The organism is Heyndrickxia sporothermodurans (assembly GCF_003055045.1).
Classification (GTDB): Bacteria; Bacillota; Bacilli; order Bacillales; family Bacillaceae_C; genus Heyndrickxia; species Heyndrickxia sporothermodurans.
The window spans coordinates 1-57671 of the sequence record NZ_NAZB01000034.1 but is presented as its reverse complement, the minus strand read 5'-3'; the positions used below and the strand labels follow the sequence as shown (position 1 = coordinate 57671).

Below are 57671 nucleotides of genomic sequence, written 5' to 3'. Positions count from 1 at the left end.
TCAATTAGATCGAACAAATGTCAGCAGGTATTTAAATGAACTATATAAAGAAAAGAAGATTGAAAAAGGTAACGGAAAACCAATTAAGTATCGAATCCCTTCGATTCTTCACAACTATCCCTTTCGACGTTTAATTGGGGCGGATGGAAGTTTGAAAGTGGCATTTCAACAGGCACAGGCGGCTATCTTATACCCGCCTAGAGGATTGCATACACTCATTTTAGGGAAGACGGGAACAGGAAAATCACTATTCGCCGAGTGTATGTATGAATACGCAAAGGACTCAAAGGTTATCCGGGAAAATGCTCCGTTTATTACATTTAACTGTGCGGATTATTCGCAAAATCCGCAGCTTTTATATGGGCATATTTTTGGAATAAAAAAAGGTGCATTTACAGGAGCGGATATTGATCGTCCTGGATTGCTTGAAAAATGTGATCACGGAATTTTATTTCTGGACGAAATTCACCGTCTTCCACATGAAGGTCAAGAAATGCTGTTCACATTTATTGATAAAGGTGAGTTTCGCAGATTAGGGGAGACCGAATCGTTAAGAAAAGCTTCTGTTCAAATTATCGGTGCAACGACGGAGATTCCGGAGTCATTTTTACTTGAAACATTTACTAGAAGAATTCCGATGACAATTACTCTTCCTCCACTAAAGGATAGAAGGATGGAGGAAAGATACGAGCTAATCGAATATTTTCTTATACAAGAATCGAAACGACTGAATGAGACCGTGTATGTTGATCGAAGAGCACTTAGTGCATTATTGCTTTATCATACGAGTGCGAATATTGGTCAGCTTCAACGTGATTTGAAACTAGCATGTGCGAAAGCATTCCTTAACTATAAATCTCTTCAAATACAATACCTACATATTACACAAATGGATTTGCCAGTCCACGTTCAAAAAGGGCTGCTTGATACGAAAGAATTTCGGGAAAAAATGAACAAGCTAATTGGCAGTGATCAAGAGATATTCAAGTTTCATGAGCGGAAGAATATGGAGGAAACCGTAGAGAGAGAAGATAGTTTTAGTTTATATGATGTTATAGAACGTAAGCTTCACAATTTGCATCAAGATGGAAGAAGTGAAGCAGAAATACAAAAGGAAATTCTAGTAGATATTAATCAATATTTCAATCAATACTTAGACCAACTTCCCGTCAGTAATGTAAACGAAGTAGTAAATGAATATATTTGGGGAGTGACAGAAAGGATCTATCAATTTGCGGAACAAGAATTGAAACGAACATTTAGCAAAAAAATGAAATTTGCTTTTGCCCTTCATTTACAAGGGACGATTGACAGGATTCGGCAAAATTCAGCGATTTACCATCCGAATTTAAATGAAATCCGCAAAAAATATTCGATGGAATTTAAGATTTCGATTGAAATTGCGCAAATGATTGAACAAGAATTGAATGTAGAAATCCCACTTGATGAAATTGGCTATATTACGATGTTTTTGGCATCAGATGTTGAAGAAAATATGTACCATCAAGAGCAACTCGTAGGCATTATTGTAATGATGCATGGGAAGTCGACTGCTACAAGCATGCTGCAAACTGTTCAAGAACTACTAGGAGTGCAGCAAGGAAAGGCTCTTGATATGCCGTTATCAATGGAAGTCGGCGAAATGTATGAACGTGTTAAAAATGCCGTGAAAAATATGAACTATTCAAAAGGTATTCTGTTTCTTGTTGATATGGGGTCACTTTCTTCGTTTGGAAATTTAATTTTTGAAGAAACAGGTGTGAGAACGAGGACGATTTCAATGACGAGCACACCGGTCGTAATGGAGGCTGTTCGCAAAGCATCATTAGGGAGAAGTTTAGATGATATTTACCAAAGTTGTTTGCAGTTGTTCGACTATCAGTCTAGCACAATTAAATCCCGTGGAAAATCATTAAAGAAAGCGATTATTACAGCCTGCTTTACAGGGGAAGGGGTCGCCCTTAAATTAAAAGCGAAGCTAAAGAGCCTTATTGGAAATAGGGATATCGAGCTGTTGTCTTTACAATTTTTAAACCGTCAGGCATTTACGGAAAAAATCGCACAAATCACTGAACAATACGATATTTTAGCCATTGTTGGTACCGTTCACTTTCAATATGATGATATTCCATTTTATTCAGCGATTGATATTTTTCAAACAAACTCTTTTGTGGAGATTGAAGGGTTAATAAAGGATGATGAACCCTTTTTGAAAATGGCACAATCCCTTGAAGGACATATTAAAACGATTCCATCGATCAAGCAATTAATTCAAAGAATCCGACATCTTATGCATGAGATTGAACGAAAATTAAATGTTATTCTTGAAGATGGGGTAGATAAGGGAATTATTATCCATCTTATCTTTCTAATTGAAAATATGAAATTGAATCAGCCAGTACGAAAGTTTCACGAGTTTGAACAATTTCGAAAAAAGTATGCTCGTGAAATGAGTGTGATAAAGGAAACCATGGCTAGTCTTGAAAAGGAATATCATTTTATTTTATCTAAATCTGAAATCGCTTACTTGTGTCAAATGTTTATGGAGAATCGTAAATAATGAGTGTAATTAGAAAACGCAAGTGTGTAAATTGAATTACATACTTGTGTTTTTGTTTAGGGGAGGAATACGTGTCTAGCTCCAGCGCCTATCGACTAGAAAACTTCAGGACTTTTCCCTACGATAAGTCAACATCGATTCGCCTTTCAGGCTCATCGTGTTTCCTTTATCTCAGTCAAAGTCCCTCCAGTTTTTACGTCGATGAGCAAGGCGCTTTCGCTTTTCTATGTTGGCACGTTTCTTGCATATATAGATTATAGGAGGTGAAAGCGCTCTCTATAGTCTGAATAACAATTAATTGTAGTTGATAAGGGGAGAAAAGAAATGAAAAAAATTATGTTAGTTTGTTCAGCGGGAATGTCTACAAGTTTATTAGTAACAAAGATGGAAAAGGCGGCGGAACAAAGGGGAGAAGAAATTAAAATTTTTGCAGTAGCAGAAGCTGAGGCTCGAAACCATTTTGAAGAGATTGATATTTTACTATTAGGTCCACAAGTACGATTTTTAAAGGGGAAACTAGAGAAGCAGCTTGCTGGTAAAGGAATCCCGGTGCAAGTTATCGATAGTATGGATTATGGAACGATGAATGGGGAAGCCGTTTTAGGTAAAGCGTTGCAATCGCTTGACGGATAGGAAAAAAGGGGGAAATTATAATGAATAAAATAATAGGGGTATTAGAAAAAAATTTTGTTCCTTTTGCAGGTCGGATAGGAGCGCAAAGGCACTTAGTTGCGATTCGTGATGGCTTTGTGACGATTATGCCATTAATGATTCTTGGATCATTTGCAACATTGATTAACGCATTGCCAATAGATGCTTATCAAAGCTTTATGAAATCTGTTTTCGGTGAAAATTGGACGATGTTTGGCGGAGTATTATGGCAAGGAACATTTGCGATTGTATCACTGCTTGTTGCGTTTACGATTGCCTACAGCTTGGCAAAATCTTATGATAAAGATGGACTTTCATCAGGGGTTGTTTCGATTGCAGCATTGCTCTCAATCATGGCAACTACGAAAGATGGTGGATTTCCGCTTTCATGGGCAAGTGCTACAGGTCTTTTCGTTGCAATTTTTGTCGCGTTAGTGTCAACTGAAATATTTACTAGATTACTAGGAAATTCTAAATTGAATATTAAGATGCCTGATGGGGTGCCACCAGCTGTTTCAAAATCATTTGCTGCTCTTTTACCAGCAATGATTACGTTGACGATTTTCGGTCTTATTAAAGTTATTACAGTTAAATTAGGGATTCCTGACTTACATCAAGCATTATATGATTTATTACAAGCACCGATTGCAAAATTAGCCAATACATTATGGTCCGCCATTGTCATTGCGATTGTGAACCATTTCTTATGGTTCTTTGGTCTCCACGGCTCAAATATTTTAGAACCATTAATGCAAGCGGTTTATTTACCGGCTATTAATGAAAATATTGCTGCATTAAAAGCAGGTGCGGAAATACCGAACATTGTTACGAAATCATTTTTTGACGGGTTTGTTTATTTAGGAGGGTCGGGAGCAACGATTGGACTGTTAATTGCCATCTTAATTTCCGGACGTAAACATAAGCAATATAAAGATTTGTCGAAGTTATCCGTAGCTCCGGGATTATTCAATATTAATGAACCAGTTGTATTTGGATTGCCAATTGTATTAAATCCAATTTTGTTTATTCCATTTATTTTAACTCCATTAGTCTTAACCATTCTAAGTTATTTGGCGATTGCTACAGGCATTGTCCCTAAAACTGTTGTCTTGCTTCCATGGACGACACCGCCTATTATTGGTGGAGTAGTTGCGACAGCTTCATGGAAAGGCGGAGTTTTGGCAGCAATTAATTTGGTCATTTCAATCATTATTTACATTCCATTTATTAAAATGGCTGAGCGTGCATTTCTGAAAAAAGAAAACGAACAATTACATGCCGATCCGATTCAACGAGCGAAATAGTCAGCAAAGGAGAACATATAATGAACGTAGAAGAAATTGTCATGAAAATCATTACACATAGTGGAAATGCAAAAAGTGACGCAGTCGAAGCTATTCAAGCTGCAAAGGGAAAAGATATTGCAGCAGCAAATGAACTTATTGAGAAATCGGAAGCTGAATTATTACATGCCCATCACGTTCAAACATCATTAATCCAAAATGAAGCATGTGGAAATAAGGCCGAAGTCACCCTATTCCTTGTTCACGCACAAGACCACTTAATGAATGCGATTACATTTAAAGACCTTGCAAAAGAGTTTGTTGAGTTATACGAATCAATGAATAAATAATTTGATAGGTTGAGATGGACATATTGACCATCTCCCCCTATTTATTTTAAAAGGAGGGAAAAGTGTTGAGACAACTTGGTATATCTGTTTATCCGCAATATGGCACTGTAAAAGAACAAATCGATTATCTTGAAAAAGCAAGTTCTTATGGATTTACTCGAATGTTTACGTGTCTAATGTCTGCGAGTGAAGAAAAAGATTTACATACATTAAAGGTTTTATTAGCGAAGGCTAATGAATTAGGGTTTGAGATTATTGCCGATGTCAGTCCGAGTGTTTTTCAAGACCTTAACTTGTCATTTCGAGATTTAGGCTATTTTAAAGAGCTCGGTTTGTCCGGTTTACGACTCGACCTTGGATTTTCAGGTTTAGAGGAAAGCATCATGTCGTTAAATGAATATGGCTTGAAAATTGAGTTGAATATGAGCCAAGGTACAAACTACTTAGAGCAAATTTTATCGTATTCACCGAATAAGCATACTTTAATTGGCTGTCATAACTTTTATCCTCGCAAATATACAGGATTATCACGGGAACATTTTATCAAATGCTCAAAGCAGTATAAAGAACATGGGATTCGTACAGCTGCAATGATATCTTCAAGTCATGCAAAATATGGTCCTTGGCCAGTGCAAGAAGGACTTCCGACATTGGAGGAGCATCGCTATCTGCCAATTACCGTTCAAGCGAAAGATTTATATAATACAGGATTAATTGACGATTTAATTATTGGAAATTCCTTTGCTTCAGATGAAGAATTAAAACAACTATCCGAATTAAATCGCTATTTATTGGAGCTAAGTGTGGATTTTGTACCTAACGTTTCAGAACTAGAAAAGAAAATTGCCTTAGAAAAAATACATGTGAACCGCGGGGATGTTTCTGCCTATGTGATTCGCTCAACAGAAAGCCGCGTACAATATAAACAGGAATCTATCCCTGCTCACGATACACAATCAATTAAGCGTGGAAGTGTAACTATTGATAATGATCACTACGAGAGATATAAAGGTGAATTACATATCGCCTTACAAGAAATGGAGAATGAGGGAAAGACGAATACGATTGGATATATAGTTAAAGAAGAAACTTTCCTTTTAAATAAAATTAGACCGTGGCAGAAATTTAGGTTAGTTGAGAGAACGGAAAGATAGTTTTTGAACTCAATAGCATCCATTTTCCTTAAAGCGGTCCCATGGAATGAGAAAAGGATTTGTTAAGGTACCGGAAAAAAGAGAAGCGGTCCCATGGAATGAGGGAAAGATCTGTTAAAGTATCGGAAAGAATAGCGGCGGTCCCATGGAATGAGAGAAGGATATGTTAAGGTACCGGAAAGAGGAAAAGCGGTCTCATAAATTGAGGAAAAGCTCCGATAAGGGATCGGAATCACCAATTCAATCACATAGCGATTCAAAAGGGAACCACTGAAATTTTTGGTTTCCTTTTTCGCATGCTTTGTTATCAGAAAACAAAAGAAAATGTTTAGACAATTTAGAATTAACTATTGAATTAATGAAAACGCTATCATATAATGAAATTTGTAATATATGAAACTGTATTTCATATAATGAAATGCAGGGAATTGAATATGGAAAGAGGGGAATCGGATGTCTTCTTTAGTTTCCAAACGGGTTCAAGGTTTGCCGCCTTATTTATTTTCCGTCATTGACGAAAAAAAGAAACGGTTGCAAGAAAAAGGGGTAGACGTCATTGATTTAGGCATTGGCGCACCTGATTTACCGACACCGAATTTTATTGTTGAGCGGTTAATTAAGGAATTACAGGATACACAGAACTTTAAATACTCCGGTTATTCCGGAAGCCAAGAATTCCGAGAGGCAGTTGCTGCCTTTTATAAAAAACAATATGATGTGGAATTAGATCCTAATACCGAAGTTCTTACTTTAATCGGTTCGAAGGAAGGGATTGCCCATGTCATTCCAGCGATGATTGACAATGGAGATGCCGTTCTGATTCCAGATCCCGGTTATCCTGTTTATCGAACTGCTACGTACTTAGCAGGAGGAGAATGTATTGATTTGCCGCTTGATCCAAAGAATCAATATCGTCCGATTTTTTCTCAGCTTTCACAATCGATTTGTGAAAAAGCGAAGCTCATGTTCTTAAACTATCCAGGAAATCCTACAGCCGCAACTGTTGAATTAGATGTATTCGAAGAAGCAGTTGCCTTCGCAAAACAACACCAAATAGGTGTCATCCACGACTCTGCATACGGATTAGTTACGTTTGATTCATTTAAAGCCCCAAGTATTTTACAAATTGACGGTGCAAAAGATTTTGCCGTTGAATTCGGATCCCTATCAAAAAGCTTTAATATGACAGGCTGGAGAATTGGCTATGTCGTCGGGAATCGAGAAATTATTCGTGCCTTATCAAAGGTAAAAAGCAATTGTGACACAAGTCAATTTTTACCCATTCAAAAAGCAGCTGCAGAAGCGCTAAACAGTGATTACAAAACTGTTGAACAGAATAATGCTGTGTATAACGAACGCTTAGAAAAAATGTTGGATGCCTTAAAGGATATCGGTATTCATGTAGAAAAACCAAAAGGCTCGTTTTTCATTTGGGCACCTGTGCCAACTGGATTCACCTCGCAGCAATTTGCTGAAAAAGTGTTGGAAGAAGCGGGCGTCATCATTACACCGGGAAATGCCTTTGGCCCATCCGGTGAAGGATATTTTCGCATTTCTTTATCTGTCCCAACTGAACGATTAGATGAAGCGGTAAAAAGAATAAAATCTCTGAATCTAGAGGTGACAAAACATGTCCCAAATCATTGAAAAAGAACAGAAGAAACGAGTCATGACTGGGGCAAAGGCGATTATTGAGTGCATGAAAATTGAAGAGGTATCGAAGGTTTTTTGTGTACCTGGAGAGAGCTATTTACCGGTATTGGATGCAATTTATGATGAGCCGACGATCGATTTAATTTCTGCAAGACATGAAGGCGGTGCCTCCTTTATGGCGGAAGGGTATGCAAAAGCAACACGAAAACCAGGTGTTGTCATGGCTACTCGTGGTGTTGGCGGTGCAAATTTAGCAATCGGGGTCCATACTGCCTATCAAGATTCTACACCAATGGTCGTTTTTCTTGGTCAAGTTCATAGTAAATTTCGCGGTCGTGAAGGGTTTCAAGAAGTGGATTTAGACCAGTTTTTCGGCCATATAGCAAAATGGACGGTTGAGATTAAAGATGCCGAACGGGTGCCCGAACTTGTCCAGCGTGCTTTCCGCATCGCACAAACAGGTCGCCCCGGACCGGTGGTTATTTCATTGCCCGAAGATATGTTGAAAGTTGAAAGTGAAATGTCATTTGGTCCAAAAGTGAAAATTCCAAGGCCATCTCCGTCTGGAGAAGAGGTTAAGGAAGTTGAAGAAATTTTAGAAAGGGCTAAAAATCCACTTATTATTGCTGGTGGAGGGGTGATCCATTCAAATGGGGAACAGGCGCTGATCGATTTTGCTGAAAAATTCCATTTACCTGTTATAGCAGCATTTCGAAGACATGATGTGTTTCCAAATAAACATCCCTTATATGTCGGTCATCTAGGGTTAGGAACTGCAAAAGGAGTTCTCGAAACAACGAAGGAAGCCGACGTTATTATCGCGATAGGAACAAGACTTTCTGAAGTGACAACACAAGACTACACATTACTCTCCAAAGATCAAACATTAATTCATATTGATATTGATGCAGATATGCTAGGAAATGTTTATCCACCCGACATTGGGATTGTCGCAGATGCAAGAAAGACTTTACTTGCTTGCATGAATGTAACTGTCCAACCAAATTGGCAACAGTGGGTAAATAAACGTCGCCAAACTTATGAAAAGGCATCCAAGTTAACAATTAATCACCACAATGGGAAGCTAACGAATTTTGATGTGATAGCATTACTGCAAAAACATCTTCCGGATAACGCAATCATCACCAATGATGCAGGGAATTTTGCTGGCTGGCTCCATTCTTATTTTCAATTTCAGAAGGAAAAAACGTATGTTGGTCCAACATCAGGAGCGATGGGGTATGGACTGCCTGCTGCGATTGGTGTGAAATTGGCAAAACCCGATCGAACCGTTGTTTCTTTATCCGGTGATGGCGGAATGATGATGACCGTTCAAGAGTTGGAAACAGCGTCACGTTACCAAATTCCGGTCATTAGTCTCGTGTTTAACAATCAAATGTATGGAACGATTCGTATGCATCAAGAAATGCACTATCCAAATAAAATTAGTGGAACGGATTTAGGACAGATCGATTTTATTGGGCTTGCTCATTCCTTGAATGCAAATGGAGTAAAAGTGGATACAAGAAATGAGTTTGAACTGGCATTAAAAGAAGCGATGACGAGCAAAATCCCTACGGTCATTGAAATTGAAATGGATCGAGAACAAATTTCAACGTCTAAAACGATCGAGCAAATTCGAAACAACTCATAAAGGAGAGATTCTATAATGTCTAATGCAGTTATTAGTGGAGAAAAGGTAGTAAATTATATTAACGGTGAATGGACGGTTCCAGTAAAAGAAAAGTATGCGGCTATCATTAATCCGGCAACCGGTGAAGCAATCGGTGACATTCTTCTATCATCGAAAGAAGATGTAGATCGTGCAGTAGAAGCTGCGAAAAAGGCACAAAAGAAGTGGGCATTAGTTCCAGCACCGCAACGTGCAGAGCTTTTATATCGGGTAGGCTTGATTATGAAGGAAAGAAAAGAGGAGTTAGCCCGCATTTTAACCCAAGAAATGGGGAAAGTGATCGAAGAAGCACGCGGGGAAGTGCAAGAGGGAATTGACATGGCGTTTTATATGGCTGGTGAAGGAAGACGATTATTCGGAAATACGACACCTTCAGAATTAAAGGATAAATTCGCTATGAGTATTCGTGTACCGGTTGGTATCGTTGGAATTATTACTCCATGGAATTTCCCAATTGCGATTGCAACATGGAAGTCATTTCCCGCAATTGTTGGTGGAAATGCGGTGGTGTGGAAACCGGCAACGGAAACGCCATTAATGGCAAGAGAATTAGTCAAAATATTTGAAGAGGCGGGTCTGCCTAAAGGAGTGATTAATCTCGTTTGCGGTTCAGGATCCCAAGTAGGAAATGCAATCGTTGAGCATCCCGATATAGATGTCATTTCGTTTACAGGTTCGAATGAAGTCGGTCGCACAATTGCTGAAACATGTGGAAGACTTTTAAAGCGTGTATCACTTGAAATGGGCGGAAAAAATGCGGTCATCGTGATGGATGATGCGGACTTAACACTTGCTGTTGAAGGCATCTTGTGGAGTGCTTTCGGAACGAGCGGACAAAGATGTACAGCATGCAGCAGGGTCATCGTTCACGAAAGTGTGAAAGAGCAATTAGAAGAACGACTTTTAGTAGCAATGGAAAAACTAACTCTTGGTAATGGGTTAGATGAGAGTGTCAAAGTTGGCCCTGTTATTAATGGAAATGCACTGCAAAAAATTCATAAGTATGTAGGAATTGGTAAGGATGAAGGTGCGAAGTTATTAGCAGGCGGATCCATTGTTAAACATGAAGAGTACACAAACGGTTATTATTACGAGCCGACACTATTTACAGATGTCAAACCTGATATGAGAATTGCACAAGAGGAAATCTTCGGACCTGTCGTTTCGATTATTCCTGTAAAAAGCTTTGAGGAAGCAATCGAGGTTAATAATGGAGTTACATATGGATTATCCAGCTCCATTTTTACAAGAGATGTAAATCGCGTGTTCGCTGCACAGCGTGATCTGGATACAGGAATTGTCTATGTGAATGCGGGTACAACGGGTGCTGAAATACACTTGCCATTTGGTGGAACGAAAGGCACTGGAAATGGTCATCGAGATTCCGGCGTTCAAGCACTTGACGTATTTACAGAGTGGAAAAGTGTGTATGTGGATTATAGTGGAAAATTGCAACGTGCACAAATAGATGTGGAATAATTTTGTCTATTGATAATCGATACGAACATACTAGGGAGGAATGTATATGAAAATTGCGGTTCTTGGAGCAGGACTTATGGGGAAAGAAGCAACTAGAGATTTAGTGAATAGTGCAGGGGTTGAGAAAGTTACATTAGCAGATGTTGATGTAAACAGAGCGGAAGCCGTTTGTCAGCAACTGAACTCTACGAAACTATCAACAGCTTATTTAGATGCGACGAATCAAGATCAATTAACAAATTTTATTCGGGATTATGATGTTATAATTAATGCCCTTTTTTATACTTTTAACGAAAGGGTCGCAAGGGCTGCCATCGATGCAGGGGTTAACTGTGTCGATTTAGGCGGACATATTGGTCATGCAACAGATCATGTACTTGCCATGAATGAAGAGGCAAAAAATGCAGGCGTTACCTTAATACCGGATTTAGGGGTCGCACCAGGAATGATCAATATTCTTTCAGGTTACGGTGCCAGCCAGTTAGATGAGGTTAAATCAATTAAAATATATGTAGGTGGGATACCGGTTGTACCGGAGCCTCCATTAGAATATAACCATGTTTTTTCAATGGAAGGTGTATTTGACCATTATACCGATCCATCGTTAGTTATCAGAAACGGTATAAAGCAAGAGGTTCCATCTTTATCGGAAATTGAAACGATCCATTTCGAGAGATTTGGTCCGCTTGAAGCCTTTCATACTGCCGGAGGAACATCAACACTGTCATTATCTTACCCGGATGTAGAGACACTTGAATATAAGACAATTCGTTATCGTGGGCATGCCGAGAAATTTCAATTACTTGTTGACTTGAATTTAACAAGAAATGACTACGAAGTTGAAGTGAATGGACAGAAAATCAAACCCCGTGATGTTCTTTTAAAAGCATTAGATCCGATAGTTGAGCTAGGTGACAAAGATGATGCCGTCCTTCTCCGCGTCATTGTTGAGGGGATAAAAGCTGGGGAAAAGAAAAAATATGAATATGAACTAATTACCTATAAGGATCGTGAAAATCAAGTAACAGCAATGGCTCGGGCAACCGCTAATACGATTTCGGTTGTTGCACAAATGATTGGCAGTGGATTAATTACTGAAAAAGGTGTCTTTGCGCCTGAAAAAATCGTTCCTGGTAAGGAATATATAAAGGAAATGGCGAAACGTGATGTAAATATTATTGATAAAAATGAAGAATCACGCTCAAATGTAACGGTTTAAAACGAATAGAGAATTCTTTCTCCCTCTATGCCATAGGGGGAGTATTTTCATACCTTGAGGAGTCGGAGCAAAGTGAATCAAAGTGTTATTAAAGCGTTAGGATTGTTGGATTTATTTACTGAAGAAGAACCAGAACTTAGCTTAAAAGAAGTTACAGAGCGCGTGCAATTGCCAAAACCAACCGTTTACCGACTGCTAACATCATTAGAATATTGCGGTTTTTTGACTAAAACGATGGATTCGGAGTATGACAAGCGTTATAAACTTGGCCTAAAGTTGATGGAACTAGGTCAATTAGTGTCAGAGCAGTTAGAGCTTAGAAAAGTGGCGCTTCCCTATATGAAAAAACTAGCAAATGAAATTAATGAGGTCGTCCATCTCGTCATTGTCAATCATGATGAGGCTGTATACATTGAGAAAGTAGAGAGCACCCATGCGGTAAGACTATACACTAGGATAGGAAAAAGATCCCCACTCTACTTAGGGTCAGGACCAAAATTATTACTAGCCTTCTTGCCTGATAAAAAAAGAAAAGAAATATTAGATACAGCAACTATTCGTCCTTTATATAAAAACCAGATCATAAATGAAATAGAAGAGATTAAAAGAAATGAGTTCGCCATTAGTTATGGTGAGCAGGATGAAGGAACTACAGGAATCTCCTTTCCTATTTATGACTATCATCGAAAGGTAATTGCCGCATTAGCTGTAAGTGGACCATCCTATCGTTTTGAAGGTGCACATCTTGAAATGATTAAGGAAACTACAAAGAAAAGTGCTAAAGAAATTTCTTCTGAAATGGGATATCGGTAGTTGAAAAATCTTTTATTTTTTTATCAGAATTGCTATATTGGTTAATAGTGAAAATAGCGGAAGAAGGTTACCGTTTTTGATAAAAACAATGTTAGCCAATATGGCAATTATCTTATTTATGCATCTTTGTATCCAACATCTTTACTTTACTTATGGACAAAAGAAAAAAAGGACAGCGATATTACATGTTATCATTGTCTCACTAACCGTCATCACATTATTTTATTTCCCGATACTAATAGAGAATCGTTTTCGCTTTGATCTAAGAGCAATACCTATTTCCTTTATTGGGATTATTCAAGGGCCATTATATGTTATCCCAGTGGTCATTATTTCTGCGATTGGAAGATTATCTTTTTAATGAAGAGATTTTGAAAACTAAACAAACAGAAAATAACAAAGCTTTCATAGCGATGCTTGATATTGATCAATTTATATCTTCGCCTCTAACCGGTACCATAGCATAACATTCCCTCTAGCTAAGGGACCGCTTCGCCTCTAACCGGTACCATAGTATAACTTTCACTCTAACCATGGGACCGCTGTGTTCCACATAGCCCTTAAATTCTACTCGTATTATAAAAATAACGGATTCCCTGTCCACAAAGGTTTTTTAATCCGGAAAGAAGATACTTTTTACATACCCAACTAAGTATAGTGATCCGGTTACTAATATAAATGTATTCCCTTTTGTATTTTCATAAATAGATTTGATTGTGTCTTCTAGATTCAGATTATACATATAGTTGTTAGTTTCAAATGTCTGGAATGCTTCTTCTATTTCTCTTCGACTAATATTCCGCTCAAGAAATGGATGTGGTGTAACGATGTATGTTGCATTGGCAATTTCAATCGCTTGAAGCATTCTTGCTATATCTTTATTAGATGAAATCGATAAAATAACGGTTGAAATCGGTAAACCAAGTGAATCGATATTTTTCTTTAAAGTTTTCATTTCCAATATGTTATGGGCGCCATCGAATAGAAACTTCACACCGTTTTTTTCAAGAATCTCCATTCGACAAGGGATGTGAACAGATTTAAGTGCACTATGAATCATGTATTCGTTAAATTCATAGCCGAGCCGGATGAAGGCTTCAATTACGGCTAAAGCATTGCTCGCATTTTGTACTTGATGCGTTCCTATAAGTGATAAATCAATATTCTCTAATAAAAGATGTTCACTTTTGAAATGAAAGGTACTTCCTGTTTCATCCGCTTGTTTAATTAAATTTACGTAATCACGATTAAAAAAGAGGAATGCTGCCGGGTCATGTGCTTCAATTTTTAATAAGTAATTCCGTGCTTGTACATTATTCATGCCACAGATAACATATTTTGTAGAATCCTTAATAATACATGATTTATCAATAATAATTTCTTCAATCGTCGATCCGAGCAAATGGGAGTGGTCCAGTGTAATTTCGGTTAGTACCGCAATGATCGGGTCAAAAATATTAGACGGATCTGCTTTTCCACCGACACCATTTTCAAAGATAATTAGATCAATTCCTTTTCTTTGAAAAAATAGCAGAGCGATGACGATCATAACATGCATATGTCCAACTTCTTGCTCATAATGATAACCGCTTAGTTTCTTTTCTACTTCCAAAACAATTGCCGAAAATTCATCTTGTTCAATCATTTCACCATTGCACATAAATCGTTCTTCATACCGATTAAGATGTGGTCCCGTAAATAACCCATGGCGGTAGGAATGATAAGACAGGATGGAGGAAATAAAGTGAGCTGTACTTCCCTTACCGCAAGACCCAGTAATCTGAACAAGTTTGAAATCATGTGGACGAATTGAAAACAAATTCAGTAAATCCTGCATGATTTGATGGTGTAAGCCATTTGTTCGATTCATCGTACGAGTATTAAATTGTGAGAGATAGTTCAACGCGCGAAGGTAGTTTGTATTCCTCACTATGTAAAAACTCCTATATTTTAATAATAAAATTTTACCATAAGTCATGTGTTTCACAAGAATTGTTGATCAAAAAAAAAGACACCAACATCCTATTGGTGCCATTCCTCATTTTCTTTTGGTATGGGATCAATCCTGTACGCATCTTCCGGGTCTACTGCTAGTTTAAAAGAATAAATAAACAGCCAACACCCAAATCCTACAACTGTCACAAGAACACCAATCGTCGTTATCCATTCAAACATCATCTTCATCCCCTTTATTATAAAAGGTATGCGGACGCATGATTGAAATTTCATCTTTTTTCACTAATTATTCAAGTTTTTCTGTTCTACTTTCCCATTCTCTTTTTAATAGACCAAATAGGAGCATATCATGCCTTTTTCCATATCGGTGAATGAACTCACGATAACTTCCCTCTTGTTGGAAACCTAGCTTTTTATATAAGGAGATGGCTGATTGATTGTAATCAAAGACTGTTAGCTGAACACGGTTCAAATTTAGTTCGTAAAAGGCAAAGTCTAATGCAAGTTCCATGCTTTCATAGCCATATCCTTTTCCGCGATTGTTGTTATCTCCAATCGCGATGGAAATCCAACCAACCCCGTGATTCCATAAAATCCCGTCAATCTCAATATAACCTATGAAATTGTTCTTGTTCCGGGTTCGAATGGCAAACAGAAATTGTGTATTCGTATCCGTAAACTCCTCATACCAACTAGTTAGTTCTGACTTCGTTTTAGGTACAGCCGGCAATGCGTCGAAAAGTTGGGTAAAAGTTGTATTTTCAAACCAAGTAGTGATTGAAGTTAAATCGTCCTCAGTTAAAGCTGTTAATTTTATTGTTTCGCCAGTTAATAGGTTCATAGTTTTACCTCCGTTTGTATTCTTCTATGGGTATTCGATTGGAGGGGGAAGATTTCCTGCTTATTACCATAATGGGTAATGAGTTGTTCCGCAGATTAATTAGCGGGAGCAAGTTGGATTTAGAGGATTATTATGCATATTTTAGGAGATTACAAAAAGGGAATTTTATATAAATAAAAAGGATGTTTCCATCAGATTAATATTCCAACATGATTACACAAAAACAGCCCTTCTCATTTGAGAGGGCTAAAAATTTTTGTAATCATTGTTTTTCCGTCCGCTAAATATAAATATTCCCCAAAGAATAACAACTAATAAATTATAACCTCTAATCCATAGATGCTGCGAATCTATTATCATATTAACAAAAAACCCAGCAACAGTTAAAAACAATAGAATTCCCAGATAAATTTGATATTTTTTACTCATAACAACCCACTTCTAATAAATTTTTTTAAAAACTATTAAGACAAATGCTTTTGCAATATATTTAGCTATTGTTTTATTAAATCCGTATTTCTGAATAAAAAATTTTGTTAAAGCTTTCTTTATTGTACCATTGGATCTAGGCTGGCTTTGGTAGTTCTGAGGAAGTATTCTTCACATTAATGAGCTTAACGTATAAAAGGAAATCCCCGTCTATAAAGGCGGGGTTAACTTATGGCAGATTCGATTTTTGCCAGCACTCTCGGTAATTCTCGGTTTATTTGACGTCCACTAAACCGCATTACTTTCCATCCATGCTTCCGTAAATAAGCGTTTTTTCTGCGGTCATGTTTTTTTTGTTCCGGTGAGCTATGGTAATCCTTTCCGTCGCACTCAATCGCTAACCGAAGGCTAGGAACCGTTAAATCAATGCGATAGGGACCGCAATTAACTTGCGTGTGGACGTTGTAGCCTCTATATACCAACGCATCATATAAGCGCGCCTCAATATAACTTTCACATTTCGAACGCTGGATTTGTGCGTCAGATCGAACTGGCTGCACGGTTTTAAAGTTAATGGCAAACATAATTCCTAACAGAAGCAGCCCGAAAAATACGAGGTATTCTGCCGTCATTTATCGTACCTACTTTTATAAGTTTTAATCATATAAGTCAATTCGTCACGATCAATTAACTTTACGCGGTTATGCTTCGCTAATTCCTCAGCTGCTGGCGTAAAGTATTGATTAGTTACGACCATCGCACCGTCCGCTTTATAATATCTGATTGCTCCAACGACTTGCTGAATCGCTGCGACCCCAATACTGCTACTATAACGTTTAGCTTGTACCACATATTTTTTACGTTTCTTCTTAAGTATTAAATCTGCTCCGTAATCGCCGGATCCTTTAGTAACCACCACATTATATCCGATGCACGTGAATAGAGGAACAAGATACCTCTCGAAATCATAGCCGTCCATTTTGTCAACTTCGTATAGATCGACAATATGTGTAAAATTCTTCTTTCGTATGAAAAAATAATAATATCCGTAAGCAAGACCGGTAATCAATAATATAATAAATATCCATGAAAGCAGTCGTCTACCCTCTTCCGATTCAGTCAACCCGATAAAAATAATTAACCCTAATGCCACATATGTAGTACGTTGGTTCCACAGGTTCTTTTTTCTAGTCTTTGCTCTTGACATTATGCAAACAAACCTTTCGATGTTTTTAATAAGTTTAACCTAGGAGGATTCACTATAAACTATCCGGTTTGATTACGTAATATTTAAAAAAATTCGGGCTAATCCATAAATAATTTTAATAGACAAGAACGAATACTTTAATTTTCTTTGGATTATAATCCCTTTTAATAGTGTAAAATTCATAGGCAAAAAAATAAACCGTATCAAAGGAATAATCCACTGAATACGGTTCTTTAAAAGAGGTATACTTTTACACCCGTAAAACGGGGCTATTAACTAGCATAACGATTACCTCAATGTCCTATAAACGTTGTTATAACTTGGTATAACGGCCCCGAGAGGACTCGAACCTCCGACGCATGGTTTAGGAAACCAACGCTCTATCCGCTGAGCTACGGAGCCATGATATGAAGGCTTTTTTAATGTGCATTATATATTATAAAGGAATTAATAGTGTTTGAAAAGAAAATTATATTGTAATACTTTATTAATATTCATTGAATTGGAACAATAGGGATCTGATAAGATACCAAATCGAGTTTTAGCTGCATATTCATTTTACAAGTATCTATTTAAAAATGCATAAGCGAAGCACAGATACTTATGCATTTTACAATATCCCTATCCAAAATGTATAAGCAAAGAATAGATACTTATATATTTTACGATATTCCCATCTAAAATGTATAAGCAAAGCACAGAAACCTATACATTCTACAAGCACCCATCCAAAAATGTATAAGCAAAGCACAGATACTTATACATTTTACAAGCACCCATCCAAAAATGTATAAGCAAAGCACAGATACTTATACATTTTACAAGCACCCATCCAAAAATGTATAAGCAAAGCACAGAAACCTATACATTTTACAAGCATGCATCCAAAAATGTATAAGCGAAGCGCAGAAACCTATACATTTTACAAGCACCCATCCAAAAATGTATAAGCGAAGCAAAGGTACCTATACATTTTTCAATCATTCATCCAAAAATGTATAGGTAAAGAACAGATACCTATGCATTTTTCAAGCACTTTCCCAAAAAATAAACCGGGCATTTTAGCCCGGATTTTATAATTAAAAATATATGACCATGTTGATTAATAAGCTAAACTAAATAGTCCTTTAATATGTGATAAATAGCGGATGTTGCTTGCTTCTTTCATCATTGATGCTGGTAATCCTTTAAGTGGAGTTTGGTTTCCTCCGATAATAGCAACAGCATCTTTGCGTCCTAGGCTTGCAAGTGTACCAGAGTCAACTGGAGAGAATTCTTCTAGTTTTTTCCCTTCTAATGAAGCGAATACGTTGTAGCCAACAAGTTCGCCCATTTGCCATGCGTTTTGTGCAGTTGGTGCGTATGGACGACCATTTGGTGCCATTAATACGGCACTGTCGCCGACAACAAATACGTCAGGGTGGGAAACGGATTGAAGATGTTCATTCACAGTTGCACGGCCGCGGTTTACTTCAAGACCTGATTCGCCAACTAGTGGATTTCCTTGAACTCCGCCTGTCCAAACGAAAGTATTCGTTACAATTTTTTGTCCATCTTTAAGATCAACGGTGTTACCTTCTACATTTGTTACAGGCAGACCTGTAAGGAATTTAACGCCGCGTTTTTCTAAGCTAGTAGTTGCACGTTCAATTAAATGATCCGGCAATACTGGTAGAATTTTTGGACCTGCTTCAACAAGCATGATTTTAAGTTCTTTTGGATCGATGCCATATTTTTTAGCTAGGCCTGGAATTGTATCAACAATTTCACCAACTAGTTCAACACCAGTTAAGCCGCCGCCGCCAATAAGGATTGTAGCGTCTGCTTCATTTTGCGTTTTAGCATATTCTTGAAGGCGACCTTCAATATGTTTATGAATTTTATTGGCATCACTTGTTGATTTTAATACCATACTGTTTTCTTCAAGTCCCGGAATACCGAAATAAGAAGTAACACTTCCAAGGGCAACAACAAGTCTGTCATACTTTAGCATCGAACTATCAGCAAGTATTATTTCTTTTTTATCTACTGAAAAAGAAGTGACTTTAGAAATTTTAAGATCGATATCTTTTCCTTTGAAAAGCTTTTCTAAAGGCATTGCAATTGCTTGTTCAGAAATATTACCTGCTGCAAGGCGATGTAATTCTGTGATAATTTGGTGTGTTGGATACTGGTTAACAACAGTAATTTTTGCTTCTGATTTATCTACATATTTACGTAATGTTAAGGCTGATAGAAGGCCACCATACCCAGCACCTAAAATGACGATATGTTTTGACATAGTATATCCTCCATCCTTATATAAAAAATATTATCTTTGATTTTCACGTTGTTCAGAAACTTGAAGAAATGCGTTTAAGAAACGGAAAAGTTTTTGTGCTTGTGGATCTTTCAACAATTTAAGCAGGCCGAATAAACCGATTACTTCAGTACTTTCATCAGCAATATCTTTAGCTTCGATTGCTTTTTGTGCAATGTTTTTAACACCTGTTTTAATAGGATCAACGATTTCTGTAATCGCACCAACAGTATCATTTTTTAATACTTCATCAGTTGCTACGGATTTAGCGAAGTCATAAGACTTTGTTAAAATAGTAACAAGTTCGGCCAATTTAGGAAGTTGTTCAACAAGAACATTTAATGATTCTTGAACTTCTGGCTTTAATAACTGATCAAGAACATCAAGTTGTTGCTGGCGTAGCTCAGCATTTAGTTGATTGTTAGTTTCTGACATTTTCAATTCTCCTTTACTTTTCTTTAGGCATCACTATTAGGCTACTCCACTTCTTTACTCTTGTCCATTGGTGAATGAAAAATTTTTATAGAAAATTTGGCAATAAACATATTTTTAGAGATGATTAGGAAAGAAATTGGATTATCTTGGGAACTGAAAATATGTAGAGGGAAATCTATTTATAGTATTTATCAAAGTGCATAAAAAAATCGGATTCCTTTAGGAAAATTTTATTTAATGAAAAATAAAAAGGCATGAGCACCGAAATGTGCCATGCCTTACAAGCTATCTTCTTACAGACCCATGCGGATCAATGACAAATTTCTTTGCTGCCCCTTTATCAAAGTCAGCATAGCCATTAGGAGCTTCATCGATAGAAATTAATGTCGCATTTACTGCTTTCGCAATTTGTGCTTTTCCATGTAAAATCATCTTCATTAATCCACGATGGTATTGCATAACTGGTGTTTGACCAGTAACGAATGTATGTGCCTTTGCCCAGCCTAATCCAAAGCGAATTTTTAGAGAACCAATTTTCGCATCTTCATCAACACCACCTGGATCACCTGTTACGTAAAGACCAGGTATACCGAGACGACCGCCAACTTGTGTCACATCCATTATCGCATTTAAGACTGTAGCTGGTGCTTCTGAGTGACCATGCCCGTGTCCGTGTGCTTCGAAGCCTACACAATCAACTGCTGCATCAACGACAGGCTCACCAAGAATTTGTTCGATTTGTTCACCTAAATTATCATGTTGGCTTAAATCAATCGTTTCACAGCCAAAGCTTCTTGCTTGAGCTAGACGTTCTGGATTTAAATCACCAACAATGACCGCGGAGGCACCAAGCAGCTGGGCAGAATGTGCGGCTGCTAAACCGACGGGTCCTGCACCGGCAACATATACGGTAGAGCCCGATTTGACACCGGCAGAATAAGCCCCATGAAATCCTGTTGGGAAAATATCTGATAGCATCGTTAAATCAAGTATCTTTTCCATTGCTTGTTCTTTATCAGGAAACTTCAGTAATTGGAAATCAGCATAGGGAACCATAACATATTCTGATTGACCACCAACCCATCCGCCCATATCGACATAACCATAAGCGGAGCCAGGTCGATCAGGGTTTACATTTAAACATACATGGGTTTTTTGTTCCTTACACATTTGGCAGCGGCCACAAGCAATATTAAATGGGACGGAAACAAGATCTCCTTTTTTAATATATTCGACATCCCGTCCTACCTCAATGACTTCACCAGTAATTTCGTGTCCGAGAACCAATCCTTCCGGTGCAGTAGTTCGTCCACGAACCATATGCTGGTCACTGCCACAAATATTTGTCGTAACCACTTTTAAAATAACGCCATGCTCACATTTACGTCCGACATTTAGCGGATTCACACCAGGTCCATCCCGCAAAACTAAATCAGGATATCCAATATCCTTTACTGCCACTTTTCCGACCCCATTGTACACAACTGCCTTATTACCTGACATATCTAAATCCTCCCCCCCTAATAGAAAACGTTTTCTTTTTGTCATACAGTCCAATGTATATGCCTGTACGAAAAAAATAGAACAGGTAGGGCAAGAGAAAAATACTTTTACCAATGATCGTCTATTTTTCTCGTTTACGCATAGTTATTTAAAGATAGTAGAAGAGAGGTGAATACGTATGATCAAATTACAAGGAGTTATTCCAGCGGTAAGAAACATGAAGGATTTTGATCGAATTCTTAACAGTAAACAAAAATATATTATTCTCTTAGAAACTCGACTTTCACTTCTTCGTCATGCGGTTAAATACGCGCAAAAAATGGATAAGCAGGTGTTGGTACACGCAGATTTAATTCAAGGACTAAAATCAGATGAGTTTGGCATTGAATTTCTTTTAAGGGATATTAAAGTTGATGGGTTAATATCTACAAGGTCCAATGTCATTTCTCATGCAAAAAAAAATAAAGTGACTTCAATCCAACGATTATTTGCTTTAGACAGTCAAGCACTTGAACATAATATTAAAATCATTAACACATTAAAACCAGATTATATTGAAATATTACCTGGTGTTGTTCCGGAAATTTTAGAAGAGGTTTATGAAAAAACAGGGATTCCTATCATTGCTGGCGGTTTGATCCGAACAAAACAGGATGTTGAAAATGCATTGAATAAGGGTGCAAAAGCGATTACTACTTCTTTCGTCCATTTGTGGGAATTGTAAAAAATATTTATAAAAAAACGGATTGACATCGTTGTGAATTCAGACTATTCTGTAACTACAAGTTAAAATGTGATGGAGAAACTGGAGATCCACGTTTACGAAATGATATTTATCAAATGATAAATATGATTTTTGTTGATGTGGGTCTTTTTGTCGTCATTTTAACTTGTTTTGTAAGCGTTTCTAAATAAATTTTTAGGGGGGAAGGAGTATGTCCGAATTTCTTGCTGAAATGATTGGAACAATGATTCTAATTATTTTTGGTGGTGGTGTGGTAGGCGGAGTAGTCCTTAAAAAGACAAAAGCAGAGGGTGCCGGTTGGATTGTCATAACGATTGGATGGGGATTAGCGGTAACGATGGGGGTCTATGCAGTTGGCAGCATTTCAGGAGCACATCTCAATCCGGCCGTTACGCTTGGTTTCGCATCGATCGGTGAATTTCCGTGGGAAAAGGTTCCTCTTTATATGACGGCCCAAGTGATTGGAGGATTTCTTGGTGGTGTAATTGTCTTTTTTCAATACTTGCCACATTGGAGAGCAACGAAGGATCCTAGCGATAAGTTAGCCGTTTTCTCAACCGGTCCTGCAATTCGCAGTACACTTTCGAACCTTGTGAGTGAAATGATTGGTACATTTGTCCTTATTATGGGGTTATTGTTTATCGGAGCAAATGAATTTACAGAAGGATTAAATCCTGCCATTGTCGGTTTATTAATTACAGCGATTGGTTTATCATTAGGGGCAACAACAGGTTATGCGATTAATCCTGCACGTGACCTGGGTCCAAGAATTGCCCATGCATTGCTGCCGATCATCGGCAAGGGGAGCTCTGATTGGGGATATTCATGGATTCCGATTGTCGGTCCGTTATTAGGCGGAACATATGGGGCATTATTTTATAAAGCGATTTTTAAAGGTGATTATTCAGTAACATTCTGGATTGTCAGTATCGTCGTTGTTGTCGTTTTAATTGCTGCTCTTAATAGTGAATTGAAAAAAAGACATGCTTCTGAAGAAGCCGTATAGGGGGAATAGCGATGAGTCAATATATTTTAGCATTAGATCAAGGAACAACGAGTTCAAGAGCGATTCTTTTTAACCATGAAGGGGAAATTGTTGAGACTGCACAGAGAGAGTTTGAACAGTTTTTTCCGAAGCCGGGGTGGGTTGAGCATGATGCGAATGAAATTTGGACATCTGTACTTGCTTGTATTGCAGAGGTGATAAGAAAATCCGATATTGAACCTGATCAGGTTGCGGGAATTGGGATTACGAATCAGCGGGAAACAGCGGTTGTTTGGGATAAACATACTGGTAAGCCAGTGTATAAAGCGATTGTCTGGCAATCAAGACAAACGGATGATATTTGTAAGGAGCTTCGCGAAAAGGGCTACAATGATTTATTTAGGGACAAAACCGGATTGCTTATTGACGCCTACTTCTCAGGTACAAAAGTAAAATGGATACTTGATCATGTTGAAGGGGCAAGGGAGAGAGCTGAAAAGGGTGAGTTGTTGTTTGGAACGATTGATACGTGGCTTGTGTATAAGCTTTCAGGTGGAAAGAAACATGTAACAGACTATTCCAATGCATCGCGAACATTGATGTACAATATTTACGATTTAAAATGGGATGATGAATTATTAGAAATTCTTAATGTCCCGAAAAGCATGCTTCCGGAAGTAAGACCTTCCTCAGAAATTTACGGGAAAACAGCTTCTTATCATTTCTTTGGTCATGAAATACCAATTGCGGGAATTGCCGGCGATCAGCAAGCGGCCTTATTCGGGCAGGCGTGTTTTGAAACGGGAATGGCGAAGAACACGTACGGAACCGGCTGTTTCATGCTTATGAACACAGGTGAAAAAGGTGTTAAATCTGAAAATGGATTATTAACGACACTTGCCTGGGGTGTGGATGGAAAAGTTGAATATGCACTTGAGGGAAGTATTTTTGTTGCAGGATCGGCCATTCAATGGCTGCGAGATGGACTAAAAATGTTCGAAAACGCACCTGACAGTGAAGCGTATGCGACTAAGGTGGAATCAACTGATGGTGTATATATGGTACCAGCTTTTGTTGGATTGGGAACACCGTATTGGGATAGTGATGCCCGAGGTGCAGTGTTTGGGCTTACACGCGGAACAACGAAGGAACACTTTATCCGTGCCACTTTAGAATCATTAGCTTATCAAACAAAGGATGTTTTGGATGCGATGATTTCAGACTCAGGAATTGATTTGAAAACATTACGAGTAGATGGGGGTGCGGTAAGGAACAATTTCCTTATGCAATTTCAAAGCGATATTCTCGGTGTACCTGTTGACCGTCCGGTTGTCAGTGAAACAACTGCTCTCGGAGCCGCCTATCTCGCAGGCCTTGCAGTCGGGTACTGGAAAGACAAAGAGGAAATTGCTAAGCAATGGAAAATTGACCGTACATTTACAAACCAATTAGATGAAGAAACAAGTGCTCAGTTGTATGAAGGCTGGCAAAAAGCAGTGGCAGCAACAAGAGCATTCAAATAAGAAAACATGCACAACACAAGCTTAATAACGGCACAGTCCTTGCCATATCTTACCTTATATCATCTCTAGAAAAAGACGACCGCACACATCAAAGATTCTACACAAATCCACGATGCTATGCGGTCGTCTTAATAAATAAATAAATAAATAAATAAATAAATAAATAAATAAACGGATTTTCTATTCGGAATATTTGAATAAATATTCAAAAAATGTATAAATGGTGCCTGACACCAAAGGAGACATGGATATGAAGAAGATTATTAATGATGCGAATGAGGTTGTGCAGGATATGTTGGATGGGTTGATTGCGGCGTTTCCAAATCAGTTGAAGCTGGTGGAGGGAACGACGGTAATAGCGAGGAAAAATGCACCGATACTGAATAAAGTGGGGGTTATTAGTGGGGGTGGCAGCGGGCATGAGCCAGCCCATGCAGGATATATTGGGAAGGGGATGCTTGACGCTGCAATTGCTGGTGAAGTGTTTACCTCGCCAACACCTGATCAAGTATATGAGGCGATTAAAGCGGTCGACGGTGGTGCGGGGGTGTTCATGGTCATAAAAAACTACACGGGTGATGTGTTGAATTTTGAAATGGCAGCGGAGCTTGCGGAAGCTGACGGAATCCAGGTAGCGCAGGTAATTGTTAATGATGATGTCGCCGTAGAGGATAGCTCATTTACAACCGGACGCCGGGGGATTGCCGGAACTGTATTCGTTCATAAAATTGCTGGTGCGAAAGCAGAATCAGGAGCGACATTACAGGAAGTACAAGCAATTGCCGAAAAAGTGGTAAATAATGTTCGATCGATGGGGATGGCGTTAAGTCCTTGCACTGTTCCAGCCGCCGGATTGCCAAGTTTCGAACTCGAAGAAAATGAAATGGAAATAGGTATGGGGATTCACGGGGAACCAGGAACGGAGAAAAAGGAAATAGCAAGTGCAAACGAAATTGCAGAAGAGTTGACGAATAAAATACTGGACGATATGCAGTTAAATAGTGGGGATGAAGTGGCAGTAATGATCAATGGTTTAGGTTCAACACCGGAAATGGAGCTGTTTATCGTAAATGGCAAAGTCCATCAAATATTATCCGGTAAAGGGATCAAAGTATACGAAACGTTTGTAGGTGAATATATGACTTCTTTAGAGATGGCTGGTTGCTCAGTTACACTTTTAAAACTCGATGAGGAGCTTAAACAATTATTAGCTGCTGAATCACTGGCACCTGCATTCCGCAAATAAATAAAGGATGTGTCCCGATGAATCTAACTGTTGATAAAACGTTAAAATGGATGACAAGGGTAAATGAAAAAATTCAGGCCAATAAAGCGTATTTAACTTCTCTCGATCAAGCAATTGGTGACGGTGATCATGGAATTAATATGTCCAGAGGGTTTCAAGAAGTTGTAAAAAAGCTTTCCAGTAGCCACTATGAAACAGTTTCTGATTGTTTCAAAGATGTGGCGATGACGTTAATGTCAAAAGTTGGCGGTGCCTCAGGCCCAATTTTTGGTACGGCATTTTTGAAAATGTCGATGTCCGTAAAAGGAAAGGAATCAATTAATCAAGAAGAGTTTACTAGAGCCATCGACGATGCGATAAATGGGATCATTCAACGAGGAAAAGCGAGTGAAGGCGATAAAACACTTCTCGATGTGTGGATGCCCATTTTAAGACTTCTCATAGAAAACGGTAATGTTGATTGGAATGATGTAGAAAATACGGCTAAGCATGCAATGGAAGAAACGAAGGAAAGAATGGCGAAAAAGGGACGGGCGGCGTATCTAAAAGAGCGCTCTATCGGACATATTGATCCGGGATCAGCATCCTCTTACTATCTATTTCAATCGCTCGCGGAAGTCATGACAGAAGGAGATAAAAATGAATAATGTTGGCATTGTCCTCATCTCCCACAGTCCAAAAATTGTTGAGGGCATTAAAGATATTCTTACACAAGTAGTGAATAATGTTCCAATAGGAGTGGCCGGGGGAACAGTTGAAAATGAAATAGGTACGAGTATTGAAAAAATAGTAACGGCAATCGAACAAGTTCATAATGAAAATGGGGTCATTCTTCTATACGATCTAGGAAGTGCCATGATGAATGCAGAACTAGCTTTTGAGCTGACAGGCTATAAAAATATAAAAATAGCGGAAAATATTCCATTGGTAGAAGGAGCCTATATAGCTGCCGTCGAATCCAGTATGGGAAATGACATCGAAAAAATCATCCGAAGTTTACGCGAGTCCTTTTAAAGGATTGAGTTTCTAAACAAAGCACAGAGTGGATTGGAGCGGAAGGTACTTGACTCCTGCGGGATGTAGAGGAAAGGTCGAGACCCCGCAGGCGCGGTAGCGCTGAGGAGGCTCGACTTCCTCCCCGCGGAAAGCAAGTGCCTGCAGCGGAAAGGAACGGTTTAATACGAAAACAGCTTTTATAAAACAAAATCCCGGTCTTAATTAAGACCGGGTATATAAAAAAGGAGGTTCACTAGACTTTCTTAGGGGGGAAGAGTCTAGGTTTAAGGATTAAGCATTGCTTGTCCTTGGTAAATACATCATAAAATAATTTTCCTACATCTGAATGAAAGGAAGATGAAAAATTAATGAGAAACAAAATTGTCACAAAGTATTATAATTCTTTTACGTACTCTTGAACAATTTGGTTTAATACTTCAATCTGTTCTTTCCATCGTTTTGAAGGATAATCTTTCATCGTAAAGAGTATGCTTTCAATTAAAAATATTTTCGGCTTTCTTGATATAAATAACTCTTCTTGAACGAAGTCTAACGAATCCCTATATTTCCCTCTCATTTCGTCGTCCTCAATCACTTCCAACAGTTCCTTTAAATATTTGATCTGCTGACGGACACGCTCTTTATATCCTCTTTTTTTCTCTGAAAACCCTGGAAGCCACTGTTCAATGATTTCGGGGTCCAGCAATTGTGCATTTGAATTCGATACATCTTCCACGATTTTCTTCAACCGTTCTACACTATAGCGGATAACCTGTAAGGTAGATGCATTAGAGTAAAACTTCGCCAAATAATTATAATGAAAATTATGATGGAGAATTCCGGTAAACATAACGGCACAATCCAACAAATAAGGCTTTTTGTCCTCACCGAAAATATCAATTAACCGTTCATTCATCCAAACAAGATTGACATATTGTGTACGTTTAAAGAATTGCTTTAAATCTTCGTCCTTTGAAACGGTAACTTCTTCAAAAAGAGAAATCAGTTTATCACGTTTATTCGTTTCCATTTGTAATTCAATTTGTTTAATAAAAATTTCAATATCCGACCGATTTTGACCAATTAGTAATTTTTCTCTTTTTTTTTCAAGTTCATTATATGAATCCGTGAAGATCTCGAGTAACAGTTCATTTTTCGAAGAAAAATAATTATAGAATGTTCCTTTTGAAATATTACTACCTTCTAAAATATCTTGAATAGAGGTTGCTTGAAACCCTTTATGGATAAATAATTGATGGGCTACATTCATCACATGCTGTTTTCGATTTTTCATTTTTATCACCTAAATTTAAAGTTATACTCAATGTCTAAATGTATACTAACTTAAATTACCTTATTGTACAAACTTATATATATTAAACATTTTTGAGTAACAAGGCATGGAATGAAAGTATAAAAAGTTAGTAAGATTATTTCCAAAAGGAGGATATTGAGGAGGATGTTAAAAACTAAACACGAAACAAATTCATTTTATAAAGAGGGGTTGTCACTATTATAGATAACCCCTACTTACTTGTATCTCCTAATTGAATCATAATAGGTATGTAAGGTTGTGTTATGGTTGGTATTGTTATTTCAACGGTTGTCCCTTTATTAAGTTCGCTGGAAATATGAAAGGTTCCGTTGTGGCTTTCGATGATTCTTATGCATGTCATTAGTCCCAGTCCTGTCCCTTTTTCCTTCGTTGTATAAAAAGGCTCTCCTAATGTAGAAATGCGATCTGAAGGAATACCAGTCCCTTGGTCGATAATACAAATGGAGAGCTTCCCTTTTTTCTTTTCTTGTACTTTAATTTCAATAATCCCACCATTCGGCATCGCTTCGATTGAATTTTTTAATATATTGATAAATACTTGCTTCATTTGGGTTTCCTCGCAGGATATTGAAGGTATATGCTCATCCATTTCAACTTTTATTTGGACATTATTTAACATTAATTGTGAATTGATTAGGGTAACGACATCTTTGATTAACTTTTTTACGTCAATTTCTTTAAAAACAACAACAGAAGGCTTAGCTAAAACAAGGAATTCACCTAAAATAATATTTATTCTTTCTAGTTCATTTAGTACGAGATCATAATATTCCTTTTGTTTTGTATTTGATCGGAATAATTGAATGAAACCTTTAATAGAAGTAAGTGGATTACGAATTTCGTGTGCAATTCCGGCCGCCATTTGTCCAACAAGTGCCAGCTTTTCCGATTTTTGAAGGAGAGAATCGGTTTGTTTTTTTTGATCTGTTACATCCTTACCAATCGTTAAAATGACATCTTTTCCTTCATATCGCGATAATACTGACGTTGCATCAAAAAATATCGATTGCCCATCAAATCGAGTCAATTTGTATTCAATGTTAGGAAGTGGTTGTCTTTCTTTTTTTATTTGATGCAATCTTTCATTAACCCTATCAGTATATTCCTTACTAATAAAGTCGATTATTGATTTTGAGATGATTTGATGTTTTGATCTAGCATTTACCATTGAAATCGCCGCTTCATTTACGTAAATAATAATTTTATTGTCATGAATGATAATCGGATTTGGTAACCAATCAATTAATTTTCTATAACCATCTTCATTTTCTTTTTTTTTCTTTGCAAAGTATTGAAGCTTATCATATTGCCAGCCAACAAACCAGGCAATAACTGTCGCAATGGTAGCGTCAATGATGTCACTAAAATGAAAGGTTTGTTTAATGACAGCTTGGCCAACGGAAAATAGGATTGAAATAGAAATTAAAACAATTTGTGCAGTTTTTTTCATTCGAGTCCCTCTCCTATTGTTTATATAAGACTATAATACCACTACTGGTTGTAATTTTATAAATATTCGAAAAATAATTTTGAAAAATGCGTGAAAAGATGTCGAAAAATAGCAATAATTGTTGATAAAAGATAAGGACAGATATAAAATGTATATTAGCAAAATTTTAAAACACTGATTTTACGATAATGGCAAACCTTGCGAAAGTGAGGGACGCAAAGCTACGGGTCTAAGGTTCCAAGGAATGATGATCGCCGGGCCACCGAATAGTCATACTTATTGAATGTCTTATTTGACTATTTCTTCATTTAGGAATAGTTTTTTTATTTCTATTCTTATTAATTTCACTAGGAATGGGGGGATTATAATGCAAAAACCGTCAATTAACATTGACACACATACGGATTACTCGAATGTACGAATTAGTTTAAATCAATTAATAGGTTTGCTAAAAATGTATATTTCCCCATTATCAGGACTAAAAATTAGAACTAAAGAGGGGGAATTACACGAGGTAAACACCGAAACAATTATAAATGTTTTGGTCACTCATCTCAGTCGTACACAATTACTAGAGCTCTTGCATATGTTTCAAATCATCAAAAAGCGGAAATCAAATATTAAACATTATTTTGAATATATTTTGCAAGGAATTGCTTATAAAGATAAGCAACGTTAAAAAGAAGTTCCCTGAACAAGGCAGGGAAAGAGTTAGTTTTTATATCCATCAACAACAAGATCTAATTTTCCTGTTTCCGGATCAATAACTAGACCGTGTACGGGAATGTCATTTGATAATAAAGGATGTTGTTTAATCATTTTAACACTATGTTCTACACTTTCTTCTACATGATCAAATCCTTGGAACCATTCATCTAAATTAATCCCAGAATACTTAATCGTTTCCAGTGTTTTTTCGTCAATGCCTCTTTGTTTAATCTTTTCTAACATGGAGGCACTCTCGATTGCGCTCATTCCACAATCATGATGTCCAATAACTAATATTTCGTCAGCCTGGAGTTCATAAACAGCAATCAATAGACTTTTCATAATACTTCCAAAAGGGTGAGAGACGATCGCCCCAGCATTTTTTACGATTTTTACATCCCCGTTTTTCGTATTGGTCGCTTTATGTAAAAGTTCAACTAGTCTTGTATCCATGCAAGTTAAAATGACCAATCGTTTATCAGGAAATTTCGTCGTTGAAAAATCTTCATATTTTTTTTGAGAAACAAAGTCCTCGTTATAGCTTAGAATTTCAGACAATAATGTCATGATATCACCTCTAATTAGAATGTGAATGTTCAAGTTGTATTTATTAAACAATCTCCACTTTCTATTTTAATGCAAATCCTTTCTTTTGAAAAATCTTTTTGAAAAAGCAAAAGTCCCGTTCAAGTGAAAACGACCACTATGATGGATATTGCCCATTTTTTATTCAAGTAATTGCACTTTCACCTATTCCGTGCTAAAGTTAATTCATAGTTAATTTATAGGAAATGAGGGGATTAAGTTTGGGCAGAGAATTTAATGAGCTTTTTGATGAATGGTCCCTTTCTTATGACAATACAGTTTCCGGAAATGATCCGGAATATGAAGATGTGTTTATCCATTATGATGAAATATTAACGAAAGTTGCTGAACATTCTTCCGGAACCGTTGTTGAGTTTGGTGTAGGAACTGGAAATTTAACGGCGAAGTTATTAAATAAAGGATTAAATGTGTATGGTATGGAGCCTTCTGAAGGCATGCGAAAAATTGCTCGAAAAAAAATACCGTTTGTAAAGATTATGGATGGAGACTTTCTAGAGTTTCCAAAGATTCCGGAACCGATCGATACTTTTGTGAGTACGTATGCTTTCCATCACTTAACAGATGAGGAGAAAGCGAAAGCGATTAAAAAATATAGTACGTTATTAAATAAGGGTGGACGAATTGTTTTTGCCGATACCGTATTTGCAACTTTGGATGCCAAAGATGAAATGATTCGGGATGCGAAGCGAAAAAATTTCAACCGCTTAGCGGAGGATTTGGAACGAGAGTATTATACAACCATCTCAGTTTTACAAGATATTTTTAATCAAAATGGCTTTTCCGTTTCATTCACGAAATTGAATCCATTTGTTTGGTTGATTGATGCTGAAAAAGTAGATTCATAGATACGATTAGCTAAAAAGAGGGATAGGCAATGGAATATGCAAAGCATGTTAGTGAATTGATTGGAAATACACCGTTAGTTGAAATTACATCTTATTCACTTCCAAAGGGTGTTCGTATATTTGCGAAACTGGAATATTTTAATCCAGGAGGCAGTGTCAAAGATCGTTTAGGTCAATATTTAGTGAAACGAGCATTAGAAGAAGGGAAGCTGCAGGAGGGTGGAACCATTATTGAGCCGACAGCTGGTAATACGGGGGTCGGCCTAGCATTGGCTGCTATTAAGTTTGGGGTAAAGGCGATTTTCGTTACACCAGAAAAGTTTAGTATTGAAAAGCAAACACTCATGCGGGCACTTGGTGCAACGGTAGTAAATACGCCTACAGAATTGGGAATGCAAGGTGCAATTGAGAAGGCTAAGGAGCTTTTAAAAGAAATTCCAAATTCATATTACCCAGGACAATTTCAAAATTTCGCGAACCCAGATACGTATTTTGAAAGTTTAGGACCGGAGATTTACGATGCTCTTGATGGGAAGATTGATGTGTTCGTGGCGGGTGCAGGTTCCGGTGGTACGTTCATGGGAACTTCCCGCTTTTTAAAAGAAAAACTCCCTAATATTAAAACAGTTGTTGTTGAGCCAGAAGGTTCCATTTTAAATGGTGGTGAGTCTGGATCACATCGGACAGAAGGGATAGGAATGGAATTTTTGCCGCCATTTATTGATCGGGAGTATTTCGATGAGATTCATACGATCTCGGATGAGGATGCGTTTTTTCGCCTAGCAGAGATTGCGCGAAAAGAGGGGCTTCTAGTGGGGAGTTCTTCGGGGGCTGCTTTGGAAGCATGCTTAAGAGAAGCAGGCCAAGCAAAACCTGGCACGAATATTGTGACCATTTTTCCAGATAGCAGTGAACGGTATATAAGCAGCGGGATTTATCAATTCAATGAAAGGTGAGAAAAAAGATGAAGAAAAAAACAAAGTTTATTCATGGCGGCATTAGTCGTGATCCGTATACAGGAGCTGTCTCGACTCCTATCTATCAAGTAAGTACGTACAAACAAGATGGAGTCGGGAATTTTAAATATGAATATTCAAGAACGGGAAATCCAACTCGTGAATCATTGGAAAAACTGATTGCAGATATTGAAAATGGAACGCGCGGCTTTGCTTTCGGATCTGGGATGGCTGCGATTACTGCTGTGATGAATTTATTCTCATCAGGCGATCATATTATTGCAACGGATGATGTGTATGGTGGGACGTTCCGTGTGATGACGAAGGTTTTAAACCGTTTCAATCTTGACGTCACTTTTGTCGATACAAGTGACTTAGAGGCAGTGAAAAATGCTGTCCAACCAAATACGAAGGCAATTTACGTTGAAACGCCAACAAATCCTTTGTTGAAAATTACTGATATTCGTGCGGTGAATGGGATTGCAAAGGAGAAAGGACTAAAACTTATTGTCGATAATACATTTAGTACTCCTTATTGGCAAAATCCATTGGATTTAGGAGCGGATATCGTCCTTCATAGTGCGACGAAATATCTTGGCGGACATAGTGATGTTGTTGCAGGATTAGTCGTTGTTAAAGATGAGAAATTGGGTGAGGACGTTCATTTTATTCAAAATTCAACCGGCGGTGTTCTTGGTCCGCAAGATAGTTGGCTATTGATTCGTGGGATTAAAACACTAGGGATCCGCATGGAGGAAATTGAGAAAAACACGTTGGATGTTGTGAAATTTCTACAAGAGCATCCGAAAGTGGAAAAAGTCTTCTTCCCGGGTTTACCTGATCATCCTGGTCATGAAATCCATCGCGCACAAGCAGATGGATTTGGGGGAATGATTTCCTTTACGGTAGAAAGCCAAGAAAAAGCATTAACTGTATTGAAAAATGTAAAATATTTTACATTAGCAGAAAGCCTTGGTGCGGTGGAAAGTCTTATTTCAATCCCATCATTAATGACACATGCGTCGATTCCTCGGGAGCGTCGTTTAGAGCTTGGAATTGAGGATGGATTAATAAGAATATCAGTAGGGATTGAAGATATCGAGGATCTCATCGAAGACTTAGGGCAGGCACTAGATTCTAAATAATTGCCTATTGACGGATATGACCATTTTTTATATGCTAAAAATTGTACAAATTCATACCCGTACATACGGGAGAGGTTCATAGCTGAAACCCTCTATAAAAAACTATGGATTCATGTCATTTAAAGCCATGTCCATATCAGGATATGGCTTTTCTTTTTGACCATTTATTATAGTAGCTATGAAAAACGTGAACCTCTCTTAAATGTACGAAACATTTAAAGGAGGTTTTTTTATGTCCGGAAGAAAAAAAGAAGAAGGACTAAATGATTTAACATTACTAGGGAATCAAGGAACGAAATATGCATTCGAATATGCTCCACAAATCTTGGAATCGGTTGATAACTTGCATGTGGATCGTGATTATTTTGTGAAATTTAATTGTCCGGAGTTTACGTCACTATGCCCAATCACACACCAACCCGACTTTGCAACTATGTATATCAGCTACATCCCTGATAAAAAAATCGTAGAAAGTAAGTCTTTAAAGTTGTATTTATTTAGTTTCAGAAATCATGGGGATTTTCATGAGGATTGTGTAAACATTATCATGAATGATCTTATCAAGTTACTAGACCCGCGTTATATTGAAGTTTGGGGGAAATTTACGCCACGCGGCGGGATATCGATTGATCCGTATTGTAATTATGGAAAAAAGGGAACTAAATTTGAGGATATGGCAGCATATCGTCTGATGAACCATGATATGTATCCTGAAACAGTAGATAATCGATAAGGAAGGAATCAAGCGACTATGCTGTTATATTTAAATGGAATATTTGTAGGTTTATTAATTTTATCTAATATTGTCGCGGTAAAATTATTTAGCATTGGTGATTGGGCTGTGCTGCCTGCTGCTGTCATCATTTACATTTTTACGTATCCGATTGTGGATACGATTGTTGAAGTGTATGGAAAGGATGCGGGAGGTAAAACGGTAAAGGCAGGCTTAATAACACAAATGCTTGCCATCATTTTTATTACGATTACGATTTATTTGCCGTCTGCACCATTTTTTGAGCATCAAACAGAATATCGAACAATTTTAAGCGGCAGCTTTCGGGTCATTATTGCGAGTCTAGTTTCTTACGTGGTTAGTCAAAATCTGGATGTATTTGTTTTTAATAAATTGAAAGAAAGACATGGGGTGAAGAAGCTTTGGCTCCGGAACAATGCATCGACTATGCTTAGTCAATTAGTAGATACAATGATTTTCATTTCAATCGCCTTTTTTGGCACAATGCCTGTTGCTGCATTAGCAACGCTTGTCTTTACACAATACGTATTTAAATTTCTTGCTTCCATTGTTGCCACGCCATTTGTTTATTTATTGGTAAAAATTATTCGGAAAAATAAAATAAACTCCATTTCGAAGGAAATAGAATATTCGTCCTAATCTAAATTATGGTACAATAGATATATGTCGATGCAGAGGACATTCTCTGCATCGAAGAGTTTTGTCTACATACACTTTCTTCACTCGTAAACTTTTTGAAATACTTTTGAAACCTTCTTAACCTTTTACCCGTAAATAGATCATAAAGAAAATTTGAAAGGTGTGATCATCATTCATCATTTTCACTATTACACGTAAAGGATTTGGTGCGAATGACCATTTTCGGAACATCCATTGAAACGGTTTATTTAGTTCTCCTAATTGTTGCGGGGAGTCTTACGATTCTTTATATCTTGTTTGGGGATATTTTTCATGGAATCGGGGAGGCACTCAGTTTTTTACATCCAACATTAGTGTTATCTTTTATCACCTTTTTTTCCGCATCCGGCTATATTTTGGAGCGGGTTACCTCATTTTCTAGCATTCTTATTATGGCCATTTCAGCAATTATTGCGATCATACTCGTCACACTGTTAAATGTGTTTGTCCTTATTCCACTATCCTCTGCAGAAGAATCACTTAGCTACACTGAAGAATCTTTAAAGGGACGGGTGGGGAAATTAATCATATCGATTCCACAAGACGGATATGGTGAAATTGTCATTGACAGCAAAAGCGGAATGATTTCTAAACCCGCTGCCAGCTACGAAAATCATGCAATTGAAGAAGGCAAACAGGTGTTAATCATCGAAGTAAAAGATGGGGTTCTTTATGTCGTTCCATATGAAAATAATCGACTATATAATGAAGACCTCGAAAAAATAGAAACGATATAATTTTTGTTAGGGGGAGAAGCTATGCTTGAAGGCGTAGGACTATGGGTTATCATTGGGATCGTTGCATTTTTGATTATTGCATTAATTGGTGTATTCATTACAAAATATCGAACAGCGGGCCCTGATGAAGCATTAATCGTAACAGGTAGCTATTTAGGTGGACGCAATGTTCATACAGATGAATCAGGTAACAAAATAAAAATCATTCGAGGTGGAGGTACATTTGTACTTCCTGTATTCCAACAAGCACAACCATTAAGCTTACTATCTAGTAAACTCGAAGTAACAACGCCTGAAGTGTATACCGAGCAAGGTGTGCCAGTCATGGCTGATGGTACCGCTATTATTAAAATTGGCGGATCCATAAGTGAAATTGCTACAGCAGCTGAACAATTTTTAGGAAAAACAAAACAAGACCGTGAGAACGAAGCGAAAGAAGTATTGGAAGGTCATCTTCGTTCAATTCTTGGTTCGATGACAGTTGAAGAAATTTATAAAAATCGTGATAAATTTTCTCAAGAAGTTCAACGTGTCGCATCACAAGATTTAGCCAAAATGGGATTGATTATTGTCTCGTTCACGATTAAAGAAGTTCGCGACAAAAATGGATACTTAGATTCTTTAGGGAAACCAAGAATTGCTCAGGTGAAACGTGATGCCGATATCGCAACGGCGGAAGCAGATAAAGAAACAAGAATTAAGCGGGCAGAAGCTGCAAAGGATGCTCAAAAAGCAGAACTCGAACGTGCAACTGAAATTGCGGAAGCAGAAAAAGTCAATCAGTTAAAAATTGCTGAATTCCGCCGTGAACAAGATATTGCGAGAGCGAAAGCCGACCAAGCATATGATTTAGAAACGGCTCGTGCGAAACAAGACGTAACCGAACAAGAAATGCAAATCAAAATCATCGAGCGTCAAAAACAAATTGAATTGGAAGAAAAAGAAATACTTCGTCGTGAACGTCAATACGATTCAGAGGTTAAGAAAAAAGCCGATGCCGACCGTTATGCAGTCGAACAGGCAGCGGTTGCAAATAAAGCGAAACAAATCGCCGAAGCAGATGCGAATAAATATCGAATTGAATCAATGGCAAAAGCAGAAGCGGAACGAGTCCGTGTAGACGGTCTTGCAAAAGCAGATGCACAAAGGGCGCAAGGGGAATCTGAAGCTGAAATTATCCGTTTAAAAGGTCTCGCGGAAGCAGAAGCGAAGAGAAAAATCGCCGAAGCGTTCGAAATGTTCGGTCAAGCGGCTGTTCTCGACATGGTGATGAAAATGCTTCCTGAATACGCGAAACAAGTGGCTAGTCCATTAGCTAACATCGACAAGATTACAGTCGTTGATACAGGCGGAAATGGCAGTGAAGGTGGCGCGAATAAAATTACAGGCTATGCAACAAACTTAATGTCTACTTTACAAGAATCATTAAAAGCATCTTCAGGTATTGATGTAAAAGAATTACTTGAAAACTTATCAGGAAAACACAATATTCGCGGCAGTATCGATCAATTAACGTATGAAATGAAAGAAACAAAAGGTCAGCTCGCAGCTGATAAAGAAGAATAAAGGATAAGAACGAAAAGGAACAACTACTCGATTAGTTGTTCCTTTTCTTGTTGACGGATGTTTTTGTAAATGGAGAAGAAATATCGGAATTCATCAAAAAGAAGACGGTCATACTCTATAAAATCAAAGTCATCAAAGAAGTCTTCTAATACATCGGGATCTGTATTTGATAATATGCCCGAGATTTCAATGGGAGTTTTTAAATGATTATACAGATGCCCATACCCTGAGTAAATAAACATATCCTCGATTTGGTGTTCTAAAATAATAATCACTCACTTTTTGTTTGTTTATGATTTAGTATTACCAATTAACTAGCGGTTAGTGCATTTATTTTGTTAAAGGAATCGGACAGATTATAGGATAGTAAATGAAGATAATAGTATATCCATATCAGTTTTATATTGGTTGGAGTTTGAAAAGGGGAGTTATGTATATGAAAGAGCTAGAATCATATAGATAAAAGGCTGAAACTACGAATTATGTATGTCAAAGCGCTCAAATGACATAGATAAAAGGTCAAAACTAAGAATTATGTATATCAAAAAAATGCATATGATACAGATTGAGCCATCTAATCCATTATAGCCAGTCCAATCAATCTCGGTAATCAATATTCAAAAATAATACCCATCGCCAAGTTAGCGATGGGTTACTAGAATAATAGACTTATTTTGCCACTGTTTGCAGTCTATTAATAAACTGCAATGAGCGTCCTGTACCGATAGCAACGGATTCTAATGGACTTGGAGCCAAATGAACAGGAACGATGATTTCTTTGCTCAGCCATTCTTGAATGCCATTAAGCATAGATCCGCCACCTGTTAAAATCACTCCTCTGTCAACGATGTCGCCACTAAGCTCAGCAGGACAGTTTTCAAGGGTTGCGCGAATACTTTCTAATATACTTAGGAGGGATTCGCGGATTGCACCTTGGATTTCCTTTGAGTGGATGCTAACTGTTTTTGGGAGTCCTGATACTAAATCACGGCCTCGGACATCCATTGAAATCCCCTCATGATCGACAAGTGCATAGCCAATTTCCATTTTTAATTGTTCAGCGGTACGTTCTCCAATGAGAAGATTGTAGTTTTTTCGAACGTATTGAATGATATCTTCATCCATTTTGTCCCCGCCGATGCGAAGAGTGTTGCAAGTTACTACCCCGCCATAGGAGATGATAGCTACTTCTGTTGTTCCACCGCCGATATCGACAATCACATTCGCAACTGGCTCGTCCACCGGTAAATCGGCACCAATCGCAGCAGCAACCGGCTCCTCAATTAAATGAACCGTTTTTGCACCCGCAAATTTAACCGCATCCTGGATGGCGCGACGCTCAACAGAAGTTGCACCAGAAGGAGTACATACTACAACACTTGGTTTGCGAACAGCAAAACCTAACTGCTTGCCGATTCTTTTCATGATTAATTTCAACATTTCAGTTGTAATATCATAATCGGCAATAACTCCATCTCGTAATGGACGAATCGCCACGATTTTTCCAGGAGTTTTTCCTATCATGTTTTTTGCATCTGTACCAAAGGCCAGTACACGTTTCGTTTCAGTATTAATTGCAACAACGGATGGCTCGTTTAAAATAACACCTTTATTTTTACTATAGACTAATATATTTGCAGTACCTAAATCGATCCCTATTTCTGTACCTGAAAACATATATGTTCACCTAACCCTTTTCATATGACTTTCTTCTTACATATACTACTTCAATAAAGTATAAGGTATTTATGAGGGTAATTATGAATACAGTTTATTCCATTACGTAATATTACATTTTTTAAAATAGGAATATTTTAGACAAGCCATGATAAGACTGGGGTAGGGGCGATTGGTTTTTATTTAAAAAAAGAGTGTGTTAACTAAATTTAAAAATTGTAATGTAACAAAATAATCAGGTGGATCGGTTTTACGTGTATATCGTTATGCGGATCATCGTTACCTTAACGAGCGTCGGATTATCAGATTGTGGATCATAGAATTTTGTTTGTGCCGCATGCAACTTGATTTGAGGATCATAGAAAAACGTTTGTGGATCATAGGCTCTATTTTGAATGAGAAATTTTTAGTTTGAGGATCATACAAATTCATTTGTGGATCATAGTCACTTTTCAAACGGCGATTTTTGGTTCGTAGATACGAGTCCCTGTTTAATAAAAAAGGTCCAAATCAGATGCGATTTGAACCTTTTTTATTAATACGTACGATACACATACGGATCCTCTGGTTTAGGGATTGTCTTCCATTTTGTTACTTCTAAAACAGGGATCGTTTTCTTAAATGGTTGATAATATTGATTACTTAATTTTCCTTCAACATTGATCCATTCATCATTTTTGAAATGAATATCTTTCGGAAACTGCACGAGCATCCCGAAAACGCCAGAATCGGCAATACAGTGAATAATTCCAAAACGGAATAAGAAAATTTGATTCGATTCAAGTTCCTTTTCATTGTACGTAAAGCCTTGAACCTGAATGGTTTTGTCATCAAAATAACCCGGGAACTTATAAATGGTTTCCATCCCAATGAGAAAGTCTTTATCATTCAAGACAACTTTTTGCTCATTGTTAACAAATTTTTTCTTCGCCTTATCCATGTACTCGTCATAGCCTTCCTTCCCGTAGTAAATACTTGAATCAGGCTGTAAAAATTGGTGGATGGCAGATGAATCTTTATCATTATACACATCAAAGTGAAAGCCTTTTGCCTTAACAATATTAGAATCAAGTGTTGCAATCGGAATAAAGAAGACAGAAATTATCGGGAAAATCAGAACAGGATAGAAAATATACTCTTTCCACCCTTTTCTAACATGGTGATGATCACACCCAGGTCCACAATCGTCTTCAGAAGCTTTATCTCCCTTTACATAAATAATAAGTTGAACAAACGTAAGGAAAAACATAACATAAATTGTAATGTAGGAGATATAAGAATACTTCATATTAATATATTTAGAGATGTTGCCTGTTACATGCAGATGCATGAAAAGAAACGAAAATCCAAGTAAAATAAGAAATCTAAGCATCTTTTTCCCTCCTAACTTATAAAAATCCTATAACTACTGAACCTAAAAAGACGAAGATACTTACATAGATAAATAAATATAGAACAAACTTAGATTTGAATGCACTTAACATCATTAACGTATTTTTAATATCAAACATTGCACCGAACACAAGAAAGGCAACTAATGAATTCAATGAAAACGTACTTTGGAATGATGCTGCGACAAATGCGTCTGCCTCTGAACATAAAGAGAGGATATACGACAATGCCATCATCACGATATTCGATGAGTAATCACCATGTCCAATCGCAGTTAAAGTAGATGTTTTTAAAAATGTTTGCATCGCTGCGGCAATAAATGCACCGAGAATTAAAAACTTACCAACTGAAAAGAATTCATCAATTGAGTGTTGGAGCGTCCCTTTCATTTTTCCAATAAAACCACGTCCATGATCGTGATGGTGATGATCATGTGCTTCATTTCTTAGTTGGGAATCTTTAAATTGATAGGACAAAATGAATCCGATGATAAGGGCGACAACAAAAGAAAGCCCGCCTCGATAAAGCACCATTCTCCAACTGTTTCCAAAAGCAATATAAGTCGAAAATAAAACAATCGGATTAATAATCGGTCCGGTCAACATGAAACCAATCGCTGCATGAAGTGGGACACCTTTGGCCATTAATCGTCTTGTAATCGGAACAATTCCACATTCACACGCTGGAAATAATGCACCGATAATTGTAGCTGACAGCACCGCTAAAAAGCGATTTTTTGGAATTACCCTGGCAATCATCTCTTCAGTAATAAACATTTGAATTACGCCTGAAATAATGACACCTAATAGAACAAATGGCAATGATTCAATTAATATACTAATAAAAATTGTATTCATTTGTAAAAATGATTGAGAAAACAATTAATCCACCTCCGAATAGATATGGAAGTTCTTCGACTAAAATTAACTTGTCTATTATAGCACACTATTAAAATTACGTATGAGTAGAAAAACTCCTTTAATGGAAATGAATTCATGCTACAAACAGATTGAGGGAGGAACATTCGATAATCATGTAGAAATTATCTACGAGGAGGGGCCATATGGAAATACATAATGATTTTTCGAAAGTAAATCTTGAAGAAATGAAAGAAATATATTCATCTGTCGGTTGGACAAAGCATTCCGAGGAAATTATTAAGCAAGTATTCGAAGCGAGTAATGTACTTGCTTTTGTCACCGTAAATGGTCGGATTGTTGGATTTGGAAGGGCAATGAGCGATGGCGTGTTTAATGCGGCAATTTATGATGTTGTTGTACACCCGGATTTCCAAAAACAAGGGATCGCAAAACAAATTATGCAGTATTTGCTTGATGAGCTAAGTGATGTTTCCTGCGTTCATTTAATCTCTACAACGGGAAATGAGGGCTTCTATAAGAGGCTTGGTTTGAAAAAATTAAAAACGGGAATGGCCAGGTACTTGAATCCGAATCTAGCACATGAATATTTAGAATAGCATTAGACAAAAACGCTTGGAAATTTAATTCCAAGCGTTAGTTGTTATTTACTCCGAAAAGAACTGCGCAAGTTCTTCACTTTCTCTTTTGCGCATTTTACGATGCTCGGCTCTTCTTTTTGCTGTTTCATTTAACCATTTTTCTTGATCAGTTTCAGGAACGACAATCGGAACCTCAACCGGACGACCGTTTTCGTCTATGGCAACGAAGGTTAGAAAAGATAAAGCGGCAATCGCTTTTTCTCCTGTTAAAAGACGTTCGGAAGTAATTTTTACAAAGACCTCCATTGAGCTTCGTCCTGTATAAGTGACCATCGCCTCCAATGTAACGGCATCGCCGACCCGAATCGGTTTGATAAAATCAACTGAGTCAGTTGATGCAGTAACAATGGGATTTCTTGCGAATTTGGTAGCTGCAATCGATGCAGTGTCATCTATGTAAGCCATTAATTTGCCACCAAATAATGTTCCGTGATGATTTGTATCAGGCGGGAGAACATGACTCGTTTTTATTGTTAACGTTTCTCTCATAAATTTCGTCGGACGGTTACTCATTTTATTCACCTCAATTTAATTTTACTATATCCAATGAGCATCATGATTATTTGACTAGTTAATAATACCATAATTTTACCGAGAAATTATATTAAAATAGCCTTTACCTTAGTAATGAAGTAGCTTATTACTTTGATGACTTGTTAAAATATGGATGAAATCAATTGACAAAGAAGAGGGATTACACATAATCTATAAATAAGGTTATTACTTTCGTGGAGGATCCGACATGTTCATGCAAATTGCTAGGAATTTTCGACATCCACATAATTTTTTTAGGCTTCGTTCCCGCCAAAGGGGATGAAGCCTTTTTTCTTTAGTTCACTACCGTACTATTTTAATCAAGGGGGAAGAACAAATGATTCAATTAACAGGAAATACATTAACAATCAATGAAGTAAAAAAAGTGTTATTCGACAATGAACGAGTCGAAATCGCTAAAGCGAGTATGGAGAAAGTAAATCAGAGTCATGAAGCAGTACAACGAATTGTAAAAGAGAAGAAAGTTGTTTATGGAATTACAACTGGTTTTGGAAAATTTAGTGATGTTTACATTGATTCAGAAAATGTCGAAGAACTGCAATTAAATTTGATCCATTCTCATGCATGTGGGGTTGGTGAACCATTTCCTGAAATCGTTTCAAGGGCGATGCTATTATTACGTGCAAATGCTTTGACAAAAGGATTTTCCGGTGTGCGTCCATTAATCATTGAAACGCTTGTGCAATTTATCAATGCCGGCATCCATCCGGTCGTGCCACAACAAGGCTCATTAGGAGCAAGTGGTGATTTAGCGCCATTATCACATCTTGCACTTGCGATTATGGGAGAAGGGGAAGTTTTTTATAAAGGTGAAAGAGTTCCTACGGAAGTAGCCCTAAACGATACAGGAATCGAACCTGTTACTTTGCAGGCGAAGGAAGGGTTGGCCCTTATTAACGGGACACAGGCAATGACTGCTATGGGTGTCGTGGCCTATATTGAGGCGGAGCAACTAGCAAAACAAAGTGAGTTAATCTCTTCTATTACAATAGAAGCATTACAAGGGATTATTGATGCCTTTGATGAGGATGTTCATGTTGCCCGCGGGTATCAACAACAAGTGGATGTTGCAAGAAGAATGCGTGAATATCTATCTGACAGTAAACTTATTACCCGGCAAGGCGAGCTGCGAGTACAGGATGCGTATTCATTAAGATGTATCCCACAAGTACATGGTGCCTCATGGCAAGCACTAGATTATGTAAAAGAAAAGTTAGAAATTGAAATCAACGCCGCTACCGATAATCCATTAATTTTTGATGACGGAGAAAAAGTCATTTCGGGTGGTAATTTTCATGGACAACCAATTGCGATTGCGATGGATTTTATGAAAATTGCTGTAGCGGAACTTGCTAATATTTCTGAAAGAAGAATCGAACGACTCGTAAACCCAAGTTTAAACGATTTGCCAGGTTTCTTAAGTCCTGAACCGGGACTTCAATCGGGTGCCATGATTATGCAATATGCTGCGGCATCTTTAGTATCTGAAAATAAAACGTTGGCACATCCTGCAAGTGTTGACTCAATACCATCATCCGCAAATCAAGAGGATCACGTGAGCATGGGAACGATTGCTGCAAGACATGCATACCAAATCATTCAAAACTCAAGAAGGGTGCTCGCCATTGAGATGATTTGTGCGATGCAAGGGGCCGAATATCGCGGAACTGAAAAGATGGCAACCGCAACGAAAAAGTTCTATGATAAAGGACGAGAAATTGTACCAAGCATCGTGAAAGATCGGATTTTTTCAAAGGATATTGAAGCGTTGGCTGAATGGTTAACAGTATAAAAAAAAGCGGAGCTCTACAGAAAGAGCTCCGCTTTATTCATCCTCTTCAACATATGGATCATGCTCATAGGCGGGTAAGTCACCAAAGGTTGTCATAATTCCTTCTTCGTCTAATTCCTCGGTATATTTATCATATCCGGGATTTGGATAAAATTTTGTGTTTTTTCCATACATATCATTCCCGACAAAGTTTTCGTAATCCTCTACATAACCAACATTTTCATCGGAATTAATATACATATCATTATAATGGTCAGGTGGATTGGTTAAATCAGAAGGCGATTCCGACGTACCCCATTCAGCTACTGCTTGCCATGAATCCTCATCATCAAAACCGACATGTTCATCTTTCTCATCGTCAAAATTAAAATTTCCTAAGGAAGAAGAGAGAATGACTCGTTCTTCAACAGGTCGATCCTCCGATACCGTTTGATCTGGACTATGTTCCTTACAGTATAATGTGGTTGGAATGGCTTCCAGTCGTTCTTCGGGAATTTCCTTTCCACATTCCGCACATTTTCCGTAAGTCCCATTTGCCATCGCTTCTAAAGCTTTATCAATATTGTGTAATTCATATTCACTATGCTCATTAAGGGCAATATCTTTTTCACGTTCATATAGCTCAGTTCCCTCATCCCCGGGATGATTGTCATAACTGGATAACTCTCCAACAGATTCATGGGCATGTCCTTTGCTCAAATCATAATGATCATTTAGTTTGAAGCGCTCTTCTAATTCTTGTTTTTCTTGAAGTAATTGGGATCGAAGTTCTGAAAGCTGCTTATTCGTAAGCATATAAACCACTTCTTTCATAAAGAAATTAATCTGTACTTATTATTTATCCAATTACATCAAAAAATAACTGTAAAAAAGTTACATAGTACTTCCCTGTTTCATTTGCAGTTTATTAAACATGATGATATAAATACCAGCGCTTAAAACAGCAATAATGGCCAAAATATTAAATGTTTGAAAATAGCCGATGAATGAAGCTAACGGAATGGAAATAGGTGCAATCGTCCGAGCAATTGTATACCGCAAACTCGCCGCTGCAAAATATTGTCCACGCATATGTTCAGGAGCAAGCTTCGAGATAAACGTTTGTTGAATGCCTGCTACCATTAATTCTCCTAAAGAAAAGATCGCCATTGCTAAGACGAAACCCCATAAATTTGGGAAAATCGCGAAAAAATACATCGAAATTGCATAACAAATACATGAAAGAATAAATACTTTTTTCTCCTTAAATTTTGCCATCCATCTCGTAATAGACACGGTGAAAAGTGCAACTAAAAAGCCATTTTCAGAAAGAATAAATCCGTATATTTGCTCACCGTTTAGTGAAAAATGTTGAAAAAGGGAAAATTTATTGATGGCTTCTTTTGTATAAACTGGTATTAATAAATCCAATTGCATAAAGGTTTGACCAATTAGTACTCCCGCAACGATAAAAAGTAAAAATATTCTATCTTTAAAAATGATCCCATAAGATGAGAACTGTTTTTTTAATACTTGTTGCCATTTATCTGATTGTTCTTCTCTCTGCTTTTGAATCGGAGAAGTTTCCCTCGTGAATTTCCAAAGTAAAAAGGCTAAAACGATACATACGAAAGCTGATGCGAGCAACAGTTCAAAACGATAATAAGCGAAAAAGATTCCTCCTACTAACGGACCAATAACGACAGCAATATTTGTGGATGTATAAAAGACTGCAAACACATCACTTCGGTCTTTTTCATTCACGACATCCGCAACCATCGCTTGGCTGGCTGGATAATAAAATGAGCCGAAAATGCTTGCTATTGAAAAACAAATAAATCCAATTAACGGCATATTTGTAATGGCGAAGATCAAAAAGGCGATTCCTTGCCCACAAGCGGATATGACCATCATTCTTTTGCGGCCGTAACGATCCGCATAATATCCGCCTAATAAATTGGCAATTACCGAAAAAATTTGTGAGCCAATTAGTAATACCCCGGCAGTCCCTTTACCGAAAGATTCTGTAAAGTAAATTGTTAAAAAGGGAAAAAACATCCAAAATGTAACATTCATCAATGCTTCCCCAATAAGTCGAATTTTTAAATTTTTATCCCAATCCCTAAGTCTCATGTGATGATACCCCACTTTTGTATTTGACTTTATTATCTTACTTGGAAAAGGAAGGGTGGACAATAGGGAGATTGGTTTCTTTTCGAAAAGATGGATATTCAGTTTGTGGATCATAGAATATAATTTGTGCGGCATGGAATATGGTTTGAGGATCACAAAAAGCCATTTGTGGATCATAGTTCCCAAAAAGAACTGAATTTTAAATCGCACTTTACTTTATAAAAAGAAAAAAACCCACTATAAAGTGAGTTCATTCCTATCTAAATCGCCCAATCCCCATTACGGAAAATTGGTTCTGCTGTTCCATCTTCCTTGATTCCGTCGATATTCATTTCGGCTGAGCCTACCATGAAATCAACATGTGTGATGCTTTGGTTTAAGCCGTTTTTCAGCAGTTCTTCACGTGACATTTTTTTGCCGCCTTCAATACAGAATGCATACGCACTGCCAATCGCAAAATGGTTTGATGCGTTTTCATCATATAATGTATTTAAGAAAAGAATATTTGATTGAGAAATCGGCGAATTATGAGGAACGAGAGCGACTTCTCCAAGATAATGGGATCCTTCATCTGTTTCGATTAGTTGTTTTAAAATTTCTTCGCCTTCTTTTGCTTTCACGTCGACAATGCGCCCTTTTTCAAAATACACGGTAAACTCATCGATAATGTTTCCGCCATAGCTTAATGGTTTTGTACTTGAGACATGGCCGTCAACGCCGTTTTTATGTGGAACGGTAAATACTTCCTCAGTAGGCATATTCGCCATAAATTCAATATTTTGTTCATTCAGGCTTCCGGCACCTACCCAGAGATGACCATTTGGAAGTTCAACTGTTAAATCTGTTCCAGGGGCAGTATAGTGCAATTTTTTGTAGCGTTTTTCATTTAAATAATCGACTTTCTCATGTAAGGATGCATCATGTTCTTTCCAAGCTTGGATAGGATCGGCATGGTCTACACGTGTTGATTTGAAAATCGCATCCCAAAGCTTTTCAACGGCTTCTTCCGAAGACACATCTGGAAATACTTTTTTGGCCCATGCTTCAGATGGAACACCAATAACCGTCCAGCTTACTTTATCCGATTGAATGTATTGACGATATGTTTCTAATGCTTGACCAGCGGCCTTTTGGAAATTAGAAATACGTTTAGGATTCACACCCTTTAATAAATCCGGGCTGGATGAAACGATTGAAATGAAGGCAGCACCATTTTCCGCCAGTTCTGTCGTCTCTGCCGCACGATGCTTTGGATATTCTGTAAATGCTTCATCGGGTGCTAAGTCATATTTTAGCCTTGAAACAACATCATCATTCCAGTTTACAACTACATTTTTGGCTCCAACTTCATATGCCTTTTTTGTGACAAGTCGCACAAATTCTACAGCATCGGTTGTAGCATTTATTGCAAGTGTTTGGCCTTTTTGTACATTTACGCCGACTACAACTGCCAGTTCAGCATATTTCTCAAGCTTCTCTTGAAATGTTGTCATTTATGTATTCTCCCCTTTTTTCAGAATCTTCTTCTCTATTTTAACAATCGAACAACATAAAGGAAACACAATATTTTTTATCAAAAAGGATAGAATGGAGGAAAAGTATAAATCGATGGAGGAAAAAATGATTACAATTAAACGTGTGTATGAACCTGTTAATGAAGCCGATGGAAAAAGAGTATTAGTTGATCGTTTATGGCCGCGGGGAATTTCAAAGGAAAAGGCAGAAATTGATGAATGGATGAAAGATATCGCTCCGAGCAATGAACTTAGGAAATGGTTTAATCATGATCCAGAGAAATTTGAAGAATTTAGTCAGAAATACAAGGAGGAACTGAAGGAACCAGAAAAGAAAAAGGAATTGGATAAATTAATCAAAATGAGTGATGGAAATACTGTAACACTCGTCTATTCGGCAAAAGATGAGGAACATAATCAAGCCGTCGTTTTAAAACATTATTTAGAAGAATAGTCAGGGAAAGTTAAAGACACTAAAATGCGTATCTCAGCATGCTTTAAGCACTTTTTTCAGTATTGTTAAAGGTATTTATGAATTTGCAAGTGATGGAGGAACCGCCGCAAATGGAAGAAAAGACCAAATGGCAAGTTCATTCCTTTGGCAACAAAAAAAAGGCTCTCTTAAGAACCTTCTTCTTGTGATTGAAATAACATCCGATAGTTCAGCGGATTTTGGACGATGTCTGCTAATGTATATTGATCAAGCACGGTTAAATAAGCGACTAGTGCTTTATTTAGTAGGTGTTTCAGTCCGCACACGGGGGAGATGATACATGAACCTGGCTTGCCATCAAAGCATTCGACTAATTGGAAGTCTTCCTCAGTTTTACGAACAATCTTGCCAATATTAATTTCCTTAGGGGGCATAGCTAAACGGATTCCTCCGTTTCTCCCCCGGATTGTTTCTATCACTCCCATCTTCCCTAATTCATGGGTCACCTTCATTAAATGATTTTTTGAAATCCCATATACTTCTGCGATTTCCTTTATATTGGATAGCTTCCCGGGCTCGAGTGAAGCTAAATAAATTAGAACCCTCAGCGAATAATCGGTATAGTTTGTTAACCTCATCTAATCACCTTCTTACATTCTATTTACATTATACCGTTTACGAATATTCACTGTCTAAAATGTGACAGCTTTTTTAAAGATGTATTTGAAATATTGCTTTTAACAATTTCGAGGAGTATCTTAAAGATGTATTCAAAATACTTCTTTAAAAAAGAGGAGAGATTCTAAATGTTATCACAAAAAACAATAGATATTGTTAAATCAACAGCACCAATTTTAGAAACTGAAGGAACAAAAATTACTACTTGTTTTTATAAAATGATGTTCGAGGCACATCCGGAATTATTAAATATTTTTAACCATGTTAATCAAAAACAAGGTCGTCAACAAACAGCTTTAGCAAACACTGTTTATGCTGCAGCGAAATATATTGACCAACTTGAAGTGATTGTCCCTGTAGTCACACAAATTTCTCATAAACACCGTGGACTAGGAATTAAGCCAGAACATTATCCAATCGTTGGAGAATTTTTACTTAAAGCGATTAAAGAAGTTCTTGGAGATGCGGCAACTGACGAAATTATTAATGCATGGGCTGAAGCTTATGGCGTCATTGCGCAAGCGTTTATTGATGTAGAAAAAGGCATGTATGATGCAGCAGCAAATCAAGAGAATGGCTGGATTGATTTTAAAGACTTCACAGTTGTTAAAAAAGAACAAGAGAGCAATGTAATCACTTCATTCTATTTACAACCAAAAGATGGATCAGGTGTTACAACATACGAACCAGGACAATACTTAACAATCCGTGTGAAAATTCCTGGTGAGGAATACACATTAAATCGTCAATACAGCTTATCATGTGCACCAGGTCACGATTATTACCGTATTTCTGTTAAAAAAGAAAAAGATTTCGATCCGAACGGAAAAGTATCAAACTATTTACATGATCATGTAAATGAAGGGGATACAGTTGAAGTTAGTGCTCCATCAGGTATCTTTACATTAAATATGGAAGAAACTGCACCAATCGCACTTATTTCCGGTGGTGTTGGTTTAACACCGATGATGAGTATGTTGGAAACATTAGCTGATACTGGTTCTAAACGTGAAATTTACTTTATCCATGCAGCTAGAAATGAAGAATTCCATGCATTTAAAGATGACGTAGAAGAAATTACTGCAAGACTTGAAAATGGCCATGCATACTATGGTTATGAAAAACCATTAAATGCAAACGGAGACCACCATTTCGAAGGATATTTATCAAAATCATTCCTTGAAAATATTATTAATGAAGAAACAATTACTTATATTTGTGGACCAGTTCCATTCTTAAAAAATGCTGTGCGTATTTTAACTGAACTTGGTGTAAAAGACGAAAATATTCGTTACGAATTCTTCGGTCCTGCAATGGATTTAAAAGCTGAAGAAAAAGAAACAGTGAAAGCATAATCATTTGTTAACATATCGGATAAGGAAGAAGCGGTACGATGATAATGCGAATTCGGCAGCTATGGTACCGGAGTAGAGAGAAGCGGTACGATGGCAACGCGAATGTCGCATCCATGGTACCGGAAAAGGGTGAAGCGGTACGATGGCAACGCGAATCTCGTAGCCATGGTACCGGAAAAGAGAGAAGCTGTACGATAGTAACGCGAATCCCGCAGCAATGGTACTGGAGTAGAGAGAAGTGGTACGATGGCAACGCGAATCTCGTAGCCATGGTACCGGAAAAGAGAAAAGCGGTACGATGGCAACACGAATCCCGCAGCAATGGTACGGAGTAGAGAGAAGCTGTACGATGGTAACGCGAATCCCGCAGCAATGTTACCGGAAAAGGAAGAAACGGTACGATGATAACGCAAATCCTTCAGTAATATCGGCATATGAATACTTTTTAACGGTATTAATGTGCTGATTTTTTTATTTGTATGGATTTTCCCCGCACTTCTAAAATTGGATAAATACATTTTTTAGTGAAACAATAGTTTTGTCAAGACCATTGCGACAAAGTTAGTTTTCTTCTTTATTGAATGAAGGTTTTCGGAGTTTTATCATTATAGGTGAAATATATTAATGAAAGGAAGAGAGCGAATGGCGAAATCAAATGTTAAAGTAGCTGTTCAGAAGTTCGGTAACTTCTTAAGTTCCATGGTAATGCCGAATATTTCAGCTTTCATTGCATGGGGTTTAATTACTGCACTATTTATTCCTACTGGTTTCCTCCCGAATGAAAGCCTTGCCAAAATGGTTGACCCAATGGTTCACTACCTACTTCCATTACTCATCGGATATACCGGTGGTAAGTTGGTACATGACCAGCGTGGAGCGGTTGTTGGTGCCATTGCAACGATGGGGGTCATCGTTGGAGAACCAAATGTACCTATGTTTTTAGGTGCCATGATTATGGGGCCACTTGGCGGTTATGTCATAAAGAAATTCGATCAATGGATTGAAGGTAAAGTTAAAGCCGGTTTTGAAATGCTTGTTAACAATTTTTCAGCAGGTATTTTAGGCGGGATTTTGGCAATATTAGCGTTTTTAGGAATTGGTCCGGCTGTAAAAGTTTTAACTGCTTGGCTTGTAAGTGGTGTTGATTGGTTGGTAGGAGCAGGACTATTACCATTAACAAGTATCATTATTGAGCCTGCAAAAATACTATTTTTAAATAATGCAATTAACCATGGTGTTCTTTCGCCAATTGGGATAGAGCAAGCAAAAGAAGCAGGGAAATCGGTGTTATTCCTTCTTGAAGCGAATCCGGGCCCTGGTATTGGTGTATTACTTGCTTATTGTTTTTTTGGAAAAGGTACAGCAAAGAGATCGGCACCAGGTGCAGCGATCATTCAATTCTTTGGTGGTATTCATGAAATATACTTCCCGTACATTTTGATGAAGCCAATGTTATTCTTCGCAGTTATCCTTGGGGGAATAAGCGGAGTTTTCACATTAGTTCTTTTAGGTGGCGGACTATTTGCACCAGCATCACCTGGTAGTATTTTAGCCATTGCTGCCGTTACACCACATAGTGCGGGAGCATATATTGCTAACTTTGCAGGGGTAATCGTAGCAGGTGTCGTTTCCTTTATTGTATCAGCGTTGATATTAAAAACTGGAAAACAAACAGAAGAAAATATTGAAGATGCAGCACGTAAAATGCAAGAAATGAAAGGAAAGAAAAGCTCAGTAGCAGATGTTTTTGCTTCACAGCCAGGAGAATTTCCGGAAAACGTACAGAAAATTGTTTTCGCTTGTGATGCAGGAATGGGATCAAGTGCGATGGGTGCTTCTTTACTTCGTAAAAAGGTGAAAGAAGCTGGCTTAAATCTATCGGTTACCAATACAGCGATTAGTAATTTACCAGCTGATGCACAAATTGTTGTGACACAGGAAGAGCTTACACCGAGAGCACAGAATAAACTGCCAAATGCGTTCCATATTTCTGTGGATAACTTCTTATCAAGTCCGGAATATGATCGCTTAATCGATCGATTAAAAGGAAATGGTAAAGATGATCTTCAAGAAATTGTTGAGGATGCTGAAGATGCAGTTCCGGGTGCAGATGATCATGAAAATGATTTATTATTAGAAGAAAACGTATTTTTAAATCAATCATTTGCAAATAAAGAGGAAGCGATTCGTTTTGCAGGAAATGCATTATATAAAGCGGGATATGTGAAAGAAAGCTATATTGATGCGATGATTGCACGTGATCAAATAACATCAACCTTTATGGGAAATGATGTAGCGATTCCACATGGAACAGAGGAAGCGAAGAAGGATGTTCTTAAATCCGGATTTACCGTTATCCAAGTACCGAATGGTGTTGATTTTGATGGCAATAATGTTCGTTTAATCTTTGGAATTGCAGGAAAAGATGGAACACATCTTGAAATATTATCAGGAATAGCTGTCACATGTTCGGAAATGGATAATATTGAAAAGATGGTTGCAGCAAAATCAGCGAAAGAAATTATCGCTATCTTAAATGATAAAGAATAACAATCGAAATAGAAAAGCGTTATGATGCGCTTTTCTATTTCTGTATTTTCTCTTGTAATAGTAATTATGGAAAAGGGATGGTTGCATGTTTATTACTTCAAGGGAAAAAGCAATTATTGAACTGATTATTAAGACATCTGGGAAGCATACGGCTTTTTCCATTGCTACATTTTTAAATGTAAGTGTACGAACGATTCAACGGGATTTGAAAGCAATCGAAAAAATCCTCGAGCAATTTCAATTGCAATTGGTAAGAAATCCGAATAAGGGTTTAAGTATTGAAGGGAAAAATGAACAAGTTTTCCGCTTAGTACAACATTTAGCAAGCAGCCAGCCGATTGACCAACCACCTCAAGAGAAAAAGCTTCAATTGTTACTAAGCTTATTTCAAACAGCTGAATCTTTTAAAATTCAAGTGTTAGCTCATGAGCTTGGTGTCAGTATTACGACATTATCTGCTTATCTCGATGAGTTAGCAGAATGGTTAACAAACTTTCAGTTAGTGCTTAGTAGAAAAAGAGGTGTCGGTGTAGAGCTAACTGGGGAAGAAGTGAATAAACGAAAAGCACTTGCTAACTATTTTTTGCTGTATTTTAACGAGGAATTGATTGAGAGTTTGTTTTTGTTGGAGCAAGGACAGGCCGAGAACAATCAAATTCTCCACTTTTTCCGATCCGATTATTTACTAACAATTGAGCGATTGGTTAATGACATTGTGAATAAAAGGCAAACACGTCTTGCTGATAGTGATTATATCGGTCTCGTCATTGAAATTTGTATTACGATGCAAAGGGCAATGAATGGCTTTCGGATCGAAGAGGATGAAAATCTTGTTGAAGATTCAGATGAATATCGTCAAATAGAAAACATATGCAACTGTTTAGAGGAAGGGTTTCCGGTTCAATTTAATCGTGGAGATATCCACTATTTATCCACAGTATTAAAAGGTTCAAAGCTGCATGAAGCTGGGTTCGTCCCTTATGATAGTGTCATTTTAGGACAATTGATTAAAAATATCATTCAATCCGTTTCGACACAGCTACATATCGACTTGACGAATGATTTCTCTTTGTTTCAAGGGCTGCTTGCCCACATGCTGCCATCCCTATTCCGAATGAAACAAAATATGAGTCTATATAACCCGTTAACAGAGGAAATTAAACAGAAATATCCCGTCCTTTTTCTTGCAGTGAAGAATAGTGTGGAAAAAGAGTTTAAGGAATTTGTGACATTTCCCGATGAGGAAATTGCTTACATCGTTCTCCATTTCGGTTCTGCCTTAGTGTTGAAAGAGGAGCAATTGCCTATTAAGGCACTCGTCATCTGTCCGACAGGGATTGGAACGTCCAAAATGCTGGCAAGCCGTATAAAAAAAGAAATTACGGAAATCGATTCTGTTGAAATCAAATCAATTAAAGACGTTCAGAAGCAAAAAAGCTTAAATCAATTTGATGTCATACTTTCTACGGTTCGGCTTCCGTTTATGAATAATGAATATATATTAGTCAATCCGTTGTTAAGTAAAGAAGATATTAAGACAATCAGGAGCTTTTTACAGAAAAATATTGAACAGCTTACGAGAAATAAACTTTATACCGGGTTATCCACAAATGAAGACTCATCATCCACAAGGCAACAGCCATTAATGGATGTATTACAGGAATTAAAAGATACACATACAAGCATCGAAGCAATTATTCAACATTTTCATGTAGTTCAAATAACGAATAAAACCGATTATCAACAAGTTATGAAGAATATGTTAATAACAGCTGAGAAGGACAATCTTATTTCTAATGTGGAAAGCGTTTTTGAAGCGCTAATCGATCGTGAAAGAAAAGGCGGTCTGGGGATTCCGGGAACCGGCATGGGCCTTTTTCATTGTCGAAATCCACATGTGGATAAACTTATTTTTCAAATCGCCCATTTGGAAGAACCTTGTGTTATTAAAGGTATGGACGGAAATGATATGTACATGAAAAGTTTATTATTGATGTTAGCCCCTGAAGAATTAAGTCCTAGAGAGCAGGAAATGATAAGTTTGTTAAGTACGAGTTTGATTGAAAATAATGAAGCAATTATGATTTTTTCCTCCTCGGATGAAAAGATCATTCGTTCGAAGATGGAAACAATTTTTTTAGATTATTTATATACTAACGTGATAAAGGAATGAGTTTACATGAAACAAGTTGTACATTTTGGTGCAGGAAATATTGGTAGAGGGTTTATTGGCGCGCTATTTTCACAATCAGGTTACCATGTCACATTCGTAGACCTTGCAGACCAAATCATTGATGGTCTTAATAGTGATAAGCAATACGATGTGAAGTTGGCGACGGATCAACAAGAAACAATGACGATTACGAATGTTTCCGGACTAAATAATATGAAACAAGAAAAAGAAGTAATCGAAGCGATTAAAAATGCAACATACTTAACGACTGCAATTGGTCCTAATATTTTACCAAGAATTGCGCCGTTAATTGCGAAAGCATTAACAGAAAGAGTACAAGCTACAGATGAAAAATTATATGTCATAGCATGTGAAAATCAAATTTCGGCAACAGACTTGCTAAAAGGCTACATAGAAGAAAATCTGGATGATGAAACGAAGAGTAAATTATCTGGTAGAATCTATTTCTTTAATTCTGCTGTCGACCGTATTGTCCCTATTCAAAATAATCAAGGCTCCCTCGATGTGCTAGTCGAACCTTATTTTGAATGGGTTGTTGAAACAGCCGAAACGATTCCTCCTGTTGAAGGAATGACAATCGTTGCAGACCTTGCCCCATTTATTGAAAGAAAACTTTTTACCGTAAATACAGGGCATGCGACCATTGCCTATTTTGGCTACCTTGAAAACAAAGCGACAATTGATCAAACATTGGCAGACGAAGCTATTGTCAAACAAGTAAAAGCAACACTTGGGGAAACAGGGGCGTATTTAATCAAGCAATATGGTCTAAATCCTGAAGAGCATGAAAAATATATTAATAAAATTATCAATCGTTTTCGCAATGCCTATTTAAATGATGCAGTTACAAGAGTGGGACGCTCGCCAATTCGTAAACTTGGTCCGAATGACCGTCTTGTCCGTCCAGCAACAGAAGCGCAAAAAGCAGGTCTATCATTTACAAACCTCGCAAAAGCAATCGCTGCTGCCTTGCTTTTTGATTACAAAGAAGACGAAGAAGCGGTGAAGGTTCAGGAAATGATTCGTGAGCATGGCGTAGCCTATGTTCTTCAAGAAGTAAGTGGATTAGCTGAGGATAGTGAGGTTGCTCAGGAAGTGTTACGACAATACGATTTATTGAAAAAGTAATTTTTAGAAGATCAGATGTATAGGGATAGGTGAACAGGTGAGAGTACTTGTTTTATCTATCCCTTTTGTACTTTTGGCACTGCCGATATGCTCGTGAGCAACAAGCAGATTCTGCGATCGGTGTTGATATTTCTTAAAAAAATACTTCAAAAGTCAAGAGAAAAAACCAATGGACCTTAATAATATGCCGATTGAAGACATATATTTTTTAGTCTCCCAATTTGATGTAGTTATCAGTTCATTAGCTTTACATTATTTATTTTTTTGGATAATCTGTCAATATGTCTACAATTGTTTTGTTTTTTCAGTAGAACATCCAAGTCATTTGTGGATCATAGCCTCTTTTTCTCGCGGTGGATTTTCAGTTCGTGGATCATAGAATTTCATTTGTGACGCATGGAACTGGATTTGTGCATCATAAAAAATCATTTGTGTACCATAGCCTCTTTTTCTCGCGGTGGATTTTCAGTTTGTGGATCATAGAATTTCATTTGTGACGCATGGAGCTGGATTTGTGCATCATACAAAGTCATTTGTGGATCATAGACTCCTTGTCGATCGGCTGATTTTCAGTTTGTGGATCATGGAATTTCATTTGTGCCGCGTTATATATAAAAGTCCAAGATCCTGAGAAAGCTGCCAAGTTTTATTCGAGCGTATTCGGATGGGAAATTTCAGCGCCTAATTGGGACTATCGCGAAGTCACTACAGGGGGAGAAGAAAAGTCAGGGATAAACGGGGGGATTGCAAAAGGTCCAAATGATTATCCTTACGGAACACGTATTCAAATCGAAGTTGATTCAATCGATGAAGCTATTGAGAATGCGAAAGAAAATGGCGCAATGATTGTTCGTGAAAAAATGGAGTTTGATCAATTTTATCTTGCTTACTTAGTAGACCCTGTTGGACTTGGTTTTGGTCTAATTCAAAATAAATGAAACACAGCATTTAAAGAGGCTGGGACAAAACCC

54 protein-coding genes, 1 tRNA gene, 1 pseudogene and 2 riboswitches (1 of these 58 running past the window's edge) are annotated in these 57671 nt (G+C 37.5%); of the genes and pseudogenes, 35 read left to right on the top strand and 21 right to left on the bottom strand.

Annotated elements, in window-relative coordinates:
- From B5V89_RS14715 to B5V89_RS14665, 11 genes are all read left to right on the top strand, one after another.
- A protein-coding gene (locus B5V89_RS14715) for a sigma-54-dependent transcriptional regulator (RefSeq protein WP_108072664.1) crosses the window boundary here: on the top strand, positions 1–2560 show its 3' portion. The gene continues 80 nt to the left of window position 1, outside the view; 2560 of the gene's 2640 nt are visible here — the last part of the coding sequence; its start codon lies beyond the left edge, outside the window; the stop codon is at positions 2558–2560.
- Between the two features lie 324 nt (positions 2561–2884).
- Complete coding sequence (locus B5V89_RS14710; protein ID WP_107958122.1) at positions 2885–3193, top strand: PTS sugar transporter subunit IIB; 309 nt, start codon at positions 2885–2887, stop codon at positions 3191–3193.
- Positions 3194–3213: 20 nt separating this feature from the next.
- Positions 3214–4515 carry a PTS cellobiose transporter subunit IIC gene (gene celB, locus B5V89_RS14705; protein ID WP_107958123.1) on the top strand — a complete coding sequence of 434 codons (1302 nt, stop codon included), beginning with the start codon at positions 3214–3216 and terminating at the stop codon, positions 4513–4515.
- A 20-nt stretch (positions 4516–4535) separates the two neighbouring features.
- Positions 4536–4844, top strand: coding sequence for a PTS sugar transporter subunit IIA (locus B5V89_RS14700; protein WP_066236120.1), 309 nt, complete (start codon positions 4536–4538; stop codon positions 4842–4844).
- 65 nt (positions 4845–4909) lie between these two features.
- Positions 4910–5998, top strand: coding sequence for a DUF871 domain-containing protein (locus B5V89_RS14695; RefSeq protein ID WP_066236121.1), 1089 nt, complete (start codon positions 4910–4912; stop codon positions 5996–5998).
- Between the two features lie 453 nt (positions 5999–6451).
- Positions 6452–7645, top strand: coding sequence for an LL-diaminopimelate aminotransferase (locus B5V89_RS14690; protein WP_108072662.1), 1194 nt, complete (start codon positions 6452–6454; stop codon positions 7643–7645).
- On the top strand, positions 7629–9305 hold the full coding sequence (locus B5V89_RS14685; RefSeq protein ID WP_108072660.1) for a thiamine pyrophosphate-binding protein: 1677 nt from the start codon (positions 7629–7631) through the stop codon (positions 9303–9305). The genes B5V89_RS14690 and B5V89_RS14685 overlap by 17 nt, the downstream gene beginning before the upstream one ends.
- 15 nt (positions 9306–9320) lie before the next feature.
- Positions 9321–10823 carry an aldehyde dehydrogenase family protein gene (locus B5V89_RS14680; RefSeq protein ID WP_066236127.1) on the top strand — a complete coding sequence of 501 codons (1503 nt, stop codon included), beginning with the start codon at positions 9321–9323 and terminating at the stop codon, positions 10821–10823.
- A 46-nt stretch (positions 10824–10869) separates the two neighbouring features.
- Complete coding sequence (locus B5V89_RS14675) at positions 10870–12042, top strand: saccharopine dehydrogenase family protein (protein ID WP_066236129.1); 1173 nt, start codon at positions 10870–10872, stop codon at positions 12040–12042.
- Positions 12043–12114: 72 nt separating this feature from the next.
- Positions 12115–12855: an IclR family transcriptional regulator gene (locus B5V89_RS14670; protein ID WP_066236131.1), complete on the top strand. Its 741-nt coding sequence runs from the start codon at positions 12115–12117 to the stop codon at positions 12853–12855.
- 76 nt (positions 12856–12931) lie between these two features.
- Positions 12932–13216 (top strand): LytS/YhcK type 5TM receptor domain-containing protein, encoded by a 285-nt coding sequence (locus B5V89_RS14665; RefSeq protein ID WP_108072658.1) that lies wholly within the window; start codon positions 12932–12934, stop codon positions 13214–13216.
- Positions 13217–13468: 252 nt separating this feature from the next.
- Here the strand turns inward: B5V89_RS14665 and B5V89_RS14660 are convergent, their stop codons facing one another.
- The 9 genes from B5V89_RS14660 to fdhA all read right to left on the bottom strand — a co-directional run bounded on the left by B5V89_RS14660 (position 13469) and on the right by fdhA (position 21525).
- The gene (locus B5V89_RS14660; RefSeq protein ID WP_181294680.1) at positions 13469–14785 is read right to left on the bottom strand and encodes a bifunctional folylpolyglutamate synthase/dihydrofolate synthase; all 1317 of its coding nucleotides are present in this window, start codon (positions 14783–14785) and stop codon (positions 13469–13471) included.
- Between the two features lie 92 nt (positions 14786–14877).
- Positions 14878–15030: a hypothetical protein gene (locus B5V89_RS20140; RefSeq protein WP_160331511.1), complete on the bottom strand. Its 153-nt coding sequence runs from the start codon at positions 15028–15030 to the stop codon at positions 14878–14880.
- Between the two features lie 67 nt (positions 15031–15097).
- Positions 15098–15652: a GNAT family N-acetyltransferase gene (locus B5V89_RS14655; RefSeq protein WP_108072654.1), complete on the bottom strand. Its 555-nt coding sequence runs from the start codon at positions 15650–15652 to the stop codon at positions 15098–15100.
- A 653-nt stretch (positions 15653–16305) separates the two neighbouring features.
- A complete protein-coding gene (locus tag B5V89_RS14645; RefSeq protein WP_244913507.1) occupies positions 16306–16665 on the bottom strand; it encodes an endonuclease domain-containing protein in 360 nt (119 codons plus the stop codon).
- Positions 16666–16709: 44 nt separating this feature from the next.
- The gene (locus tag B5V89_RS14640; protein ID WP_108072648.1) at positions 16710–17288 is read right to left on the bottom strand and encodes a restriction endonuclease; all 579 of its coding nucleotides are present in this window, start codon (positions 17286–17288) and stop codon (positions 16710–16712) included.
- Positions 17289–17617: 329 nt separating this feature from the next.
- A tRNA-Arg gene (locus B5V89_RS14635) sits at positions 17618–17690 on the bottom strand.
- 700 nt (positions 17691–18390) lie between these two features.
- Entirely contained in the window at positions 18391–19569 is a 1179-nt protein-coding gene (locus B5V89_RS14630; protein WP_066226591.1) for an NAD(P)/FAD-dependent oxidoreductase, read from the bottom strand.
- 30 nt (positions 19570–19599) lie between these two features.
- Positions 19600–20022, bottom strand: a complete 423-nt coding sequence (locus tag B5V89_RS14625; RefSeq protein WP_066226588.1) for a DUF1641 domain-containing protein — start codon at positions 20020–20022, stop codon at positions 19600–19602.
- Between the two features lie 285 nt (positions 20023–20307).
- Positions 20308–21525: a formaldehyde dehydrogenase, glutathione-independent gene (fdhA, locus tag B5V89_RS14620; RefSeq protein WP_108072646.1), complete on the bottom strand. Its 1218-nt coding sequence runs from the start codon at positions 21523–21525 to the stop codon at positions 20308–20310.
- Positions 21526–21703: 178 nt separating this feature from the next.
- Between fdhA and B5V89_RS14615 the strand changes: the two genes are divergently transcribed.
- The 6 genes from B5V89_RS14615 to dhaM all read left to right on the top strand — a co-directional run bounded on the left by B5V89_RS14615 (position 21704) and on the right by dhaM (position 27038).
- Positions 21704–22249 carry a glycerol-3-phosphate responsive antiterminator gene (locus tag B5V89_RS14615; RefSeq protein ID WP_108072644.1) on the top strand — a complete coding sequence of 182 codons (546 nt, stop codon included), beginning with the start codon at positions 21704–21706 and terminating at the stop codon, positions 22247–22249.
- Positions 22250–22460: 211 nt separating this feature from the next.
- A complete protein-coding gene (locus tag B5V89_RS14610) occupies positions 22461–23276 on the top strand; it encodes an MIP/aquaporin family protein (RefSeq protein ID WP_066226585.1) in 816 nt (271 codons plus the stop codon).
- An 11-nt stretch (positions 23277–23287) separates the two neighbouring features.
- Complete coding sequence (gene glpK, locus B5V89_RS14605) at positions 23288–24778, top strand: glycerol kinase GlpK (RefSeq protein WP_066226582.1); 1491 nt, start codon at positions 23288–23290, stop codon at positions 24776–24778.
- Between the two features lie 250 nt (positions 24779–25028).
- Complete coding sequence (gene dhaK, locus B5V89_RS14600) at positions 25029–26024, top strand: dihydroxyacetone kinase subunit DhaK (protein ID WP_108072642.1); 996 nt, start codon at positions 25029–25031, stop codon at positions 26022–26024.
- Between the two features lie 17 nt (positions 26025–26041).
- Complete coding sequence (gene dhaL, locus B5V89_RS14595; RefSeq protein ID WP_108072640.1) at positions 26042–26671, top strand: dihydroxyacetone kinase subunit DhaL; 630 nt, start codon at positions 26042–26044, stop codon at positions 26669–26671.
- The gene (gene dhaM, locus B5V89_RS14590) at positions 26664–27038 is read left to right on the top strand and encodes a dihydroxyacetone kinase phosphoryl donor subunit DhaM (protein ID WP_108072638.1); all 375 of its coding nucleotides are present in this window, start codon (positions 26664–26666) and stop codon (positions 27036–27038) included. The genes dhaL and dhaM overlap by 8 nt, the downstream gene beginning before the upstream one ends.
- 376 nt (positions 27039–27414) lie before the next feature.
- Here dhaM and B5V89_RS14585 read toward each other — a convergent pair whose 3' ends face one another.
- Positions 27415–28314 carry a TetR/AcrR family transcriptional regulator gene (locus B5V89_RS14585; protein WP_066226574.1) on the bottom strand — a complete coding sequence of 300 codons (900 nt, stop codon included), beginning with the start codon at positions 28312–28314 and terminating at the stop codon, positions 27415–27417.
- A gap of 232 nt (positions 28315–28546) precedes the next feature.
- A complete protein-coding gene (locus B5V89_RS14580) occupies positions 28547–29806 on the bottom strand; it encodes an ATP-binding protein (protein WP_108072636.1) in 1260 nt (419 codons plus the stop codon).
- Positions 29807–29986: 180 nt separating this feature from the next.
- Positions 29987–30073, top strand: a riboswitch (cyclic di-GMP riboswitch).
- Between the two features lie 100 nt (positions 30074–30173).
- Between B5V89_RS14580 and B5V89_RS14575 the strand changes: the two genes are divergently transcribed.
- A complete protein-coding gene (locus B5V89_RS14575; RefSeq protein WP_066226572.1) occupies positions 30174–30485 on the top strand; it encodes a hypothetical protein in 312 nt (103 codons plus the stop codon).
- Between the two features lie 32 nt (positions 30486–30517).
- Here the strand turns inward: B5V89_RS14575 and B5V89_RS14570 are convergent, their stop codons facing one another.
- On the bottom strand, positions 30518–31081 hold the full coding sequence (locus B5V89_RS14570; protein WP_066226570.1) for a beta-class carbonic anhydrase: 564 nt from the start codon (positions 31079–31081) through the stop codon (positions 30518–30520).
- A gap of 239 nt (positions 31082–31320) precedes the next feature.
- Here B5V89_RS14570 and B5V89_RS14565 point away from each other — a divergent pair, with 239 nt between their 5' ends.
- The 7 genes from B5V89_RS14565 to B5V89_RS14535 all read left to right on the top strand — a co-directional run bounded on the left by B5V89_RS14565 (position 31321) and on the right by B5V89_RS14535 (position 37801).
- Entirely contained in the window at positions 31321–31965 is a 645-nt protein-coding gene (locus tag B5V89_RS14565) for a class I SAM-dependent DNA methyltransferase (RefSeq protein ID WP_108072634.1), read from the top strand.
- Between the two features lie 29 nt (positions 31966–31994).
- A complete protein-coding gene (locus B5V89_RS14560; RefSeq protein WP_108072632.1) occupies positions 31995–32921 on the top strand; it encodes a PLP-dependent cysteine synthase family protein in 927 nt (308 codons plus the stop codon).
- An 8-nt stretch (positions 32922–32929) separates the two neighbouring features.
- Entirely contained in the window at positions 32930–34066 is a 1137-nt protein-coding gene (locus tag B5V89_RS14555; protein ID WP_066226564.1) for a bifunctional cystathionine gamma-lyase/homocysteine desulfhydrase, read from the top strand.
- Between the two features lie 65 nt (positions 34067–34131).
- Positions 34132–34178, top strand: a riboswitch (PreQ1 riboswitch).
- A 120-nt stretch (positions 34179–34298) separates the two neighbouring features.
- The gene (queF, locus tag B5V89_RS14550) at positions 34299–34799 is read left to right on the top strand and encodes a preQ(1) synthase (protein ID WP_108072630.1); all 501 of its coding nucleotides are present in this window, start codon (positions 34299–34301) and stop codon (positions 34797–34799) included.
- Positions 34800–34817: 18 nt separating this feature from the next.
- On the top strand, positions 34818–35459 hold the full coding sequence (locus B5V89_RS14545; protein WP_108072628.1) for a queuosine precursor transporter: 642 nt from the start codon (positions 34818–34820) through the stop codon (positions 35457–35459).
- Between the two features lie 212 nt (positions 35460–35671).
- The gene (locus B5V89_RS14540) at positions 35672–36235 is read left to right on the top strand and encodes an NfeD family membrane protein (RefSeq protein ID WP_108072626.1); all 564 of its coding nucleotides are present in this window, start codon (positions 35672–35674) and stop codon (positions 36233–36235) included.
- Positions 36236–36256: 21 nt separating this feature from the next.
- A complete protein-coding gene (locus B5V89_RS14535) occupies positions 36257–37801 on the top strand; it encodes a flotillin lipid rafts scaffold protein FloT (protein ID WP_108072624.1) in 1545 nt (514 codons plus the stop codon).
- A 23-nt stretch (positions 37802–37824) separates the two neighbouring features.
- Here B5V89_RS14535 and B5V89_RS14530 read toward each other — a convergent pair whose 3' ends face one another.
- The 4 genes from B5V89_RS14530 to B5V89_RS14515 all read right to left on the bottom strand — a co-directional run bounded on the left by B5V89_RS14530 (position 37825) and on the right by B5V89_RS14515 (position 41727).
- Positions 37825–38076, bottom strand: a complete 252-nt coding sequence (locus B5V89_RS14530) for a hypothetical protein (RefSeq protein ID WP_084347380.1) — start codon at positions 38074–38076, stop codon at positions 37825–37827.
- A 394-nt stretch (positions 38077–38470) separates the two neighbouring features.
- Positions 38471–39478: a rod-share determining protein MreBH gene (gene mreBH, locus B5V89_RS14525; RefSeq protein WP_066226553.1), complete on the bottom strand. Its 1008-nt coding sequence runs from the start codon at positions 39476–39478 to the stop codon at positions 38471–38473.
- A 535-nt stretch (positions 39479–40013) separates the two neighbouring features.
- Positions 40014–40850 carry a TIGR03943 family putative permease subunit gene (locus tag B5V89_RS14520; RefSeq protein WP_066226492.1) on the bottom strand — a complete coding sequence of 279 codons (837 nt, stop codon included), beginning with the start codon at positions 40848–40850 and terminating at the stop codon, positions 40014–40016.
- Between the two features lie 16 nt (positions 40851–40866).
- Entirely contained in the window at positions 40867–41727 is an 861-nt protein-coding gene (locus tag B5V89_RS14515) for a permease (RefSeq protein WP_341117545.1), read from the bottom strand.
- A gap of 206 nt (positions 41728–41933) precedes the next feature.
- On the opposite strand from B5V89_RS14515, the gene B5V89_RS14510 reads away from it, so the two are divergent.
- Positions 41934–42347 (top strand): GNAT family N-acetyltransferase, encoded by a 414-nt coding sequence (locus B5V89_RS14510; RefSeq protein WP_244913505.1) that lies wholly within the window; start codon positions 41934–41936, stop codon positions 42345–42347.
- Between the two features lie 48 nt (positions 42348–42395).
- On the opposite strand, the gene B5V89_RS14505 is transcribed toward B5V89_RS14510, so the two are convergent.
- On the bottom strand, positions 42396–42902 hold the full coding sequence (locus tag B5V89_RS14505) for an acyl-CoA thioesterase (protein WP_066226497.1): 507 nt from the start codon (positions 42900–42902) through the stop codon (positions 42396–42398).
- A gap of 358 nt (positions 42903–43260) precedes the next feature.
- Here B5V89_RS14505 and hutH point away from each other — a divergent pair, with 358 nt between their 5' ends.
- A complete protein-coding gene (gene hutH, locus B5V89_RS14500; protein WP_108072622.1) occupies positions 43261–44736 on the top strand; it encodes a histidine ammonia-lyase in 1476 nt (491 codons plus the stop codon).
- Positions 44737–44769: 33 nt separating this feature from the next.
- Here hutH and B5V89_RS14495 read toward each other — a convergent pair whose 3' ends face one another.
- The 3 genes from B5V89_RS14495 to B5V89_RS14485 form a co-directional block, all read right to left on the bottom strand.
- Entirely contained in the window at positions 44770–45531 is a 762-nt protein-coding gene (locus tag B5V89_RS14495; protein ID WP_108072620.1) for a TraR/DksA C4-type zinc finger protein, read from the bottom strand.
- A 78-nt stretch (positions 45532–45609) separates the two neighbouring features.
- Positions 45610–46848: an MDR family MFS transporter gene (locus B5V89_RS14490; protein ID WP_108072618.1), complete on the bottom strand. Its 1239-nt coding sequence runs from the start codon at positions 46846–46848 to the stop codon at positions 45610–45612.
- Between the two features lie 260 nt (positions 46849–47108).
- Positions 47109–48341 (bottom strand): aminopeptidase, encoded by a 1233-nt coding sequence (locus B5V89_RS14485; protein WP_108072616.1) that lies wholly within the window; start codon positions 48339–48341, stop codon positions 47109–47111.
- Between the two features lie 127 nt (positions 48342–48468).
- Here B5V89_RS14485 and B5V89_RS14480 point away from each other — a divergent pair, with 127 nt between their 5' ends.
- Entirely contained in the window at positions 48469–48816 is a 348-nt protein-coding gene (locus B5V89_RS14480; RefSeq protein WP_108072689.1) for a DUF488 domain-containing protein, read from the top strand.
- Positions 48817–48983: 167 nt separating this feature from the next.
- On the opposite strand, the gene B5V89_RS14475 is transcribed toward B5V89_RS14480, so the two are convergent.
- On the bottom strand, positions 48984–49433 hold the full coding sequence (locus B5V89_RS14475; RefSeq protein ID WP_108072614.1) for an Rrf2 family transcriptional regulator: 450 nt from the start codon (positions 49431–49433) through the stop codon (positions 48984–48986).
- Positions 49434–49601: 168 nt separating this feature from the next.
- Between B5V89_RS14475 and hmpA the strand changes: the two genes are divergently transcribed.
- From hmpA to B5V89_RS14445, 7 genes and pseudogenes are all read left to right on the top strand, one after another.
- Entirely contained in the window at positions 49602–50828 is a 1227-nt protein-coding gene (gene hmpA, locus B5V89_RS14470) for an NO-inducible flavohemoprotein (RefSeq protein ID WP_108072612.1), read from the top strand.
- A gap of 238 nt (positions 50829–51066) precedes the next feature.
- On the top strand, positions 51067–51294 hold the full coding sequence (locus tag B5V89_RS19965) for a hypothetical protein (protein ID WP_142406529.1): 228 nt from the start codon (positions 51067–51069) through the stop codon (positions 51292–51294).
- A gap of 176 nt (positions 51295–51470) precedes the next feature.
- Entirely contained in the window at positions 51471–53378 is a 1908-nt protein-coding gene (locus B5V89_RS14460) for a PTS mannitol transporter subunit IICBA (protein ID WP_066226551.1), read from the top strand.
- 85 nt (positions 53379–53463) lie between these two features.
- Positions 53464–55551 carry a BglG family transcription antiterminator gene (locus B5V89_RS14455; protein ID WP_108072608.1) on the top strand — a complete coding sequence of 696 codons (2088 nt, stop codon included), beginning with the start codon at positions 53464–53466 and terminating at the stop codon, positions 55549–55551.
- A gap of 6 nt (positions 55552–55557) precedes the next feature.
- Complete coding sequence (locus B5V89_RS14450; RefSeq protein WP_108072607.1) at positions 55558–56700, top strand: mannitol-1-phosphate 5-dehydrogenase; 1143 nt, start codon at positions 55558–55560, stop codon at positions 56698–56700.
- A 74-nt stretch (positions 56701–56774) separates the two neighbouring features.
- Positions 56775–57019 (top strand): annotated as a pseudogene (locus B5V89_RS20750) (class I SAM-dependent methyltransferase); the annotation flags it as partial.
- Between the two features lie 292 nt (positions 57020–57311).
- Positions 57312–57638 (top strand): VOC family protein, encoded by a 327-nt coding sequence (locus B5V89_RS14445; protein ID WP_244913506.1) that lies wholly within the window; start codon positions 57312–57314, stop codon positions 57636–57638.
- Positions 57639–57671: the final 33 nt, after the last annotated feature.

Excerpts from the sequence above, each read along its gene's own strand:
- B5V89_RS14680 (WP_066236127.1), top strand. The coding sequence starts at position 9,321 with ATGTCTAATGCAGTTATTAGTGGAGAAAAGGTAGTAAATTATATTAAC.
- dhaK (WP_108072642.1), top strand. The coding sequence starts at position 25,029 with ATGAAGAAGATTATTAATGATGCGAATGAGGTTGTGCAGGATATGTTG.
- B5V89_RS14710 (WP_107958122.1), top strand. The coding sequence starts at position 2,885 with ATGAAAAAAATTATGTTAGTTTGTTCAGCGGGAATGTCTACAAGTTTA.
- B5V89_RS14480 (WP_108072689.1), top strand. The coding sequence starts at position 48,469 with ATGATTACAATTAAACGTGTGTATGAACCTGTTAATGAAGCCGATGGA.
- queF (WP_108072630.1), top strand. The coding sequence starts at position 34,299 with ATGTCCGGAAGAAAAAAAGAAGAAGGACTAAATGATTTAACATTACTA.
- B5V89_RS14685 (WP_108072660.1), top strand. The coding sequence starts at position 7,629 with ATGTCCCAAATCATTGAAAAAGAACAGAAGAAACGAGTCATGACTGGG.
- hmpA (WP_108072612.1), top strand. The coding sequence starts at position 49,602 with ATGTTATCACAAAAAACAATAGATATTGTTAAATCAACAGCACCAATT.
- B5V89_RS14475 (WP_108072614.1), bottom strand. The coding sequence starts at position 49,433 with ATGAGGTTAACAAACTATACCGATTATTCGCTGAGGGTTCTAATTTAT.
- hutH (WP_108072622.1), top strand. The coding sequence starts at position 43,261 with ATGATTCAATTAACAGGAAATACATTAACAATCAATGAAGTAAAAAAA.
- B5V89_RS14690 (WP_108072662.1), top strand. The coding sequence starts at position 6,452 with ATGTCTTCTTTAGTTTCCAAACGGGTTCAAGGTTTGCCGCCTTATTTA.
- B5V89_RS14610 (WP_066226585.1), top strand. The coding sequence starts at position 22,461 with ATGTCCGAATTTCTTGCTGAAATGATTGGAACAATGATTCTAATTATT.
- B5V89_RS14455 (WP_108072608.1), top strand. The coding sequence starts at position 53,464 with ATGTTTATTACTTCAAGGGAAAAAGCAATTATTGAACTGATTATTAAG.
- B5V89_RS14460 (WP_066226551.1), top strand. The coding sequence starts at position 51,471 with ATGGCGAAATCAAATGTTAAAGTAGCTGTTCAGAAGTTCGGTAACTTC.
- B5V89_RS14545 (WP_108072628.1), top strand. The coding sequence starts at position 34,818 with ATGCTGTTATATTTAAATGGAATATTTGTAGGTTTATTAATTTTATCT.
- B5V89_RS14485 (WP_108072616.1), bottom strand. The coding sequence starts at position 48,341 with ATGACAACATTTCAAGAGAAGCTTGAGAAATATGCTGAACTGGCAGTT.
- B5V89_RS14490 (WP_108072618.1), bottom strand. The coding sequence starts at position 46,848 with ATGAGACTTAGGGATTGGGATAAAAATTTAAAAATTCGACTTATTGGG.
- glpK (WP_066226582.1), top strand. The coding sequence starts at position 23,288 with ATGAGTCAATATATTTTAGCATTAGATCAAGGAACAACGAGTTCAAGA.
- B5V89_RS14505 (WP_066226497.1), bottom strand. The coding sequence starts at position 42,902 with ATGAGTAACCGTCCGACGAAATTTATGAGAGAAACGTTAACAATAAAA.
- B5V89_RS14450 (WP_108072607.1), top strand. The coding sequence starts at position 55,558 with ATGAAACAAGTTGTACATTTTGGTGCAGGAAATATTGGTAGAGGGTTT.
- B5V89_RS14675 (WP_066236129.1), top strand. The coding sequence starts at position 10,870 with ATGAAAATTGCGGTTCTTGGAGCAGGACTTATGGGGAAAGAAGCAACT.
- B5V89_RS14555 (WP_066226564.1), top strand. The coding sequence starts at position 32,930 with ATGAAGAAAAAAACAAAGTTTATTCATGGCGGCATTAGTCGTGATCCG.
- B5V89_RS14575 (WP_066226572.1), top strand. The coding sequence starts at position 30,174 with ATGCAAAAACCGTCAATTAACATTGACACACATACGGATTACTCGAAT.
- B5V89_RS14520 (WP_066226492.1), bottom strand. The coding sequence starts at position 40,850 with ATGCTTAGATTTCTTATTTTACTTGGATTTTCGTTTCTTTTCATGCAT.
- B5V89_RS20140 (WP_160331511.1), bottom strand. The coding sequence starts at position 15,030 with ATGTTTGAATGGATAACGACGATTGGTGTTCTTGTGACAGTTGTAGGA.
- B5V89_RS14655 (WP_108072654.1), bottom strand. The coding sequence starts at position 15,652 with ATGAACCTATTAACTGGCGAAACAATAAAATTAACAGCTTTAACTGAG.
- B5V89_RS14495 (WP_108072620.1), bottom strand. The coding sequence starts at position 45,531 with ATGCTTACGAATAAGCAGCTTTCAGAACTTCGATCCCAATTACTTCAA.
- B5V89_RS14510 (WP_244913505.1), top strand. The coding sequence starts at position 41,934 with ATGGAAATACATAATGATTTTTCGAAAGTAAATCTTGAAGAAATGAAA.
- B5V89_RS14585 (WP_066226574.1), bottom strand. The coding sequence starts at position 28,314 with ATGAAAAATCGAAAACAGCATGTGATGAATGTAGCCCATCAATTATTT.
- B5V89_RS14570 (WP_066226570.1), bottom strand. The coding sequence starts at position 31,081 with ATGACATTATTGTCTGAAATTCTAAGCTATAACGAGGACTTTGTTTCT.
- mreBH (WP_066226553.1), bottom strand. The coding sequence starts at position 39,478 with ATGTTTTCAGGTACAGAAATAGGGATCGATTTAGGTACTGCAAATATA.
- B5V89_RS14625 (WP_066226588.1), bottom strand. The coding sequence starts at position 20,022 with ATGTCAGAAACTAACAATCAACTAAATGCTGAGCTACGCCAGCAACAA.
- celB (WP_107958123.1), top strand. The coding sequence starts at position 3,214 with ATGAATAAAATAATAGGGGTATTAGAAAAAAATTTTGTTCCTTTTGCA.
- B5V89_RS14540 (WP_108072626.1), top strand. The coding sequence starts at position 35,672 with ATGACCATTTTCGGAACATCCATTGAAACGGTTTATTTAGTTCTCCTA.
- fdhA (WP_108072646.1), bottom strand. The coding sequence starts at position 21,525 with ATGTCAGGTAATAAGGCAGTTGTGTACAATGGGGTCGGAAAAGTGGCA.
- B5V89_RS14560 (WP_108072632.1), top strand. The coding sequence starts at position 31,995 with ATGGAATATGCAAAGCATGTTAGTGAATTGATTGGAAATACACCGTTA.
- dhaM (WP_108072638.1), top strand. The coding sequence starts at position 26,664 with ATGAATAATGTTGGCATTGTCCTCATCTCCCACAGTCCAAAAATTGTT.
- B5V89_RS14515 (WP_341117545.1), bottom strand. The coding sequence starts at position 41,727 with ATGAATACAATTTTTATTAGTATATTAATTGAATCATTGCCATTTGTT.
- B5V89_RS14630 (WP_066226591.1), bottom strand. The coding sequence starts at position 19,569 with ATGTCAAAACATATCGTCATTTTAGGTGCTGGGTATGGTGGCCTTCTA.
- B5V89_RS14615 (WP_108072644.1), top strand. The coding sequence starts at position 21,704 with ATGATCAAATTACAAGGAGTTATTCCAGCGGTAAGAAACATGAAGGAT.
- B5V89_RS14640 (WP_108072648.1), bottom strand. The coding sequence starts at position 17,288 with ATGTCAAGAGCAAAGACTAGAAAAAAGAACCTGTGGAACCAACGTACT.
- B5V89_RS14700 (WP_066236120.1), top strand. The coding sequence starts at position 4,536 with ATGAACGTAGAAGAAATTGTCATGAAAATCATTACACATAGTGGAAAT.
- B5V89_RS14535 (WP_108072624.1), top strand. The coding sequence starts at position 36,257 with ATGCTTGAAGGCGTAGGACTATGGGTTATCATTGGGATCGTTGCATTT.
- B5V89_RS14580 (WP_108072636.1), bottom strand. The coding sequence starts at position 29,806 with ATGAAAAAAACTGCACAAATTGTTTTAATTTCTATTTCAATCCTATTT.
- B5V89_RS14645 (WP_244913507.1), bottom strand. The coding sequence starts at position 16,665 with ATGTTTGCCATTAACTTTAAAACCGTGCAGCCAGTTCGATCTGACGCA.
- dhaL (WP_108072640.1), top strand. The coding sequence starts at position 26,042 with ATGAATCTAACTGTTGATAAAACGTTAAAATGGATGACAAGGGTAAAT.